Annotated in this window: 42 protein-coding genes and 1 pseudogene (1 of these 43 running past the window's edge); 28 read left to right on the forward strand and 15 right to left on the reverse strand. The window is 35.5% G+C overall.

Annotation, left to right across the window (positions count from 1 at the left end):
• Positions 1-58: 58 nt before the first annotated feature.
• From coaD to N3Z16_RS08125, 5 genes are read left to right on the forward strand one after another with little or no spacing between them, the layout of a single operon-like run.
• The gene (gene coaD, locus N3Z16_RS08105) at positions 59-568 is read left to right on the forward strand and encodes a pantetheine-phosphate adenylyltransferase (protein WP_282486979.1); all 510 of its coding nucleotides are present in this window, start codon (positions 59-61) and stop codon (positions 566-568) included.
• A complete protein-coding gene (locus N3Z16_RS08110; RefSeq protein ID WP_282486111.1) occupies positions 565-1,668 on the forward strand; it encodes an alanine racemase in 1,104 nt (367 codons plus the stop codon). The genes coaD and N3Z16_RS08110 overlap by 4 nt, the downstream gene beginning before the upstream one ends.
• Positions 1,669-1,725: 57 nt before the next feature.
• On the forward strand, positions 1,726-2,499 hold the full coding sequence (locus N3Z16_RS08115; protein WP_223939035.1) for an MlaE family ABC transporter permease: 774 nt from the start codon (positions 1,726-1,728) through the stop codon (positions 2,497-2,499).
• An 11-nt stretch (positions 2,500-2,510) separates the two neighbouring features.
• A complete protein-coding gene (locus N3Z16_RS08120; protein WP_282486112.1) occupies positions 2,511-3,272 on the forward strand; it encodes an ABC transporter ATP-binding protein in 762 nt (253 codons plus the stop codon).
• 21 nt (positions 3,273-3,293) lie between these two features.
• The gene (locus N3Z16_RS08125; protein WP_282486113.1) at positions 3,294-5,102 is read left to right on the forward strand and encodes an autotransporter assembly complex protein TamA; all 1,809 of its coding nucleotides are present in this window, start codon (positions 3,294-3,296) and stop codon (positions 5,100-5,102) included.
• Between the two features lie 70 nt (positions 5,103-5,172).
• Here N3Z16_RS08125 and N3Z16_RS08130 read toward each other — a convergent pair whose 3' ends face one another.
• Positions 5,173-6,669 carry an Npt1/Npt2 family nucleotide transporter gene (locus N3Z16_RS08130; RefSeq protein WP_282486114.1) on the reverse strand — a complete coding sequence of 499 codons (1,497 nt, stop codon included), beginning with the start codon at positions 6,667-6,669 and terminating at the stop codon, positions 5,173-5,175.
• Between the two features lie 196 nt (positions 6,670-6,865).
• Between N3Z16_RS08130 and N3Z16_RS08135 the strand changes: the two genes are divergently transcribed.
• The 7 genes from N3Z16_RS08135 (at position 6,866) to N3Z16_RS08165 (ending at position 13,602) form a co-directional block, all read left to right on the forward strand.
• Positions 6,866-7,888, forward strand: coding sequence for an alpha/beta fold hydrolase (locus N3Z16_RS08135; RefSeq protein WP_282486115.1), 1,023 nt, complete (start codon positions 6,866-6,868; stop codon positions 7,886-7,888).
• Positions 7,885-9,060, forward strand: a complete 1,176-nt coding sequence (locus tag N3Z16_RS08140; RefSeq protein WP_282486117.1) for an acetyl-CoA C-acetyltransferase — start codon at positions 7,885-7,887, stop codon at positions 9,058-9,060. The genes N3Z16_RS08135 and N3Z16_RS08140 overlap by 4 nt, the downstream gene beginning before the upstream one ends.
• 12 nt (positions 9,061-9,072) lie before the next feature.
• Positions 9,073-9,411, forward strand: coding sequence for a nucleotidyltransferase domain-containing protein (locus N3Z16_RS08145; protein WP_282486118.1), 339 nt, complete (start codon positions 9,073-9,075; stop codon positions 9,409-9,411).
• A 61-nt stretch (positions 9,412-9,472) separates the two neighbouring features.
• On the forward strand, positions 9,473-9,967 hold the full coding sequence (locus N3Z16_RS08150; RefSeq protein WP_282486119.1) for a HEPN domain-containing protein: 495 nt from the start codon (positions 9,473-9,475) through the stop codon (positions 9,965-9,967).
• 93 nt (positions 9,968-10,060) lie between these two features.
• Positions 10,061-11,938 carry a molecular chaperone HtpG gene (gene htpG / locus N3Z16_RS08155; protein ID WP_282486120.1) on the forward strand — a complete coding sequence of 626 codons (1,878 nt, stop codon included), beginning with the start codon at positions 10,061-10,063 and terminating at the stop codon, positions 11,936-11,938.
• A gap of 80 nt (positions 11,939-12,018) precedes the next feature.
• Positions 12,019-13,035 (forward strand): tRNA (adenosine(37)-N6)-threonylcarbamoyltransferase complex transferase subunit TsaD, encoded by a 1,017-nt coding sequence (gene tsaD / locus N3Z16_RS08160; RefSeq protein ID WP_282486980.1) that lies wholly within the window; start codon positions 12,019-12,021, stop codon positions 13,033-13,035.
• Positions 13,036-13,083: 48 nt separating this feature from the next.
• A complete protein-coding gene (locus tag N3Z16_RS08165; RefSeq protein ID WP_282486121.1) occupies positions 13,084-13,602 on the forward strand; it encodes a c-type cytochrome in 519 nt (172 codons plus the stop codon).
• Positions 13,603-13,619: 17 nt separating this feature from the next.
• On the opposite strand, the gene N3Z16_RS08170 is transcribed toward N3Z16_RS08165, so the two are convergent.
• From N3Z16_RS08170 to N3Z16_RS08190, 5 genes are all read right to left on the reverse strand, one after another.
• Complete coding sequence (locus tag N3Z16_RS08170; RefSeq protein ID WP_282486122.1) at positions 13,620-14,792, reverse strand: FAD-dependent monooxygenase; 1,173 nt, start codon at positions 14,790-14,792, stop codon at positions 13,620-13,622.
• On the reverse strand, positions 14,782-15,054 hold the full coding sequence (locus N3Z16_RS08175; RefSeq protein WP_223939025.1) for a monovalent cation/H+ antiporter complex subunit F: 273 nt from the start codon (positions 15,052-15,054) through the stop codon (positions 14,782-14,784). The genes N3Z16_RS08170 and N3Z16_RS08175 overlap by 11 nt, the downstream gene beginning before the upstream one ends.
• A 30-nt stretch (positions 15,055-15,084) precedes the next feature.
• The gene (locus N3Z16_RS08180; protein WP_223939024.1) at positions 15,085-16,086 is read right to left on the reverse strand and encodes a M23 family metallopeptidase; all 1,002 of its coding nucleotides are present in this window, start codon (positions 16,084-16,086) and stop codon (positions 15,085-15,087) included.
• 15 nt (positions 16,087-16,101) lie between these two features.
• On the reverse strand, positions 16,102-16,716 hold the full coding sequence (locus tag N3Z16_RS08185) for a phospholipase D family nuclease (RefSeq protein ID WP_223939023.1): 615 nt from the start codon (positions 16,714-16,716) through the stop codon (positions 16,102-16,104).
• 157 nt (positions 16,717-16,873) lie between these two features.
• Complete coding sequence (locus N3Z16_RS08190; RefSeq protein WP_282486123.1) at positions 16,874-17,737, reverse strand: ribonuclease D; 864 nt, start codon at positions 17,735-17,737, stop codon at positions 16,874-16,876.
• Positions 17,738-17,817: 80 nt separating this feature from the next.
• Here N3Z16_RS08190 and aspS point away from each other — a divergent pair, with 80 nt between their 5' ends.
• Positions 17,818-19,626, forward strand: a complete 1,809-nt coding sequence (gene aspS / locus N3Z16_RS08195) for an aspartate--tRNA ligase (protein WP_282486982.1) — start codon at positions 17,818-17,820, stop codon at positions 19,624-19,626.
• 19 nt (positions 19,627-19,645) lie between these two features.
• Here aspS and N3Z16_RS08200 read toward each other — a convergent pair whose 3' ends face one another.
• From N3Z16_RS08200 to tnpA, 3 genes are all read right to left on the reverse strand, one after another.
• On the reverse strand, positions 19,646-21,649 hold the full coding sequence (locus tag N3Z16_RS08200; RefSeq protein WP_282486124.1) for a hypothetical protein: 2,004 nt from the start codon (positions 21,647-21,649) through the stop codon (positions 19,646-19,648).
• A 145-nt stretch (positions 21,650-21,794) separates the two neighbouring features.
• Positions 21,795-24,632, reverse strand: coding sequence for a sodium:solute symporter family transporter (locus N3Z16_RS08205; RefSeq protein ID WP_282486125.1), 2,838 nt, complete (start codon positions 24,630-24,632; stop codon positions 21,795-21,797).
• Between the two features lie 140 nt (positions 24,633-24,772).
• Positions 24,773-25,210 carry an IS200/IS605 family transposase gene (tnpA, locus tag N3Z16_RS08210; RefSeq protein ID WP_282485546.1) on the reverse strand — a complete coding sequence of 146 codons (438 nt, stop codon included), beginning with the start codon at positions 25,208-25,210 and terminating at the stop codon, positions 24,773-24,775.
• Between the two features lie 299 nt (positions 25,211-25,509).
• Between tnpA and N3Z16_RS08215 the strand changes: the two genes are divergently transcribed.
• The 7 genes from N3Z16_RS08215 to N3Z16_RS08245 all read left to right on the forward strand — a co-directional run bounded on the left by N3Z16_RS08215 (position 25,510) and on the right by N3Z16_RS08245 (position 42,787).
• Positions 25,510-25,797 (forward strand): VirB3 family type IV secretion system protein, encoded by a 288-nt coding sequence (locus N3Z16_RS08215; protein ID WP_282486127.1) that lies wholly within the window; start codon positions 25,510-25,512, stop codon positions 25,795-25,797.
• A 12-nt stretch (positions 25,798-25,809) separates the two neighbouring features.
• Entirely contained in the window at positions 25,810-28,227 is a 2,418-nt protein-coding gene (locus tag N3Z16_RS08220; RefSeq protein WP_282486128.1) for a VirB4 family type IV secretion/conjugal transfer ATPase, read from the forward strand.
• Positions 28,228-28,232: 5 nt separating this feature from the next.
• The gene (locus N3Z16_RS08225; protein WP_282486129.1) at positions 28,233-31,466 is read left to right on the forward strand and encodes a type IV secretion system protein; all 3,234 of its coding nucleotides are present in this window, start codon (positions 28,233-28,235) and stop codon (positions 31,464-31,466) included.
• Positions 31,459-33,480: a TrbL/VirB6 family protein gene (locus N3Z16_RS08230; protein WP_282486130.1), complete on the forward strand. Its 2,022-nt coding sequence runs from the start codon at positions 31,459-31,461 to the stop codon at positions 33,478-33,480. The genes N3Z16_RS08225 and N3Z16_RS08230 overlap by 8 nt, the downstream gene beginning before the upstream one ends.
• Positions 33,480-36,245 (forward strand): TrbL/VirB6 family protein, encoded by a 2,766-nt coding sequence (locus N3Z16_RS08235; protein ID WP_282486131.1) that lies wholly within the window; start codon positions 33,480-33,482, stop codon positions 36,243-36,245. Before N3Z16_RS08230 ends, N3Z16_RS08235 begins: the two co-directional genes overlap by 1 nt.
• 75 nt (positions 36,246-36,320) lie before the next feature.
• Complete coding sequence (locus N3Z16_RS08240) at positions 36,321-39,029, forward strand: TrbL/VirB6 family protein (RefSeq protein WP_282486132.1); 2,709 nt, start codon at positions 36,321-36,323, stop codon at positions 39,027-39,029.
• A gap of 182 nt (positions 39,030-39,211) precedes the next feature.
• Complete coding sequence (locus tag N3Z16_RS08245) at positions 39,212-42,787, forward strand: TrbL/VirB6 family protein (protein ID WP_282486133.1); 3,576 nt, start codon at positions 39,212-39,214, stop codon at positions 42,785-42,787.
• Between the two features lie 52 nt (positions 42,788-42,839).
• On the opposite strand, the gene N3Z16_RS08250 is transcribed toward N3Z16_RS08245, so the two are convergent.
• Positions 42,840-43,085 carry a hypothetical protein gene (locus tag N3Z16_RS08250; RefSeq protein ID WP_282486134.1) on the reverse strand — a complete coding sequence of 82 codons (246 nt, stop codon included), beginning with the start codon at positions 43,083-43,085 and terminating at the stop codon, positions 42,840-42,842.
• A 209-nt stretch (positions 43,086-43,294) separates the two neighbouring features.
• Here N3Z16_RS08250 and N3Z16_RS11115 point away from each other — a divergent pair, with 209 nt between their 5' ends.
• On the forward strand, positions 43,295-45,109 hold the full coding sequence (locus tag N3Z16_RS11115) for an IS630 family transposase (RefSeq protein WP_410519614.1): 1,815 nt from the start codon (positions 43,295-43,297) through the stop codon (positions 45,107-45,109).
• 541 nt (positions 45,110-45,650) lie between these two features.
• On the opposite strand, the pseudogene N3Z16_RS08265 reads toward N3Z16_RS11115, so the two are convergent.
• The 4 genes and pseudogenes from N3Z16_RS08265 to N3Z16_RS08280 form a co-directional block, all read right to left on the reverse strand.
• Positions 45,651-46,163 (reverse strand): annotated as a pseudogene (locus N3Z16_RS08265) (HD domain-containing protein); the annotation flags it as partial.
• A gap of 86 nt (positions 46,164-46,249) precedes the next feature.
• Positions 46,250-47,503 (reverse strand): group II intron reverse transcriptase/maturase, encoded by a 1,254-nt coding sequence (gene ltrA / locus N3Z16_RS08270; RefSeq protein ID WP_282486135.1) that lies wholly within the window; start codon positions 47,501-47,503, stop codon positions 46,250-46,252.
• Between the two features lie 513 nt (positions 47,504-48,016).
• Complete coding sequence (locus tag N3Z16_RS08275) at positions 48,017-48,202, reverse strand: hypothetical protein (protein WP_282486136.1); 186 nt, start codon at positions 48,200-48,202, stop codon at positions 48,017-48,019.
• 272 nt (positions 48,203-48,474) lie between these two features.
• A complete protein-coding gene (locus N3Z16_RS08280) occupies positions 48,475-48,699 on the reverse strand; it encodes a DUF2674 domain-containing protein (RefSeq protein ID WP_223939432.1) in 225 nt (74 codons plus the stop codon).
• Between the two features lie 256 nt (positions 48,700-48,955).
• On the opposite strand from N3Z16_RS08280, the gene pdhA reads away from it, so the two are divergent.
• The 7 genes from pdhA (at position 48,956) to N3Z16_RS08315 (ending at position 57,261) form a co-directional block, all read left to right on the forward strand.
• Complete coding sequence (gene pdhA, locus N3Z16_RS08285; protein ID WP_410519488.1) at positions 48,956-49,936, forward strand: pyruvate dehydrogenase (acetyl-transferring) E1 component subunit alpha; 981 nt, start codon at positions 48,956-48,958, stop codon at positions 49,934-49,936.
• 11 nt (positions 49,937-49,947) lie between these two features.
• On the forward strand, positions 49,948-50,925 hold the full coding sequence (locus N3Z16_RS08290; RefSeq protein WP_223939430.1) for a pyruvate dehydrogenase complex E1 component subunit beta: 978 nt from the start codon (positions 49,948-49,950) through the stop codon (positions 50,923-50,925).
• Between the two features lie 30 nt (positions 50,926-50,955).
• Complete coding sequence (locus tag N3Z16_RS08295) at positions 50,956-52,203, forward strand: pyruvate dehydrogenase complex dihydrolipoamide acetyltransferase (protein ID WP_223939429.1); 1,248 nt, start codon at positions 50,956-50,958, stop codon at positions 52,201-52,203.
• Between the two features lie 30 nt (positions 52,204-52,233).
• Positions 52,234-53,622: a dihydrolipoyl dehydrogenase gene (gene lpdA, locus N3Z16_RS08300; RefSeq protein ID WP_223939428.1), complete on the forward strand. Its 1,389-nt coding sequence runs from the start codon at positions 52,234-52,236 to the stop codon at positions 53,620-53,622.
• 39 nt (positions 53,623-53,661) lie between these two features.
• Positions 53,662-54,291: a histidine phosphotransferase family protein gene (locus N3Z16_RS08305; protein ID WP_282486137.1), complete on the forward strand. Its 630-nt coding sequence runs from the start codon at positions 53,662-53,664 to the stop codon at positions 54,289-54,291.
• Positions 54,292-54,330: 39 nt separating this feature from the next.
• Positions 54,331-55,722, forward strand: coding sequence for a class II fumarate hydratase (fumC, locus tag N3Z16_RS08310; protein WP_223939426.1), 1,392 nt, complete (start codon positions 54,331-54,333; stop codon positions 55,720-55,722).
• A 225-nt stretch (positions 55,723-55,947) separates the two neighbouring features.
• Positions 55,948-57,261 carry an IS5 family transposase gene (locus N3Z16_RS08315; RefSeq protein ID WP_282485558.1) on the forward strand — a complete coding sequence of 438 codons (1,314 nt, stop codon included), beginning with the start codon at positions 55,948-55,950 and terminating at the stop codon, positions 57,259-57,261.
• Between the two features lie 228 nt (positions 57,262-57,489).
• On the opposite strand, the gene gltX is transcribed toward N3Z16_RS08315, so the two are convergent.
• Positions 57,490-57,671, reverse strand: partial view of a glutamate--tRNA ligase gene (gene gltX / locus N3Z16_RS08320; RefSeq protein WP_282486138.1) — the 3' end only. 1,150 nt of this gene lie beyond the right edge of the window; 182 of the gene's 1,332 nt are visible here — the last part of the coding sequence; its start codon lies beyond the right edge, outside the window; it ends in the stop codon at positions 57,490-57,492.

A 57,671-nucleotide genomic window follows, 5' to 3' on the forward strand; every position in this document is an offset into this window, starting at 1 on the left:
AATACTTGCTATGACCTACAGATTTATTATATAAGAAAGGTTATTGTAAAATAATTGCCTGAATATGACCAAGAAAACAATAGGAATATACCCTGGAACGTTTGATCCAATAACCAATGGCCATGCGGATATAATTGCCAGAGCCAGTAAAATTACTGATGAGTTAGTACTAGCAATTTCTACTTCTTATAGCAAAAATCCTATGTTTTCTATAGAAGAGAGATGTGCGCTTGCTCAGATTTATCTAGAAAAATATGGTATTGCTAGTAATGTAAAAGTTATGAAGTTTGACGGTCTACTTGTAAATTTTGCAAGTAAAATGGGGGTAAGCATAATTGTACGGGGACTTAGGGCCGTTTCTGATTTTGAATATGAATTCCAAATGGCGTGCATGAATTCACGATTAAATGGGAATATAGAAACTATATTTTTACCAGCCTCAGAAAAAAACCAATTTATTTCTTCAAGATTAGTAAAAGAAATAGCCAGTCTTGGTGGTTCTATTTCCGCTTTTTTAATTCCAGAAATAGAAGAAAAAGTAGTGGAATACTATAAAAATAAAAAATGATTACTTCAAAATGTACTCTTACAATAGATCTGGACATTATAAGGGATAATTACCGGGCTTTACAAAAAATTTGTACACTGACTGAGGTAGGAGCAGCAGTTAAAGCTAATTGTTATGGTCTTGGAGCAGAACAGATAGCTCCTATCCTTGCTAATTTCGGTTGTAAGTATTTTTTTGTAGCCAATACAGACGAAGGTGTAACCTTAAGGGAAAGATTTAGTAAAGAGAATTTAAATCATAAAAACCTAAAAATCTGTGTTTTAAATGGTTATTTTACTGCTGACCGAGACGATTTTATTAACTATAATCTTATTCCAGTTTTGAATTCCTTTAAACAATTGGAATTATGGCGAAATCTATCTCATCAATTAAATAAAAAATTATCCTGTTTTTTACATATCGATACAGGAATGAATCGTTTTGGTATACCAGAAGGAGAATTTAATGATTTAGTCCAAAATGCTAATGAATTGGATGTTTTATGCGTTATGAGTCATTTATCTTCTTCTGAAGAACCCGATAATCAGACAAATAAAGAACAGTTAATGAAATTTAAGCAATTAGCATCTCTATTTCCGAATGCAAAAAAAAGCCTAGTAAATTCTAGTGGGATTTTTTTAGGACCGGAATATCATTTTGACATTGCTCGGCCTGGAGTAGCTATTTATGGAGTCAATCCAACTCCTTATCTGCAGGAATCTGTTATTAAAAATCCGGTAACCCTGGAAGCCCCTATAATACAGATAAAAGATCTGGATAAGGGCCAGCATGTTGGTTACAATAGAACTTATGAACTTGGAGAAAGACATCTTATTGCTACTTTGCCTTTAGGGTATGCTGACGGATATCCACGGTCGTTAAGTAACAAGGGAATAGTATTTATTAATGATAAACCAGCTCCCGTAATAGGTAGAGTGTCAATGGATTTAATTACCGTTGATGTTACTAAAATACCGCCGGAAGAATTATTTTTAGGACAAACTGTAGAAATTATAGGAAAAAATATGAGCCTTGATAAAATTGCGAATCTAGCCGGAACAAACGGTTATGAAATATTAACTATGCTTGGCAATAGATATCATAAATTTTATAAATATTAACATATACCAGTTTTGATGCTATTAATTATGTTAAACCTAAAATAATATAAAATGATTATGTTTTTACCTCTACAATATATAGGACGCCAGGCTCTTGATTTTTTTCAGAAAGTTGGAATCCTTTCAATTTTTATTGCAAAAACTATTAGCGGGTTGATTAGGAGGCCATTCTATTTGAGTTTAATTTTACGTCAGATAATTTCTATAGGCTATTTTTCCTTACCGGTAGTAGCAATGACTGCCGTTTTTTCCGGAGCAGTTTTAGCTCTGCAAAGCTATACAGGTTTTTCACGATTTTCTGCTGAAAGTTCAATTGCAACGGTTGTCGTTCTTTCTATAACCAGGGAACTTGGTCCTGTACTTGCCGGTCTTATGGTAGCAGGAAGAGTAGGAGCTTCGATTGCAGCTGAAATAGGTACAATGAAAGTCACCGAACAAATTGACGCCTTATTTACTTTATCTACTGACCCAATTAAATATCTGGTAGTTCCAAGAGTGATCGCAGCTGTACTTACTATGCCGTGCCTAGTGCTAATTGGAGATATTATAGGGGTAATGGGCGGTTATCTAGTTAGTGTTTATAAACTTGGTTTTAATGGTATTACTTATATTAAAAATACAGTTGAGTATCTAGAAACTATAGATGTAGTTTCCGGTTTAGTTAAAGCTGCGGTATTTGGTTTTATAATAGCAATAATGAGCTGTTATCATGGTTATCATTCAAATAAGGGAGCTAGAGGTGTTGGAACAGCAACTACTGATGCCGTGGTATCGTCTTCAATACTAATTTTACTGAGTAATTATTTAATTACTGAGTTATTTTTCAGTTAATTTATTACGTTATGACAGATAATATAAAAATAAAAGTTCGTAATTTACACAAAGCATTTGGTAATCATAAAGTGCTTGACGGGATAGACCTTGATGTAAAAAAAGACAGTTCTCTTGTTATTCTGGGCGGTTCAGGTACGGGAAAGTCGGTTTTAATTAAAACAATTATAGGACTTCTAACGCCGGATAAGGGAAGCATAACTTTGGATGATCAAGAAACAGTAAATATTTCCTCTAAAGCTCGCTTAAAAATTTTAGAAAATTGTGGTTTCCTTTTCCAGGGAGGAGCATTATTTGATTCCTTAAGTGTCAGTGAAAATATCACTTTCTTTGCCCAGAAATTATATTCCTTAAAAAGAGATGAAATAAAAGAATTAGCTCTCAAAAAGCTAAAGTCAGTTGGACTTTCCGAGAGGATATTAAACTTGTATCCAGCGGAATTATCAGGAGGAATGCAAAAAAGAGTATCTCTAGCGCGAGCAATTTGTACAGATCCCCAAATTATATTTTTTGACGAACCAACTACGGGTCTTGATCCTATCATGGCCAATGTTATTAATGATTTAATTATTAAAATTCGAGAAGAACTAGGGGCAACAACAATAGCTATTACTCATGATATGAATAGTGTTAGAAGAATTGCTAAAGAAGTGGTTTTAATCCACAATGGCAAAATCCAATGGTCTGGAACTAAAGAGGAAATGGATACAACAGATAATCCATATATGTTTCAATTTATTAACGGATTATCGTCTGGACCTTTTGAGGTCTAAGTAAATAAGTAGAACTATGTAATGAGCAATAAAAATTTTTTTTATTATGCAATAATACTACTAGCTACAGTTTGCCTTATTATTGTACCTTATGTGGCGCTTGCAAAGGAATCAAAATACACTTCTATTAAGTTAATTATTAAAGAACAGCCGGAAGTTGAAAGTTCTATAAAATCAGTTATGAAAAAACTGAACGAACTCGCCCGAAATATGGAAAAAACGGCCAAGTTATATAACACAATAAACCAAAAAGCTTACTGGGAAAGCGAAGGTAAAAAATCTTTCTTACGATATTTACATTCCGAAGGGTACTATGATGCAACTATCGAGACTGAATTTCCAGAAACAGAAAATTCCATTATTTTTTATGTGAATGGCTGGGAAAGGTATAAAGTAAAAAAAATTATTCTGAAATATGCAGAAAACAGTAATCATGACATAAACATTCCGGATATTACCGGGCTTAAAATTAAGGAAGGAGATTTCGCAGTAGCCGCTAATGTTATAGATTCCGAAAAAGTACTCACTAAAAATATCGAAAAGAATAACTGCCTCTTAAGTTTAGAGGTAACGCATGAAGCTATTATCGATAATTCCGATGATACTATGATGATAAATTTTATAATTAATGCAGGGCCATATGCAACAATTAAATCGGTTGATTTTAAAGGCCTACGTTCTGTAAATCCGGATTACGTTAAAAAATTAATTCCATTTAAAAATGATCAATGTTTTAGGCCTTCTTTCCTCCAAGAAGCCCAAGGTTCTCTTCAAAAGACAGGACTTTTTGCAATAATAAACACTGAAATACCAGATCATACCGACAATAAGGGTAAAGTACCAATAGTATTTGATTTAAAAGAACAGAAACATAGAAGCGTAAAAGCTGGTTTTAGTTATGGAACCGATTTAGGTTTTGGTACTACACTGGGGTGGAATCATAAAAACTTTTTTGGTAACGGGGAAACGGTAAAGACTGAAATTTCTGGCAATCAGAAGGAACAAATTATTGATCTTGAATTTACCAAACCTTTTTATAAACAAGATAATCAAACTTTAAAAATAGGACTTTCCGGAGAAAATACTACCTCAAAAGCTTATGATAATAGAGAAGGTATGTTATCTGTCGGTATAGAAAGAAAACTAACTAATATATGGACGGCTGGTGTTTCGGGTAAATATTCTTATAGTGTTGTTAAAGAGACGCAAGGTTCAAAGGACTTTTCTTTTCTCTCGATTCCATTATTTCTCAAGCGCGATACAAGAGATAATATTTTAAATACTCATAAAGGTCTTGAATTGCAGTTTAAAACAGAACCTTTTTTTCCTACAAAAACAGGAGCTAGATCTTTCTTTAAAAATGAAGTTATAGCAGCTAAATACACTCCTTTTAGAGTTAAGTTTGATCCGGTTATAGCCATAAAGGTTTCGGCTGGGGTAATTAGCGGAACGAAATCGGCAAAAATACCGGCGAACGAAAGGTTTTATACAGGTGGGGTTGGGTCCGTAAGAGGTTATGCTTATCAGCTTGCAGGACCGATTGACCAAAAAAATCATCCGATCGGAGGCCGTTCGATGATTTTAAGTAACCTTGAACTTAGAACTAAGATAAAAAATGATATTGGTCTCGTAGTATTTTTTGACAGTGGCAACGTATTTAGTTCCACTACTCCAGCGCTTGGTAAAAAAATGTTCCATGGTTTTGGAGCGGGCATGCGGTACTTTACTGATTTTGGACCTCTAAGGCTAGATATAGGTTTTCCGGTTAAACCAAGGAAAAAGGTTGATAAAGCCTTTCAGTTATATTTTGGTATTGGGCAAAACTTCTAGCTTAGAGAAAAGCTAAAGTCGTTTCTGGCGTCGTGGATACCGCAGAAATTTGTTAGTTAATAGAAGTGTTTTAAACTATTTTCTGATATTCAAAATATATTTTTCTTACTGAATATATCCATAATAAGCAGACAACTATAAATATCACCATTAAACTAGAAGAAATGCTATTATATGTAGCTGTCGGTAATATAGTAAAAATCACGGATTGAACAAGACCGCTAGCAGATTTTCCAATTTTAGGGCTAATTACATCTACAGCTGCTTTACCTTTAGTTCTGAGTTCTTGGTCAAGAGGAATATATAGCATCTCTCTTGAGGTATCCCAAATAGAATATTTCGAGCCTTTTGAGAGAATATTTTGAATTGCCCCTACCGACACTGCAAGTGCAAGAGGGGTAGTGATAATTGCACCTTCATAAAAAGAAAAAATCACCTCATCGAAAACAACTAGCACAAAAAACATGCTTCCGGTAATTAGAATAACAATTGGGGTAATAACTGCAGCAGTAAACCAGCTTCTAGTGCGCATTATGTTAGTTCCTACTACAGTTAGGATCATTATTACAACTCCAGTCCAGAGAATGTAAATACTGCTAAAAGCTGCAAATTCCGTAACACTTGGATAAAGTTCTTTAATCTTTGCTTTCCACACGGCTTCTACTAAGTTCATGGACAACCCAAATGAGGCTGAACAAATAAGCATCAACCACAGATATTTTGAACGAGCGATATATTTAAAACTCTCGATTAGTCCCATTTTATTTTTTGATAATTCTTCCGGCGGCCTTAAATATAAATTGGGATTAGTCATCACTCTTTTTGTTATGTATCTAACAAGTAAGCATGAAAATATCGCAGAAAGAGCAACGAAACTTGTTGATACTTGAGTAAGCAGTATTTTGCTATCAGAGATAGTAAATAATTTTCTGGTTATGCTTTCTTTGGAAGATAAATTTAGCATAAGGAGGCCCACAACGATTACAGAAGAGTTACCGAATAAGGAAAATAAAGTATAAAATCTTTTTGCTTCCTTAGTAGAAGTTATCTCGTTAGCTAATTGCCAGAAAAGCAAAATATAAAAAACGTTAGGCCATAATTCAGATAAAGTATAAAATATTATGTAACCCCAATTACCGAGAATAGCTATATACCATTTAAAATGAGGGTAGGCAGACATCAGGTAATCCAATTTTTCTCCATTCATATGAAAAAAATCGATATTGGGATATAATATGAAAGCAAAAATCACGTAAAAACCAGTAAAAAAAGAGACAAGGTGGTAGAATATTTTCTCAAAAGTTAAATGATTTATAAGTTTTGCATAGATAATAACAAATATGGTTGCAGCTGGAGTTACACAATATACTTTTGCAAAACTTGTTATCTCGGCACTAATCTCAGAAATTAATATGCTGTCTTTTAAGATTCTTAAAATATTTTGGTTAAATAAAACACAAAACATCAAAGCGGCCATCGGTATGAATTTAGCTAATTCATATCTTTTTATAGGCCAAAAAATAGTTCTGATTTTACTTTTAAAATGATCTGAGTCTGATTGCGACATTGCTTAATAACACCTATGACAAAAAAAAAACTTAAAATATGTTCTGTTTTAAGTTATTTTTAGTCGTGAGGCTGCAAAGCTTCTTTATATCTAAATAGTGATTTAAAAAACCTTGTAAAGCCGTAAGTCAACGATAAAAAATTTAAGGGATTATAATCAGCTTTAAATAACCCGTCAAGCGCAAATACAGGTAAACATGTTTTCTTTTTGTAATGAGTTACATAAAATATATCAAGAAGATTACTGTAAATATTTAGATTTAGACCAAGGATGGGATAATTACAAATTAGGTGCTATAAAATCTGGTTACAATTCTAAACTTTCTAATTTATGGTTATTTAAATCAGGCACATCCTCTAATCAAAATTTTGTCATAGTACCTTCTCTATTTAACTCTCCTGCGATATTGTTTTTAAACCGAAAGCAGAATTATATTGAATATGTTAAATCATTTGGTGATGTTTACTTACTTGAATGGAAAGAAACCAAAGACACTTTGAAATTATATGATTATGCAAAGGACGTTGCTAAAGCTGTAAGATTTGTCCAGGATAGAACATCGACTCAGCCAAATCTGGTCGGACACTGTATAGGAGGAAATATAGCAATCTTCTCTACATTTATTTATAACAATATAAAATCTCTAACTTTGCTTACTACACCTTGGGACTATTCGCATTTTGCTGCTCCGTACTTTTTATCAGAAGCTTTACAGATAAAAAAAGCTATATACGGCTTAGACACAGTACCCAAAATTTATATACAAATGATGTTTTTTATGCTGTTTCCAAGCCATTATCAAACAAAGGTAAATAAGTATTTTGCTCTCAAAACGCAAGAAGCGAGAGAAAAATATTTGCGTATTGAGCAATGGTTACAGTCAGGTATAGAAATTCCAGTTTCGGTATATAACGAGATTCTAGATGAAATAATTGCTAAAAATGCCCTAATTAGTAACACCATATATATTAATGATCAGCCTGTTTCTTTAGAAAAAATCGATGTTCCAACCTGTATTATTTCAGCTAAAGACGATCAAATTGTTCCTATTTCTTCAATAGTTCCTTTGCAAAAGGGGATAAAAAAATCTACACTTATATCGGTTGACGGTGGTCATATAAACTATTTGATAAATAATGACCAGAAATTTAAGAAACAATATACTCAGTGGTTGTGCAACCAAAATTTAATTAGCATCAAGAGAGGTATAAAAAAATGAAGGAAGTATTTATTACACATGCTAAAAGAACTGCGGTAGGTTCATTTTTAGGGAGTTTGTCACAAATTCCAGCTCCTACGCTTGGTGCAAGCGTAATTAAAGCTATATTAGATGACAGTAAAGTCGATAATAAATTAATCAGCGAAGTAATATTAGGACAGGTAATTACCGGCGGATCAGGGCAGAATCCCGCTCGTCAGGCTGCTATTAAAGCAGGTATGGATACATCCGTTCCGGCCGTTACTATCAATAAAGTTTGTGGTTCGGGGTTAAAGGCGGTATCAATAGCTGCGAATGCTATTGCTTGCAAACAAGCTGATTTAATTATTGCAGGAGGACAGGAAAATATGTCTCTTGGAATGCACGGTACTTACATTAGGAGCGGCAGGAAATTTGGTGATGAGAAATTAATTGATTTTATGATGTATGATGGCTTAACTGATGTTTTTTCGGGTGTTGCAATGGGGATTACAGCAGAAAATATTGCCAAAAAATTTAACATTTCCAGAGAAATGCAGGATGAATTTGCAGTTAAATCACAAGCAAAAGCAGCAGCCGCTCAAAAAAATGGTAGATTTAAAAATGAAATCGTACCGATTGAAGTGCAACTGAAAAAAGAAACAAAAATCTTTGATTACGATGAAGGGGTAAGAGGAGATTCTTCCCTAGAAGTTCTAAGCAAGCTACGGCCGGCATTTGATCCTGCCGGTACTGTTACAGCCGGTAATGCCTCAACCATAAACGATGGTGCAGCGGCAGTACTGGTTGCTTCAGAAGAAGCAGTCAAAAAATATAATTTAAACCCGATTGCTAGAATTGTTTCAACTGGTATGTGCGGGGTTGATCCTTCAATCATGGGTACAGGTCCGGTGCCGGCTGCGAAATTAGCGTTGGCAAGAGCAGGATGGAGTGTTGATGACCTTGATCTCATAGAAGCAAATGAAGCATTTGCCGTGCAGGCATGTTACGTTAATGAGCAGATGAAATGGGGCACGAGCAAAGTTAATGTTAATGGCGGCGCTGTCGCTATTGGCCATCCGATTGGAGCAAGTGGTGCTAGAGTCTTAGTGACTTTATTGCACGAAATGCAAAAAATATCAGCTAAAAAAGCTCTTGCTACCTTGTGTATCGGCGGAGGGATGGGTATTGCTATGTGCTTTGAAAAACCATAGATTAAATTTATTGTGAAAACCACTCTACCCCCACGTTCTCTTATAGCTCGGGAAAGATTAGCAAGGGTTACAGAGGAAATTCTGGCTTCAGCTAGAGATAAAATAGCTATGATTATCCTTTTTGGTTCTTACGCAAAAGGAACGTGGGTACAGGATTGGTACACTGAAGGCCATATACTTTACAGTTACCAGAGTGATTTTGACATTATGGTTATAGTCAAAGGAAAATATGGAGGTGGAGCGGCCCGCTTTCGGATAGAGGATAATATAAAAAGAAGACTGGAAAAAAAAAGGACTTCGTGGTTTAGGATTAAAAGAACCCTTAGTAACTATTGTTCTGGAATCTATTAACGTCGTAAACGAGCATCTAGAACAGGGGCAGTATTTTTTTACCGATATAAAAAAGGAAGGAGTGCTACTTTATGATAGTGGTGAATTTAAACTATCAGAAGCAAAAGAGCTACCAACGGAAAAAAGAAAAGAAATAGCACAAAAAGATTATAAACACTGGTTTGGCAAAGGTGCATCGTTTTTTATTGATACCTTTCATGCTCTGGAAAGAAAGGATTTTAACAAAGGAGCTTTTGAGCTTCATCAAGCTACAGAGAGTTTTTACAGCACTATTCTGCTAGTTTTTACAGGTTATAAACCAAAACTTCATGACATATTACAACTTAGCCAAATGGCTAGGAGTTATAACCATGAATTATTTAAAATATTTCCTTGTGAAACTGACGAGCAAAAAAAATGTTTTGAGTTGCTTGCAAAAGCCTATATTGATGCTAGGTATAACTACGAATATAGGGTTACCAAGGAAGAGTTACTTTATTTAATTGAAAGAGTGGAAAAACTGCAGAAAGTAACAGAGAAAATCTGCCTTGAGAATATTAATAGAGAAATAGCATAATAATTTTATAAAATATTTTTTGCTACCATATTTGAATTTTACTTTTCAGTAACTATATATCATATGAATCAAGCAACAATTTAAGGGAAAATTATGACTGAGGAAAAAAATAAATTTGATGCAGAAATAGGTAAAGTTTTGCATTTAATGATTCATTCCATCTATACGAATAAAGAAATATTCATGCGTGAGCTGATCTCTAATAGCTCCGATGCCTGTGATAAGTTAAGATACCTTGCCCAGACTGATAGCACTTTAATTGCAGATGATCCGGAATTTAAGATTCATATCAAAATCAATAAGGATGCCAAAACGATCTCAGTTAGAGATAACGGCATAGGTATGAATAAGCAGGATTTGAAAGAAAACCTCGGTACTATAGCTAAATCCGGCACGCAAAATTTTCTCAGTCAACTTTCTGGAGACAATAAAAAAGATAATATGTTGATAGGACAGTTCGGTGTCGGCTTCTATTCTGCCTTTATGGTAGCTGATCAAATTACCGTTACTTCACGAAAAGCCGGTGAGGATAAGGTGTATTCCTGGAGTTCAGATGGTAACGGTGAGTATACCGTAGCTGATGTAGATATTGATTTTTCCCGTGGGACAGAAGTATTGCTCCACATAAAGGAAGCTGAAGAATCCTTTCTTGACCACTTTAGATTAAAACATATAGTTAAGAATTATTCAGACCATATAGCTGTTCCTATTTATTTTACGGATGATGACGGGGTAGCAAACAAAGTCAATTCTTCTTCAGCTTTATGGATGCGCCCAAAGAGTGATATTGAACCAGAACAATACAAGGAATTCTACAAAAACGTTTCGTTCTCTCCTGATGATCCGTGGATAATAATGCATAATAAAAACGAAGGTACGGTTGAATTTACTAACTTACTATTTATTCCGTCTACCAAAACCTTTGATTTATTTCATCCGGATCGTAAGTGCCGAGTAAAATTATACATAAAAAGAGTTTTTATTACCGATGAAAATATAGATATTGTCCCGCCATACCTACGTTTCCTAAGAGGTGTAGTAGATTCGGAGGATCTACCGCTCAATATTAATAGAGAAACTCTGCAGCATAACTCTACTATAGAAAAAATTAAAAACTCCATTACAAAAAGAGTTCTTACTGAACTTAAAAAGAAAAAGGATGAAAATTTCGAAGAGTATCTTGTTTTCTGGAATAATTTTGGTGGAGCATTAAAAGAAGGATTATGTGAAGTTACCTCTGATCATGAAAAATTATTAGAAGTTTGTGTATTTAGAAGCGCCTTGCATGACAAAATGATCAGCTTCGACGAATATCTGGATAATTGTAAAGGTGATGAGAAAACCATCTATTATTTAAGCGGAGAAGATGCAACTAAACTTAAAAATAGCCCTCAGATAGAAGGATTTTTAAGTAAAGGAATCGATGTTTTGCTCTTTACTGATACTGTTGATGATTTCTGGGTCAATGTTAACGGTCGTTATAAAGACATTCAAATTAAGTCTGTAACCAGAGCTGATATAGATCTAAATAAAACTGATTCAGCTGAAAATAAGGTTGATCAGAAAGAAAGCTCAAAGGAAAATAATGATTCTTCTAACGAGAAGTTAATCGGTTATTTTAAAGAAACATTAGGTAGTTTAGTTAAAGACGTAAAAATTTCAAAAAAATTAACATCAAGCCCTGCTTGTCTTGCGGTAGGTGAAGGAGCTATGGATATAAGAATGGAAAGATTTTTAATAGAACAAAAGCAGTTATCTGCAGCCTCTAGTAAAATCCTTGAAGTTAATCCTAACCATAAAATTGTAAAAAAAATCCTCAGCCAAATAGACAGCACGGAACATGAAGAAGAAAATAAGCAACTTGTCCATTTATTGTTTGATCAAGCTTGTGTTATTGAAGGCCAACCTGTTGAAGATGCTGGTGCTTTTGCCAGAAGGTTGAACTACTTTTTAGAAAAGGCTAACGTATAAGCCAAAGTTTACAAGCTATGGTAAATAAGTAAGCTTTAATGTTAAAAGATTAGAAGAGAGCAAGGTAATTGTCTGAATATATTAGAGTTCTTGGGATAGAATCCAGTTGTGACGATACTGGGGTGGCAATTATTGACTCTAATCGTTGTATACTTTCGAACATCGTTATCTCTCAAAAGAGCGAGCATGAAATATTTCAAGGAGTAGTCCCTGAGATTGCAGCTCGCTCTCATATGAAACATCTAAAGAAAGCTATAAATCTAGCTTTATCTGAAGCAAAAATGGATATCAAGGAAATTGATGTTATAGCTGCAACAAGCGGACCAGGCCTTATTGGCGGCGTTATTGTAGGTGCTATGTTTGCAAAAGCGATCTCCAGCGTACTTAAAAAACCTTTTATTGCTATCAATCATCTTGAGGGGCATGCTTTAACGGCTAGATTAACCGATCAGGTTGAGTATCCTTATTTACTGCTCCTTGCTAGCGGCGGGCATTGCCAGTATGTAGCTATACTAGGTCTTGGTAAATATAAGATTCTTGGCCAAACTTTAGATGATGCAATAGGAGAAGCTTTTGATAAAGTAGCTAAAATGATGAATCTCGGTTTTCCGGGTGGACCAGAAATAGAAAAAAAGGCCCTAAATGGTAACGGAAATAGATTTGAATTACCTATGCCAATGATTAACCAGAAAACTTGCGATATGTCTTTCTCTGGTTTAAAAACAGCAGTAAGGATAAAAATAGAACAGTTAGGAATGTTGTCGGAGCAGGATATTTGTGATGTGGCAGCAAGCTTTCAGAAAGCTATTAGCAATATTATTTACAAAAAAACAAAATATGCTATTAATGAATATGAAAAAATAGCAGCAGGTAAGACTTTAGTGGTTGCGGGAGGCGTCGCAGCTAATAAAGCCCTAAGATCTACACTTTTATCTGTTGCGCAGGAAAGTGGGTATAATTTTGTTGCACCGCCAATAAACTTATGTACGGATAATGCAGCAATGATAGCTTTTGCTGGACTGGAGCGTTTTTACGCTGGTATAATAAACGATGTAAGCTTTAAACCGAGGGCACGTTGGGGCTTGGAAGACTTATAATCATGACATTTTGATGCATATATTTGGTTAATAACACTAATAAGATTTATGTCCGGAATAGAGTTAAATAAAATCGTTGCGGCAATACTACTTGCTAGTTTAATTGCAATGCTTGTTGGCTTTGTAGCTAACATTTTATACAAGCCAAAGCTTCAGGTATCACAAAGAGGATATCATTTAGAAGCAGAAGAAGCTAGTGCTACAAATGCTGGGGAAACAAAAGAGATACCTGTTGATATTAAAGCACTGATGGCAAAAGCTAATGCGGAAGCGGGAGCAGGGATAATAAAAAAATGCGTTTCCTGTCATAGTTTTGATAATGGGGGAACAAATAAAGTAGGTCCAAATCTATGGAAAGTTGCTGGAGGGCCTAAAGCACATAGAAACGATTTTGCCTATTCAAAAGCACTGCAAGCTGCCGGCGGGGTTTGGGATGATGAAAGTTTATATAAGTTCCTGCATAAACCATCTAAATTTATTCCTGGTACTAAAATGTCGTTTGCCGGCCTTAGCAAACCTGAAGAAATTGCAGACGTAATTGCATTTTTGAAAGAAAAAGCCAGTTAATTGGTTGTTAAAATTACTTATTTTCCTCTTTCTCCCATGGCGTATTTTATCAGCATTTCTTTAAAAGGGGGAATTTTTTCTATTGCTTTAAAACCAAGCTGTCTTGTTGAGTGAAATATTTTTGAGTTGGACGAAAAAATACTATTAATAACGTCAGTAATTAAGAGCATATTTTTATTATCGTCTTGTCTAAGTTTTTGATAGTTAATCAGCGTATCTTTATTAATACTATTTACAGCAATTAAACTAGATAAGCAACCTATATCTTTTATTCCTTGGTTTAGACCTTGCCCTGCAAGAGGATGAATCACATGAGCAGTATCAGCAATTAGGACTATGCTATTATTATAGTATTTTTTAGCCGTATACGCTTTAAGCGGGAATCCACCCACCTTACTTTGGAATTCAATTTTTCCTAGAAATGAACCAAAGTTTTCTTGAACTAGATAAGCAAATTCTTTGGGTTCTATGGTTAAAAGAGCTGATGCGTAACTTTCAGAAACCGTCCATACAATAGACGACTTATAAGGATCTTTTAAAGGCAGGATCGCAAACGGGCCGGTAGGCATAAAATGTTCAACAGCGGTGCCTTCGTGGTTTCTTTCATGTCCCACAATAAAAGTTAAGGCTTGTTGGTTGTAATCTACTTCTATATCGTTGGAAAAAAATAGATTTTTTGCTCTGGAGTTTTTACCGTCGCAAACTATAAGCAGTTTACACACTAATTGACTATTATTACTCAGTTTAATCTTGCAATAGTCCGAATTATTATTAATTGCCTGGTATTTTATATTGTCTAAAACAGTTATAAGGTTATTTTGTTTAACTAAATCATAAAGGCATTTTTTAAATTTTGTATTCTCTATTAAATAACCCATTTTCCTATTTTTAGAACTATCTTCATCTTCTATTAAAAAATGAAGCATTTCAGGGGCTTTATTATCAACAACATATATATCATTTATAGGCCCACATAATTCTAATAGCTCTGGCCAAATACCAATTTTTTCAAAGATGTTTCGGGAAGCAGCATTGATGGCAGTAGTTCTAATATCGTCAAAAAATTCTTGGTTTGTAGTAGGCTGCGCTTCAACAATAATACTGGAGATATTGTATTTTGCTAAAGCTAGGGCAGTTATCATGCCACTAAGCCCGCAGCCAAGGATCACAATATTATTATTACTGCTCATTCTTTGCTTCTTTTTGATGTTTCTGTAAAAAATATTTTAAGTAAGCCAAGTTTCCAACCACGCTTAGTAAAAAATATATTAAAGCGATGTCGATGTAAGAGCTATTAACTTTATAGCTTCCTAAAAAGCAGATAAATAAAGATATTAAACTAGTTGCGGTATTTAAAAATAATAATTTTGTAAATATTTCCTTTTGCAGTAACATGGCGCAGACTACTACTCCCGAGAAAAGTAATAACACCACTAAACAGATATTTAGCATCTTTCTATCCCACGTTAAAATACTCTATTATCACTCAAGTACCACTTCTTTGCTATAAGTTACAACAGATTCATCAGGTTTTGTATAAGCAATTTTTATAGTGAAATTACCGTGTATTTGTTCTTTATGAAGGTTCTTGCCAACATAAAAAAAGTATTTAGGTTGGTATTTAGAGAATTCATGTTCTTTCTCAAAAAGTATTTTTTCTTCTGAATCAAGAAATTGCACCTTCATTTTATGTCCTTTATCAACTGATAAAACATCAGCAAAGACCATTATAACTTCCGGATTACGAGGTTGGATAATGCGCTGATAGTATCCTTCCCTAACTTTTGCCAGTTCCGGTATTTGAAAAGCTACTCCATAGTTATAAACAATTCCATCTTTGATGTTTTCGCTTAAATAATCCGGATTTTCCCACAAGGGTTGGGGACGGAGACCGCAATTAGGTTGATCACCATAAAAAGGATCTATTTCGCTTAAACTACCGTCTTGATTTTTTTTACTAAGAGCAAAATAAAGATGAGGATGGTTAGTGTTGCCAGATAGACCAACAGAACCAAGACGCTCGCCGGCTAATACCCGATCGCCTACTTTGACCGAAATAGAACCTTTTTGCATATGACAAAGCTGGGCTTCTAAATCATGTGTAGTAATAACTACCCCGTTACCACATTCTTGGTCTTTTATTTTGTCAAGACCACCGATATCTACATTGATATCTTCAATTCCATCTCTTACTGCTTTAACTACTCCATCAAACGGAGAAAGCACATCCACTCCTTGTTTAATTTGTTCGATACTTTCTAGAATAAAATCCGTACCTCTGTGACCGGAAAAAGTCCTGACCCCGCACTTGTAGTCTACTTCTTTACCATCATTAAAATGCCTCGGTAAGTTGGCAATCCAGCAGTTTTCTCCGAGCTTACAATCGATAGGCAATTCAATAGCTGTTATTCCCCAAGCATTTTGTAACCAGCAAATTGAAAAGATAATTATTAAGCGAAAGTATAAAAAAAATATTTTGTTCATATTTAATACTAACCATTAATGTATATTATGTTTTGCCCTACTTTTCCAATTATCTATATAGGTTGCAGCAAGTTCACTATCTTCTATTAAGAGTACATTCTCAGCATTTTTGTTATCTGCTGCCTTAGTGAAATTAAAAGAGCCTGTTATAACTTTCTTTCGATCAATTATCATTACTTTATTATGAGCAATCCCAGGCATTTTATCATAATATACATCAATGCCAAGCCTTTTAAAATGTTCGAAAATATCCTTGTTATCGCTTAAATTTCCTCCATCTAACAAAATCCTGACTTTTACCCCTCGTTCATGAGCATTTTTAAGCTGATGAATTATCATATCAGATGTTAGCCCGTAAGCTTGAACGAAAATAGATTCTTTTGCTTTAGTTATTTGTTGAGCAATCAAGCTACCACAACCAGATGGTGGGGTAAAGCAAACGTTAATTTTATCGGTATCTGCTTGAAATTTATGCCAGGTCCCTATACCTATCATTTCTTCGTAACCAACACCAATAGCGATTCCTAGAGTTAAAGTAGCTAAAATTGATCGAATAGGTTTTTTACTAAAAGTAAAAAATTTCAAAGAATGATTTATTTGAGATTTTTTAAAAATACTTTTTCTGGCCATAATAAATAGATACTTAACATTTTAAATGGTAGTAACTCTTTTTCGATGATGCAAGTGTATTTATAAAAAAATCGGTGATTAAATAATTACTAATATATTTAAGAGAGAAATTAAGGGATAAATTGGCTAGTTCGCTAATAAAAATTTAAATGATATATTAAGTTAATTTGCTAGTTTTTAACCCTTCAGATAAATCAAATATTTTATTTCTGAACTGGGTTTTACATAATGGAATAAAGCCCAGGTAAAGCTTATTTAATTGCTCATTATTAGTAGGTAAATGAGTTGAAAGGAGTATAAGATCATGATCTTTAGCGCAATGGTTTCTTGGAATATTAAGTATCTGCGAGCATTCTTCCCTAAGTAAAGTAAATTGGAACAACTTATGTAAAAATTCTTCATTTTTATTCCTTAGTTCCATTTTTTGGATTATTCTCTCAGGAGAAAATTTATAAGAATTACTATCTAATAATTTGGCAGTTTTAGAGTTATAATTATCCCATAATTTTCTGCTTGTTAAGGTATCCGATAATATTCTGTGTAGGGGGATTAAAAATTCAGTATCACGGATTGCATATTCCAATAAAGCTTTAGATAAAGGCCTCTCAAGCCAATTGGCCTTTTGAAGCGATTTATCTATCTCAATATTTAACATTGCTTTACATAATTTGCTATAACCCATTCCTTCTTCCATACCACAAACATTTGCTGCAATTTGAGTATCAAAAACGTTTTTTGGGAGAGCACCAAAAAGCTTTAAAAATATTTCAAAGTCTTGGTCTGGAGAGTGGAGTACTTTCAGTATAAGTGGGTTAAGCAGTATGGTTTTTAAGGCAGAGAGGTTTATATCACTAAGCGCATCTATTATTATCTGTTGATTAGGAGTACTAATCTGAATAATACTTAAAATCGCATAGTAAGTTTTTCTCCTATGAAACTCAGTATCCATATAAAGAATTCTTTCATTTGATAAAACCTCGCAGATTTTATTAAACTCTGATTGATTGCTGATAAGTATCATGATTTTGATTGCTTAAAATGCCTATTATATATATAAGTACATACTTATGTACACATATGAATATTAAAATTATTAAGTCTATGCATAAATACAGAACTCATAATTGTAGTGAACTTAACAAATTATCCGTTGGTCAAACCGTAAAGTTATCTGGGTGGGTTCACAGACGCAGAGACCATGGTAATTTGTTATTCATAGATATTAGAGATCATTATGGAATAACGCAATTAGTTTTTACTGACCAAGACTTGTCGTTAAAAGATAGAGCAAGTTATTTGCGCTATGAAAGCGTTATTACAGTAGAGGGCAAAGTAGTTAGTCGGGATCAAGATAATATAAATACAACAATCAATACAGGTGAAATTGAAATAGTAGTTACGAGTTACATTCTAGAATCAGAAGCAGATATGTTACCTCTTAATGTAAATTCTGAGCAAGAAGCGCCTGAAGATATCAGGCTTAAATATAGATTTCTAGATTTAAGACGGGAAAAACTGCACACCAACATAATACTTCGATCTAAAATAATTGCTGAAATCCGAAAACATATGATTTCTCAAAAATTTACAGAATTTCAAACGCCGATTCTTACAGCCAGCTCTCCGGAAGGCGCTCGCGATTTCTTAGTCCCAAGTAGGATGCATCCTGGTAAATTTTATGCCCTTCCTCAAGCCCCTCAGCAGTTTAAACAAATGTTAATGATGTCAGGTTTTGATAGGTACTTTCAAATAGCGCCGTGTTTTCGTGATGAGGATGCAAGGGCTGATAGATCGCCGGGTGAATTTTATCAGCTTGATATTGAAATGTCATTTGTTACGCAAGATGATGTGTTTAATACGGTTGAACCATTAATGTTTGAAATTTTTAGTAAATTTAGTAATAAAAAAGTTTCCAACCCTCCCTTTGTCAGAATCCCATATACTGAATCTATGCTTAAGTATGGTAATGATAAACCGGATTTACGTAATCCAATTGAGATCATTGATGTAACGGATATTTTTGCTGCTTCTACATTTACAGTTTTTAAAGATAATATCGAGAAAGGGTTTGTAGTGCGGGCAATTCCTGGGCCTAAATTGCTCAGCAAATCACGTAAATATTTTGATGATTTGACCAAATTCGCTATTAACGAGGGGGCAAACGGCCTTGGTTACATAACTTTTGGTTATGAGGGAGAAGTAAAAGGCCCAATAGCAAAATTCTTAAATGAAAGCCAGCTGCAAAATTTAAAAACTGCTGCTAAATTAACAAATGGTGATGCAATATTTTTTGTTTGTTCTAAGGAGCTGGAAGCTGCCAAGATAGCCGGTAAAATTAGAACAAAACTGGGAGTCGATCTTGAACTGATAGATTACAATCGTTTTGAATTCTGCTGGATTACTGATTTTCCATTTTATGAGCTTAATGAAGACACTAAAAAAATTGATTTTAACCATAATCCATTTTCTATGCCGCAAGGGGGAATCGAAATTTTAGAAAAAGCACAAACTCAAGAAGAATTGCTACAGATTAAAGCTTTCCAGTATGATATAGTTTGTAATGGCATTGAACTTTCAAGTGGGGCAATTAGAAATCATAAACCTGAGCTGATGTATAAAGCTTTTGAAATCGCCGGTTATTCTAAACAGGAAGTAGATAATAGATTCGGCGGAATGATAAGAGCATTTAAATATGGAGCCCCCCCTCACGGAGGTATTGCACCAGGAATAGATAGAATGGTTATGCTAATAGCCGACACTGCAAATATTCGTGAGATTATAGCTTTTCCGATGAACCAACAAGCGGAAGATTTACTTATGGGTGCTCCAAATTATGCCGAAGAAAAGCAACTGCGGGAACTCAATATTATGTTATCACCTTCCCTTAGGAACAAGCTAATAAAACAATAAAAAATAAAGTGTTGAGTTGTTAGATACTTTTACTTCTCTCTCTACCGGTTTTAACCGGAGTTTGGGGAGAAGGCAGAGAACCTAACTCAGCATCAGCACTTTTACTTCTCGGTCTAATTGGTGCATCTACCACTGGTTGTGGTTTTTCGGTTTGCACTCTATGTTCAGTAGAGGGTTTAACGGGAGCGGTAACCCTAGGTTCTTTTAATTTGCTTTTTCCTTTGATCTTATTGCTATTTGCTGTTACCTCTACTATTGCTTCTAAATTCTCTTTTCGGCTTACCGGTATACCTGCTCTATTTTCGCTTTTTGTACCATAACATCCAATGGTAGCACCGCCGGCATTAATTCCTCCAGCCTGCTGAGCCGTATGTCCGGATGCAAGTAATTGCTTATCTATATCTAATATATGTGCTCCGATTTTAGTTGCTATTGCTTTTGCTGTTTGGTCATGTTCAGCAAGGCCAGTCCTATCTTTACCGCTTGCACACATATTTAATATTTCCTCTTTCGGCGGAAGTTTCGCCATTCCTTTTGGCGGTGATTCTAAATCTGATAAGGCGCTAGTTAATTTATTGAGTTTGGTCGAAGTTGCAAGACTAGCATTTTCAGCATCTCCAAACCTTAAAAGAGAATCAGCTTTTTCTACCGAACGTCTTAGATCAATAGCGCTTTTTAGTATTTCTACTGTTCTGCTATCTATTTTTTTACTACTAAGTAAATCTTGTATTTCTTTTTCTGCAGTACCTGTTCTCAATAACCTGCCAAAAAAGCCTTTTGGCTGAAGATGGGATTTTATTTTGTCGAATTCTTTATCTTTTGGAAGACTACCTGCTAACATTTCTAAAGTATCTTTTGTACCTTTTAGGTCATTTGCAAATCCTGAATATCGGAAGCTATTAAAAGCAGTATTGGTTTCTTTTCCACCGACGTTCTCCATAGCTTTTTTAGTACTTCTTACTATTTCAGGGTCGTCACCCGCCCCTAAAGGTCCAGAATTAAAAGTATTACAATGCAATGTCTTTTCTGGCCCGATCCATTCTTTGGCTTGCTCTGCATTTCCATCTGTAATATCTTGCCTTGCATTTTTGTCTCTAGCAAGAGAAGCTAAAGTACCTGCATGTTTTGAGGTGTGGAGTATTTCTAATTCTCCTCCTGCAGATATAGCAGTAATTTTTTCAAAAGCGTTCTTCATTCCTGCAATTTGCCTGAGCTGAGTCGGGATTACGTGTTCACCGGCAGCAATTTTGCTTGCATATTTTTTACATAGTGCTTGTTCCCATTTAGGCATGGCAGTATACCAGGAAGGTTTTGGTCCTTCACTTTGCAATATACTTTCATATTGCTTCTTTTGACTTTCCGTTAAGCCTTTCATGGCTACTTCTGCTTCAATTACTGTATGTTTTTGCCCGTTATGTTCAATTAAAGAAACTGTTACTATATTTGAGTGTTTATCGTTAAAATTTTGAAAGTCTTTAGCAATATTTAGCTTTTTATATGCGTCCGGTATTCCATTTGCCTCAAGGATTTTTCCTAGATTTTTAATTTGTTTTTTTAACAACCCTGATAATTCTTCTTGGGTTAAACCTTCTTTTTTAGAAAATTCTTCCATGAATTTGTCAGCTTCTTTCTGTAACAGAGTATTTAGTGCAGGTTTTCCTGATATTTCGGCAATATCCATTCCGGCTCTTACTGCATTTAAATATTGCATTTCAAAAGCTTCAGTTTCGCGAACAGGGGGAATTTTAGCAGCTCTTGCGTCCCTTATAATTACCGGCACACCATCTTTTGTTATTTCCTGCATTACGATGCCACTTTTTGCATCTCTTAAGCGTTCAAGGGTTTGCAGTGCTTCGGTAAATTTTCCTTGTGATACGAGTGTTACTGCATCTCTCCGATATTGTCCTAAATCCTCTGGAGCAATAGTTGGACTTTTTGGGGTGGATTGTAGGAACTCTTGGATAACCCCAAGAGTAGATTCTTTATCAGATTTAAACTTATCGTAGAGAGTTGCCTTTGACATATTCACCCGCAGATTTGAATATACAGTTTTAATACTTATCATTTATTACTGTAAGCTCATTAAATCCACTAATTCAACTTAAAAACAAATTAAGCTTAAGAATCTTTATTAATACATTACTTTATTATTACACCGAAGATAGAAATTATATCTTGTTTATATAAGGCAAGGTAAACCAGATTGTAGTACCCATTCTTTTACTTTCGGCTTTGATTGTTCCGCCGTGTACTTCAATAACCTTTTTACACAACGCAAGGCCTACTCCTCTTCCGCCGGCAAAACTTTGGGTTCTAGAACTAACCGTAAACTCCTCAAATACCTCATCTAATTCATCAGGGGGGATTCCTATTCCCTCATCACTAATGCTGAAAATTATCGTTTCATTATCATTATCCCGTTTGATGCTAATTGCAATAGTTCCGCTTTTGGCGTAATTGATACTATTGATAATTAAATTATCTATTGCCTGGCTTAGGTAGTATTTATCAATATTTAAGATGATCCCCTCTTCAATATCCAGCTGCCAGTTCCTTCTGCTGGTCTCTGGCCCTTCTTGCCAGTGAATAGTACTTTCTTCCTCATTCTCGTATAGCTTGCGGCAAAGTGTAACCCTATCCTCTACTAGCTGACTAAAGTCCGTTTCTACCAGTTTTAAGTCATAACTTGGTTTATTCAGTTTTGAGAGGCTTGATATATTCGAATCAAATACCTCAAGACGAAGCGAGCTATCTAGTATCGTTTTAGCTGCTACTTTTCGCTGCTCATCATTTAACTTATCATAATCCTGCACCAGTACCTGAGCCATGCTCGATATCCCCGTCATCGGAGCGTGATATTCATGCGTTATATTGCGAATAAAACGTCCTTTTAATGCTTCTGCTTCCCTGGTCTGCTCCTTGTACATGTTTATCCGGCCACTTAGATGCTCGTTCTTTTCTTCAGTTAGCTCCTGATGCTCTTGTTTGGGTTTCAGGAAAAGAATTAAGGTACTAATAAGTAATAACAGTAAATAAAATATCTTGAATTGCGATGAGGCGAACTCAACATTATCTAAATTACCCGGGTAATAATTATTATAAAACACAGTAACCAAGACAATCCCGGACACGAAATTAAATAACGACCATTGCCATTTACCTAAAGAGGAAATGATAACAACATTCATCATAAACACCATTAGCTGTACTTCGGAAAATCCACCAACTAACACCGTTAAAAAGGTAAAGCAGATTAATACCCAGAACATAATCAGATTCCAGAATATCCCTACGAATTTACTTTCTTTCCAGTTCCAAAGCCATAACGGATAGCTAATTAAAATTGCTGAACTGCTAACAGCTATCGGATAAAGCACATCAAGTATATCTAGATGCTGAAGTCTATATTCTTCAGGTAATAAATTCGTGGTGGCAAATACAGAAAGCATCACATAAAAGCCGAGTATGGAAATTAACCCATCACCTTGAGGATAATTATTCTTATAAACCTCTATCAGGTTAAAGGACTTAATATCCGACCATAACTGCTGTAATCTTTTTCTCCTTTCTTTGCGAACCTGAATTAGCCCGCTCTCATCCTTAATCCCAATCCAGCCTCCAGGTTGTCTAAGCAAATAATGACTTCCCATTAGTACTATAAGATTTACTAACATGCCTGGTACAATACTATCTATAACCTTGATATTAAATAAAAATTCCCACAATATTACAGTACTAAACCCAGCTCCCATAGCTAGCAAAACGGACTTACTACTGCTTCTGAAGCCAAAAATAGACATAATAAAAGGGACAGTTACGACAGGCATGTAAAAACTGCTAGTGAACATGAATAATTCTAATAGACTGCCACTGCGCATTGCCAATAACATTGAGAACATACCAATAAACAGAGAAACCAACCTGGAAAAATTAAGCTCATTACGTATAAAGCTTATTTTTAAAGGCTTGCAGAAATCGTGAACAATTAAAACTGAGGTGGAATTAACATATGAGTCAGCAGTAGACATTACCATTGCCATAATACCAGCTAGGGTTAATCCTCTTAATCCTATATAAGAATAGTCAAATATTACATGCTTTCCTACTTCACTTGGTGTAACAATATCTGGTCTACTAAATAACAGTATTATGCTAATCCAATATATTATTAAAATAATAAAGAAACACGCAAATCCGGCACTGATAAACGAATATTTAACTTGGGTAGTATTTTTAGCCATAGCTATTCTTTGAAAAATTGCCGGATTAAACGCTGGAATAGCTATATAACAGAAAAGGAATAGATAATATAAAGACTTCGGCTCACGGAAATCAAACACTTTGCGATAATCGAAAAGTGGATTTGTTACTAAATTATTCATTAATGTGTCAACTGAATCAACGGCATTTAAAACAACAAATCCTAAAGTTGGTATTATTGTACAGAAAGTCATTAATTGTATTAAATCAGTAAAAGTAACTGATTTAATACCACCTAAACTTGAATATAGAGTAATAATGATACCTGCCACAATTATTCCATAAATCTTGTCAAGGCCGAGGGAATATTCAAATAACAATCCAGCAACATTTAATTGCACAGCTATTATTCCGCTAGTTCCTATAAATCCTGCAATGGCTGTTATAATTCTAACATGTTTACCATACAAACTATCCATAGCTTCAGCTATGGATAGTTTTCCTAAAAATTCACCCATACGAGGGGCAAATAAATAACCAACCAATAAAAAGGATACTAGATAACCAATAGCTCCTGCCCATATAAAATATAAACCGTTATTATATGACTCCGCTAAATGTGAAAAAAAATCTTCTCCCCCAATCCAAGTAGCTACCAATGTAGCTGCAATAGTGGCAGTGCTAAAATCTCTATTACCTACGGCGTACTCTCTAATATTCCTAATACCACGGCTAGAAGCAAGCCCTAGTATTATAGTAGCTATCAAAAACCCAATAAAAATCCCTGAATCTATATCAAATTGCATGTTACAAGTGTATTTTAAATTATATAACCAGTAGTTGATTGATATACAATATATCAACTTGTTAAGTTAAAATCAACCACTTTCATCTGAGAGATGAAAGTTTGATCTTTGCGACTAGAAGTCGCTTATCAAGCTAAAGCTCATTCTAGCCTAATATTTGAAGTAAAGTCGGTCTCATGAGCGTCAGTGTGTTTGTTGATATATTCGTTAATCATATCATCTGTAACATTACCGCTAGTTGAACTGAAGTATCCTCTGCCCCATAAATGTCTACCCCAGTATTTCTTTTTTAGTATCGGAAATTCTTCCTGTATTCTTTTAGATGATCTTCCCTTAGCTTTCTGAACAAATTCACTAATTTTAATATGCGGAGGAATATTTGCAAATATATGGACATGGTCGCTTGATACAACGCCATTTTCTATCTTTATACTCATTTCCTCAGCTACCTGTAACACTAGTTCCCGAACACGTTTTTTTATGTCGTAAGTAAGTACCTTATAGCGATATTTCGTTATCCATACTATATGATAACGATGATAAAAAACTGAATGTGATCTTTTGTTATAGTAAGTCATAGACTTATGATGCTACCGCATCATGGCGCATTAGACAAGCTAAAGCTTTTCCATCTGGAAGATGGAGGTTTTCACCACCAAAGGGACTATAAACAGGAATTTTTAGATTACACAATTTAGATAACTAATAATTTTATACATATTATGAGTTTATGATGCCACAAAGTACCTGATTGTAAAAACTTTTTACATGAGCGGTATTATAGGTTTGCTTTGTTCTGATAACTTCAATTAAACTTCTATATAGTTAACGATTACACATTTTAAAATTAATGCTAAAACACGATTAGGAGGGTGCTATGGCCGGTCAACTTGTTTCTGATCCTTTGTTTGTAGGGCTTACAAGACCATCAATGATTTTTGGTGTAAGTATTCAATATGCAATGCTTAACCTTATGGTTTCAGTTACGATGTTTATTCAAAAATCCAGTATTTATATAATTTTTATTGCTCTTGTTGTCCATCTGATCGGTTATTTACTTTGCTTTAAAGAACCACGTTTTATGGAGCTTTACCTTAATTATAGCAGTAAGTGTAACCAATGTCCTAACAAGTCTTTTTGGGGAGCCAATTCTTATAGCGTGTAATTGGTGATAAATATGTTTAAGTTATTTAAGACTGCTGCTGCAAAAGAGTCAAAATCAAGAAAAGAGAAACACGTTTCTCACTTTATTCCATATAAGTGTCATTGGGATCAGAATACTATTTTGACAAAATCAAACGGATTGCTTCAGGTAGTAAAGATAGGTGGTTTTTCTTTTGAAACCGCTGATGATGAAGATTTAGACATTCGTAAGAATATACGTAATTCCATGTTTAAAAATATGGCATCTGGGAATGTAACCTTATATTTTCATACCGTAAGGCGCAAACAAGCGGTAACGCAACTTGGAAGCGAGGTATCGACTGACCCCACGAATAGGACTGCTAAAGATTTTATTAGCTATCTTGAATCGGAATGGCAAGCTAAGAATTCCAGTTCTGATTCTTATTTTAATGAATTATATGTCAGTATTTTATACGAACCTGACAAAGAAGGAGCAGCGGTAGTACAATATTTACTGACCAAAATGAGGCAGAAATCCAATAAAGCTGTTTGGGAAAAAGACATGCGGGAAATGCACGATAGTATGCAGGAAATGACGACCCGGATGTTAAACACTTTCAGGGATTATGACGCAAGACTGCTTGGAGTAAAACAAACGAGAGATGGTAATTTCTGTGAGATTAGCGAATTTTTAGGGATGTTAATTAATTGCGGGGATCATACCCCCATGATGGTTACTGGAAATAAATTAGATAATTATTTACCGACAAATCGCCTCTTTTTTGGTTCTCGTTCCATAGAAGCGCGTGGGCCACGAGGTAAAAGATATGCAGGTATTGTAAGTGTTAGAGAATATGGGCCAGCAACATCTGCAGGGGTTTTTGACGGATTTTTGCAAATGCCTTTTGAGTTCATTATGGCTCAGAGTTTTGTTTTCTCCAACCGTACTATTGCCATTAATAAAATGCAATTGCAGCAAAATAGGATGATACAGGCTGAAGACAAGGCGGTATCTCAAATTGCGGAAATTTCTCGTGCTCTTGATATGGCGATGAGCGGCGAGATCGGTTTCGGGGAACATCATATTTCTATTTTATGTATCGATAATGATTTAAAGGCACTAGAAAACAGTCTTTCAATGGCTTCTGTAGAATTTTCAAACTGCGGTATGCAGCCCGTACGCGAAAGGGTTAATATGGAGCCAAGTTACTGGGGGCAACTGCCAGGAAATATAAACTATATAGTAAGAAAATCAGTAATCAATACTCTTAACTTGTCCGGTTTTGCTTCTATGCATAATTACCCGTTAGGTAAAATATCCGGTAATCACTGGGGAGATTATGTAACAGTTCTTGATACTACATCCGGTACTCCTTTTTATTTTAACTATCATGTCAGGGATGTAGGTCATACTCTAATCATCGGGCCAACAGGTGCAGGTAAGACAGTGCTGATGAATTTTCTTTGTGCTCAGGCGCAGAAATTTCGCCCGAGGACTTTTTTCTTTGATAAAGATAGGGGAGCAGAGATTTTTATTAGGGCTTTAGGGGGGATATATACGGTTATTGATCCCGGGGCTAATTGCGGATTTAATCCTTTTAAGCTTCCGGATAATGGCGAAAATAGGTCTTTCTTGCTGGATTTGTTAAAAACATTAGTTACCTCGAATGGCGAAACATTAAACGCTGAAGACATAAAGATTTTAACACAAGCTGTTGATGGTAATTATAAATTAGATCGTAGAGATAGAAAACTTAGTAATATTGCTCCTTTCCTGGGAATGGATGGCCCGGGAACTCTTGCTAGTAGAATTGCCATGTGGCACGGTAAAGGTTCGCATGCCAAAATTTTTGATAATGAAGAAGATAAGATAGATCTTACTTTAGCTAGAGTTTTTGGTTTTGAAATGGCAGAATTACTAAAAGATCCGGTAAGTCTAGCACCGGTTCTTCTTTATGTTTTTCATCGTATCAATATTTCGCTTGATGGTTCAAGAACAATGATAGTTCTTGATGAAGCATGGGCTTTAATAGACAATCCTGTATTTGCTCCCAAAATTAAGGACTGGCTAAAAGTCTTACGAAAGCTGAATACTTTTGTAATTTTTGCCACTCAAAGTGTGGAAGATGCAAGTAAAAGTAGAATTAGCGACACCCTGATTCAACAAACTGCTACTCAAATTTTCTTGCCTAATCTCAAAGCAACTGATGTCTATAGAAGCGCTTTTATGTTATCGCAGAGAGAATATATTTTAATTAAAACAACTGATCCTGCTTCAAGGTATTTCCTCATAAAACAAGGAGTTAATGCGGTGGTTGCGAAAGTAAATTTAAGTGGTATGGATAATATTATTAATGTTTTATCGGGCAGAGCTGATACTGTTTTATTGCTTGATAGGATTATAGAGAAATATGGCTCTGATCCTAAGAAATGGTTACCTGTTTTTTATCAAGAAGTTAAGTCATTATAGTTAAGATGGATTATATAAGGGATTTACTGACGAAAAGCTTAAGGTTAACGGCCGTTAAATTACCGGTCGTATTTATATTTGCCTTATCCCTTATTATCAATAATAGCGCCAAGGCTGATACAATGGATACGGTTATTGATACTTTAACTAATCTTACTTGTGAAACTCAAGGTGTTGGTGGTTTGCTTAGATCTGAATTTTCTCATACTTGTATCCCGGCTCCATTTTTTACCTTTTTGGTAGCAAACTTGGTATCACCAGGACTTTATGCCAATACGCTGCTTAGGGTCAAGATTAATGATAATGACCTTTTTCCAGGTGCTTGCACACGTGCCAACAGAATTGAATTTACCGATCAGAAATTAAGCTTTGCCATGTGCAATAACCTACAGCTTGAAGGAGCAAGGATGTTGGCATTAGTAAATGCAGTAGTACCTATTGCTTCGGCTATATTCACCGGCCAGGCCCCCTGGGATGAAATCCAAAAAGCCTGGGATGTACCTAAGGGGGATTATCATGAGATTTATCGCAACCAAAGGGAAGGAGATAGTGGAACGATGGTGGATATTGGCATCATACCTATTTTTCCTTGGAAAGTGATTAAAGAAAAAGATAAAATGTGTGTTGCGACCCAAAGCTTTAGCGGATGGATAGCGATCGGTTGTAAATATATAAAAGAACCTTATCCAATATCGATTTATTCTGATTTCTTGGATTTAAGTTCAGCTCAGGACATTCAAAATACCAGTACCGATTATAATAATATTTTATCATTGACCCAATGTTCTAATGCAGGAGGGTGTTATAAAAGGGCGGTCGACAATTCCAAGACCGGTATAGTAATGAGCGGTCCTATAATAGAATGCGTGAAAGAAATGATCGCAAAATTAATGATTAGCAATGCCGTTTGTAGCTTTAGTGATGTTAAAACTGTACTAAATAGTGCGTCAAGAACTTCCAGTGCTCTTTTCCAGTTTCAAGTTAATATGCACAAGACAGTAGTAGCGTTACTGACTATCTATGTTATTATTTTTGGGTTTAAGATTATACTCGCTGGAGATATACCGCAAAAGGCGGAGATTGTAAATTTTGTAATTAAGTTTGTTTTTGTTGTTTATTTTTCAGTTGGGATTAACATCAGCCAAAATAGCGGTAATGATTTAAACAGGCTAGACGGTATGATAGAATGGGCTTTTCCTTTCTTGCTGGACGGCATGACGGATTTAGCTAGTTGGATAATTAGTGCAAGTCCTTCCGAACTTTGCAAGTTTTATTCAACTGATTATGCTCCAAATATGAGCCATATAGCCCTTTGGGATTCTCTTGATTGTAGAATTAGCCATTACCTAGGTCTTGACGTTATTCAAACTATGATTGTGGATAACGCTTCTAGAAATCATGATTTTTCAAAATTAGATATACTTAGTTTTCCTATACCTCCGTATATTTATTTGCTAATACCGGCCGTGATTTCAGGTAATTTTACTTTAATTTCCTTAGCCCTGATGTACCCGCTGATGGTAATTTCAGTTGGAGCTTTTGTGGTTAATGCTACTGTTGTTTGTATGATATCTATAGTTGTTCTCGGGGTACTTGCTCCGCTTTTTGTACCTATGTATTTATTTAACTATACCAAAGGATACTTTGAATCTTGGGTAAAACTTCTTATTTCCTTTATGCTTCAACCCATGGTTGCAATTGTGTTTATGACTACGATGCTTTCAGTGTATGATTTTGGCTTTTACGGAACGTGTAAATATGATTACAAGGAAATAGCTTTTTCTGGCCCGGAGATGCAAATGACAACCTTAAACGGAGCTTTAGGAACATATGTTCCAGGGGATAATGGCGGGGGTAGAGCGATTCGATATTACTATCTTGATAATGATTGGACAAAATATGCAAATGATGAAGAAAAAAATGGGTGTATTAACAGTTTGGGCTTTATCTTAAACAACCCGATGGCTTGGTTATTTGATACTGGAGAGACGATAGTTTCAAACGCAGTTATGCCTTGGATTGATGATGCTTCCGGAGATGAAGAGAAAAAGCGCTTTAATTTTCTTGATGCTATAAAGGGTTCTCCCGGGATGTTTTTTAACATGCTAGAGGTAATCTATGAAAAAATAAAAACTCTGGCTTTAGCATTGTTAACGGCGTGTTTTACATTATATTTAATGCAGCATTTTAGTGAAACCCTGGCTGAATTTGCTGCAGATATGACCGAAGGTGTTTCAATAGGAAATATGGCAATCAAACCTCAGACTCTGTATAAAGCTGGTATGGCAGCGCTCAATGCCGCCGGAGCAGCCAAAGGTGCGGGAGACAAAAGTGCTGCCGGTGGAGGGGGTGCGGCAGATAAGATGTCGCAGGGGCGTAAAGGAGCAAGTGATAAATTTGCGACTACAGGAGGAGCAAGAGATAAATTTGCGACTACAGGAGGAGCAAGAGATAAAGTTTCTACGGGAAGTAGCAGAGCAGCAGGAGACAAAGTTTCTACTAGCACAGGAGAGGGTACTGGGCGGTCTTCTTCTATCAAACCAGCAGCAAAATCCTTATCTAGTGCTGAAGGGAGTAAGCCTGAGTCTGTTGACGGTAACGTTAAGCCAAAATCCCCTGATAAAGATAGTAGTAGGGTAGAGCAAATAGCAGATGATTCGGGTGAGCCAAGACCTCTAGCAAAAGCAGCTAGAGCCGTTATAAAAGCTGGTGAATCGCAAGCAGCAAAACTAGAGGATGTATCAAGTGATCAGGCATCTATTGATAGAGGTATAAAAGCAAAATCGTCTGGACAAGATGATAGTAGAGGAGAACAAGATCGAAGAGCTTCTTCTGATGTGGAAGAACCGGGAGAAGGAAGCGGAATCAAAGATAAAGAATCGCAAGTAGGGCGGCGCAAGGACATTCCAGATGAACCTGCAACTTCCGTAGAAAAACCACTAAAAGCTGTAGATTTGCCATCGTTAAAATATAACGAATTTGCTACTGGATCAACTGCAGAATTATATTCCAAACTTTTGAAAGCTAATAAGGAAGGTTTTGTTGAACAACGTCTAGGTGATAGGCCACCTGCAGAGCGCCCTAATATTTTCTTTTCTGCGGTAAAGGATTTAGGAGCTGAGCATCCTATAACTAAAGCTTTTGAAGAATATATGTTAACACAAGGTTCATCTCAAGATGATCTTAATACAATAAAACTTGCTGCCTTGAACTTTAAAAAACGAGGTGGGGATGAATAAGCTAATCTTCCAATTAGTAATTTTTTTATTTATCAAATTGAGTTGTTGTAGTGCTTATGCAAGTTTTGGTGAGTCATGTGTTAATCTTCCGGCAGTTGATAATACAGGATATTTGATGAATGATACGGCATATGGGTATTTAGTAAAAAATATTGATATGACAACTAATATTCCTAACGGTTGTACGCAAGGCGGCAATATTTTAAGGTTTTGTATAAGAAATAATACTACGAATCCTGTTTGTAGTCCTGTAAACATGAATTTGGGTGAGGTCAAAAAACTTCATGAGATTAGTTCAAATCCAGATATTGGTGCAAATCCTTTGCTTTCTGATATCCAGGTTTCAGTGGAAGTGATAGAGAATAATTTATGCCTTATGATGTCTACTTCCCGTGGTAAGATGCCGGTAATTTGCCGTGCGTATAATTCCATCGTTGTTGATCCTGGTGTGGAGGCATCTGTTTGTCAGAATCTCGGTGCTTCATGTTATGATGGTTCATCAAAAAGCCAATCCTTACTGAGCTTTTCTGGCATTACCATCAATTGTGTTCGCCAGACCCTCGATAAAGTATTTTATACCGGTAATGGTTGTTCCCAGACGGAAGACAGTATATATTTTACTTTATTAAGCCCGTTTCCATATTTTCAAGAAGCAATGAAGAAATCGATAGGAGCGGCTTTAATTCTATATGTGATGTTTTATGGTTTTAAGGTAGTATTAAATAATGAGTATGTACACTTAAATAAGGTTGCAACTTTCATTTTAAAATTTCTCTTTGTAGTTTATTTTTCTGTAGGGCTTGGTAACTATTATGATCAAACTGGTAAGAGCGTCAGTCATAATGGTATGACAGAGACGGTATTGCCTATGTTGCTGCAAATGACTTCTGATTTTACCGAGATAGTTTTCCTCGCTGGCGGTTCTCAAGGATTATGTAATTACGATCCGAGCAAATATGAAGCTGGTTATGGGTTTTATAGAGTTTGGGATGCCATAGACTGTAGAGTCGGTTATTATTTTGGCATGCAATTGCTTTACAATCTTGGCAGTGCAGGCTTTTTAAGTGGTGGTTCTACTTCTGCTTATGGCAATATTGCTAGTAGTGCTGTAGATTTTGGGCCTCCAGGAACAGAAGGTATAGAAGCCCTAAGTAAGCCAGGAATGCTTACATTTTTTGTGGTAATGTTTGGCTTTTTTATGGCTGGGAACATAATCATAGTCTTGTGTGGTATGATTTTTGGCATAATATTTCTGTCGGTGATTTTTTATTTTTTAAATGTTTATTTGGTATCGATGGTTACGCTTTATGTAATGGTTTATATCTCCCCAATTTTTGTTCCTATGTTATTGTTTGAAAGAACAAAAGGTTATTTTGATGCGTGGACAAAAATAATTGTTTCTTGTGCGCTTCAACCGGCTGTTGTTGGAGGGTTTGTAGCCTTATTACTTACTATGTATGATTCCATTTTCTTTGGAAACTGCGAATATTTAAGGCACGATTATAACTCCTCCGGAATTAATTTTAGTACCTTTGAACTGAGAGAACCAGCAAGTGAACCAGAAAAATGTATAAATAGTACAGGATATAAATTAATAAAATTTTATTTAGGCCAAGGGTGGGAGAAAAAAACACTTCTTATATTTGAAATTACAACACTTAGCGATTTCTTAGATTTAGCTCTAAATATGGTATATATGATTGTATACGTATTTATATTTTATTTTGCAATTCAGTCTGTAAATGAATTTATTTCTGACCTTACAAGTGGGCCAAATATGTCATCGGTTGTTGTCTCGCCGACAGCCCTTATGGAAAAGGCAAAACAGGCAGCTGAATTTATTAAGGCTGCTGCCTCTAAAGATCCTCAAGCTGCTAAGACAGTGGCGTCTCAAGGTGAAAAATCAGAAACAGGGGGAGATAAAGGAGGAGAAGCTTCTGATAAAGCATCTACCGGCGGATCATCAAAAGAAGAAGCATCTGATACAATTTCTGCTCCTGGAGGTGGTAAGTAATGAAAGGTAATAAATTTGCTTATTTACTTGGTATGGTCGGCCTTGCAATTTTAACCATGATAATATTATGGATAATAGCAATTATTGGTTCTATGGATCTAACGGATGGTTGTTTGTATCGATACAATGTGAACGACCAAGGTAGTTTATCTAATAGTGATGTTGTAAGTAATACTGTAATACTCAAAGCAACCGCCAATTATACAGGTTCTGATTCTGGTGTATCTTCTACCGGGGGAACTGGGGTAGCACTTGATCCAAGTGCTTACGGTAAATGGTTAAATACAAATTTGCGGTTAAAACCTGACCAGTTTGTGCAATTTTATATTAAGGGGGAAGTCAGTCTATGCAAGGCCTATATCCCAATAAATAATTTACAACAAGATTCTAATTTAGATGTTGATGGTAAAAAAATTGAGATTCCAAGAGTAGAGGATCAGACTACTCCTCCAGTGTCGTTAATACTTGATGCTAGAACTCCAAATTGGAAGAACTTAACCGAGTTATATAGAAACGATAGATTTTATGTAGCTCTTTATCGTGAGAAAAAAACTACAGTATCTTCTAGCTCCATTTATAATTATTTCACTAAAACGATGACAACGGCTGATTGTAGAGAGGGTAAAAGAACCTATAGTCCGATATGTGGTAGGTACAGCTTATGGAATGGCACGAATAGTTATGTGGGTAATTGTGAATGGGCCACTGATTGTGATGCTTGCGGACAATGTGGTTCTCATTGTAGTGAGTGGGACACATTCGGAGCGTTCTGTTGGGGACACCAAATACCTGATTGTTGCTCATGTTATAAAAATGTTGCAGCTATAGCTCCTGAGCCTTATGCAAATAACGGTAGCCGTACTTATCCTTCTCCCTGGAGCGGTACTATTTCTGATCTGTGGAATGTTACTAGTCATAGTTGCAGTTCAGAGGCTGATTATATTAGGGGATCTTTCCAAAATCAAAAATATTTCTGGTTCAGTGCTAACGATCCTGTAGGTCTCATAAGTAGAATCGACAGTAGTGTTAACCCCACTAATGCAGCTAATGCCGGTAGTAATTTTACCCGTGTACAGATTGAAGCGGACCAAAGTTTTTATAATAATAGTACCGATTATCAAATTATAAAAATAGAAAAAGCAGGTTATAACGGCAGAGATGTTGGATATTTACAATATAAATTAGCTGATGCTGACAATGCTTATAGTGATAATACGGGCGGTTTTGTACTTAATATAAAACAGACTAAATGCATTAGAACTAATGGCAATGGGATGAACGATTCTATTCAAGGAAGGGGAGTCGTGCAATATGTTATTGCTGATTACGGTTCTAATCCAAATACTGCTGCTCCGGTAAATATTGAAAATATTGTAGTTGATGCCGGTGGTAAGGGATCAATAACTGCTCCAAGCAGTGGTAGCGGGGGGTATTTATGGTTAAAAATTAATAATGCGCCAGAAGATTATAAAGATAGTTTTGGTCAATATACTGTTTCTTTCCTTTCTGACATAAAGCACGGTGGGTTTTATGATGACGTATTAAATCCTCTATTTGAAGGCTTAAAAACTAAAATAAAAACCACTTCTATAACGATATTTAAAAATATGACCTGTTATCAAGGGATTGGCGGAACAGGTAACTGTACAAATTTCTTTAATTATATAAAAGGTCTTTTAAGCCTTTACATTATGTTCTATGGAGCAATGTTTTTACTTGGAATGGTAAAGATAAGCCAGACGGACATTGTAATTAGAGTAATAAAAATTGCATTTGTAGCTGGGCTTATGAATGATAAGACTTTTGCCTTTTTTAACGATTATGTTTTCGACTTTGTAACAGGGTTTTCTGATGCAATAATTGCAAATATGAGTGGGTATAGCTTGTTTTCTAGTTCCACAAGCGTTTCAAACCCATTTATGTTTATGAATGAGGTATTTACTAAAATATTCTTGAGCAGTACTTTTGCTGCTCAAATGATAGCACTTCTTTCGATGGGAATTAATGGTGTTATTTATTTTATACTGCTATTTGTTTGTTTGGGGATAGTAATAATAGTTGGTTTTAGAGCGCTTGCTGTGTATTTAATGGCATATTTTGCTATTGCAGTGTTGATTGGTATAGCACCGTTATTCTTGACCTTTATTCTTTTTGAAAAAACACGTTACCTTTTTGATAACTGGGTAAAATTTACTTTTAGGTATATGCTCGAACCTACAATTATGCTAGCTGGTATCATTATCCTTACTCAATTATTTACAATATTTTTAGATTACGTAATTGGGTATAGTGTATGTTGGAAATGTGCTATTCCGTTTAGAATACCTTTTCCTAGTATCCCTGGTTTTAATGCAGCATTTTTAGATGTCCCGCTTTTCTGTTTTAATTGGTTTGCTCCTTGGGGATTTGATTACAGAAGCAGTTCTATGGGAGTAAATATGCAAAATATTGTCATATTGTTGATGATTACTTACTGTATGTGGGGGTATATAGAGCTTTCAGGAAAAATGGTTGCAAAACTTGCCGGTGGTGTAGGTGGACCTTCTGCAACAGCTATGGGTGCCGACATGTCAAACTGGGTAGAAAATAAGGCGCTGACAAAAGTTGGTTTAGATAAAGAGAGCAGACAAGAGATGCAAGGCAAAGCCAGAGAGAGGTTACAAAGTATGGATAAAGGGCCACAAGGATCTATGAAACCGGGAAATAGACATGATCGGTCTCCGGACGGAGGAGGGGGAGAAAAACCGGAAAGTAGTGAAAAATAGTGGTGTAGGAAAGCACAGGGTTTATGCAGATGGTGTTAGATAATATAGGGCAGCAGTATTTAATTTAGGCAAAAAATGAAATTAACCAGTAAAATATTATTAGTTATTATATCGGTAATGCAGGCCTTTATAGCTAGTGCTTATAGTGACGATAGGGTTTTTGATTGGATGAATGCAGATATAATGTCTTTTTCTCCTTCTCCAAGGTGTATTGAAGTTCCAGCTTTTTCAAGTGTGAATCAATCGCATAAGAACCTTAATGTTGAAAATCCGGATGTATGGATGCCAGCAGGTGTACATGTTGACCAGGATAAAATGCTTTCAATGTCTTGGAATACTAAGGGAGTTTCACCACGACCGCAAAAGTATCGTGTGTTATACAGAATTGATCCTAGATTTAACCAACCTCAGATTTTTATTCAAAAATATGATTATGTAGAGCAAAAGTATATAACCGATTTTAATAATTATAGATCCAAGATTTTACCTTATTACCAGCGGAATTATGTGTTTTCTGCTACGCGGTTTGGTGATTTTAATGATTACTTTAATTTTGTTGGTAGACAGAAAATCACAGTACAAAAAAATGATGTAATTAATATTACACTTGATGCTAATGGCAATTTTTTTGGTTCAGATGGTGATATGCAGGGAGGGCTTGGAAATGATGGAAATCCTATTAGTATTTTTACTGATAGCTCTTCGGCAGTCCTTCGAAATAAGGTGATGTTTGCTTTGCCTAGTAGATGGTGCTCAGATATTATCACTCCTACTGCTACTGATTATGCTAGCCGTTGTCTACCAGTACCCGGGAAATACCTTAATCTGGGAGATCAGATACCTCAGTTAGTAGGGAAAGTTTCGGACAGCTATTTTACTTCCAAGATTAACTCTATTCCTTCATGTCCTGATAATGCTGATGGAGCAGATAATCCTGTATGTTTTTATGATAAGGGAAGGGGATTTAAAGTTGATATTGGAGGAGTGACTATTAAGGATTCTCAGCAGAAATTTGTTTATTCCTCATTTAGTGGTAAATACTTTCTATATCATTATTCTGATTCTGATGGCGACCTAAATTTTACAACTCCGTGGCCGATTACTGGGATGTACGGTAATAATTTTCTTCAACAGATGATTCAATGGACAGATTTTGATACCAGTAGCGTAGATATATTTAACTATATTAACCTATTTATTTATCTGAATGCTAATATCTTAACTCCTGTTAATTTTTTTTATTTCGGTGGGTATTCCATGGAAATTGAAATTGGACAGGCAAATGCTGTGATAAGCCCGGATGATTTAAGAAATTTAAAAGTTGAGTATTATATTGCGGAATCAGGCGCTCCTGAGAGTACTACTATAGGTAATGATTTACAGCAGAATTTCAAAGGGAATGCTTATACATCTGGTTGGTTGTGGTTAAAGGTTTCAGGAGTTCCTAACCTCTCAGGAAATATAAATGTTAATATAGCAAATTATACGGGATCTACATGGTTTTCTAGTGTAGTTTACGGTGATTTGGTTTCTCCTCTGAGAGATAAATATAATGAATTAAGTCGTATAATTTATGAAAAATTGGTGAGTAATCCAACTTTGCAGGCTATCGCAAAAAGCTGCCTTGTAATATATATAATAATATATGGCCTGGCTTTCCTAGCAGGTGCAGTTCAAATTACTGTAACTGATATAGTTATAAGAGTGTTAAAGGTGGGATTAATAGTAGCATTATTTAGCGAAACCAGCTGGTCGTTTTTTAATGATAATTTATTTAAAATTTTTGTTTCTGGAAGTGATTACCTGCTCACTACAGTTGTCGGTGTTACAAGTACTGTAGGTAATGTATTTGGATTTATAGATCCTATTTTTGATAGATATGGTAATGGTGATGTATGGGCTTTACTTGCCATTCAGCTATTACAAATACATAACGGCTTGGCCTTTTTTGCATGCTTAGCTATTTATTCAATGTTAATTTATCTTAGGGCAGTGCTAGAGGTAATTATAAGCTATTGCCTTGCCTTTTTAGGGCTGGCAGTAATGATATCGCTTGCACCGTTTTTTATAATACTAATCCTTTTTGAACAAACAAGAAGCCTTTTTGATAATTGGCTTTCGACTTTATTTAGTTACATGCTGCAACCTACTGTGTTATTAGTATTTTTTCTCCTTATAGACCAGTTAATGGGTGAATATATAACGGGTGTGGTAGTTAAAGCTTGTTGGGGAGTTTTAATCCCGCTTAAAATTTCTATCGATCTGCATAATATTGGTATACCAATTAGTTTTTCATTTTCATTACCGTTTTTATCTGGTATTCCCTTCTATATTCCGGTGGTAAGCGATATTGGCTCAATTGATGATTTTTTCAATGCTAAGGGAACTTTTGTAAGAGTCGCAACCTCTGGGTTTATATTTTTTATATATTGTAAACTATCAGCCGGTTTAATAGATTATATAACAATTATTACTAATTCCTTGACTGGTGTAACTCCAGCTAGACAAGAAGGGGAATTGCAGGATGTAAAAAGTGCGAATCCTGTACATAACATAATGGGCGATATTCAAAAAGTTACAAGCCCTGTTACTTCTGTTCCACGGAAAGTTGCTAGTTTTGCAAAAGAGAAATTTATTGATCAAAAAATAACTCATCGTGAAAAAGGCAAGGTGGATGACCCTGATTATAGCGGAATTAAGAAAAGTTCCTCTAGCGGGGATATAGATGATAGTAGCCCTAAACCAGAAATACCTAGAGGAAAGGGGGGGGGGGCAAATGAATAATCAAGATGTTGCACAATTTTATTTCAAGGAAATTAATAATTTGGATAGATTCAATGAATAGGATTTGGTCATTTTTGGTATTATTATTCTGCCTTTCAGCCTGTAGCGGTGACCGCTGCATTGAGGCTGACGATTTCGGATTCGTTAATTTGACGGTATCTGCAAGGTACACTAAAGAGGAAATGTCCAATCAGTCGGGTATAGCGCAAATTGCTCCATGGAGACTTTCAAATTATAAAGTTGACGGTAGGCCTCTGGTAATTTTAGTTAGAGGATGGACGCAAGGAGTAGATAGAAACAACAGCTCTGAGCTTTCGGCCTGGTGTGCGTGGTATGGTCAGGCCGATAACACTGCTACCTTATCCACATTTTGCCAAAGACTTCGGGAATGTACATTTATAGACGGTACTATGTGTACTAATACTAAAGATGCACAAATTACAAATGCTCCGTGTATTTTTAAAAATGGTGTAGGGTTATATGCACTTATTGCCAGGAAAGGTACGAATCCTAATCAGACTTTTTCAAGTCAGAAAAATCCTCAAGGGCTTACTTTTCATTTAGGCGAGAAACCGGTAGGGTATGAAATGCTTGATGTTGATAAGAATGGCAATACTCGTACTGCTGGCGGTATCCTCTATAACTATCAGGATGCAAGCAGAAGTCAAAGTGATTTAAAACAACAATATGCAAACAGTGATTTATATTTTAAGATCTTAGATAATTTTTATGATGATAATAGCGGGCAATATCGGGTTAGTATAAAATCCGGTATTACCGATACGAGTCCTGATCCTATAACTTATGTCACGAATCTAGTTAAAAACTTTCTTTTTGGAGTAAATGGCGATTACGGTTTAATCCGAAATATCTACATGGGTATAGTTAATAACCCTGGCTATAGAATGGCCGTTTCTGCTTTGTTGTCGCTTTATATTATGTGGACGGCTCTTAGTTATCTGGTTGGGAATGTCCAAGTAACCCATACTGAATTAATAGTCAGGGTAATGAAAATTGCAGTGGTTTCAGCATTGCTTAGTTCAGAATATAGTTGGACATTTTTTAATGATTATTTATTTGTCTGGTTTGTTGGCGGGGTAGACCAAATTCTAAAAATGATAACAGAAGCTGGAGCTACAGGACCTGGATCACCAGGAATACTTGGTATGATGCTTGCTCCTCAAACTTTATCTAAATTGTTTTCTTTATTATTTGTAGATTGGATGGGTTTTATATATATTATACTATTCTTCTTTGCTTTATATTTCTTAATTATTATATTTTTCGATGCTGCTGTTATTTATCTTACAGCCTTAATTGCAATCGGGATGATAATAACCATGGGCCCGATATTTATTTGCTTTTTACTATTTGGCATTACACGGTCCTTATTTGAAAACTGGTTAAGGCAGCTTATCTCTTACGCTATTCAACCGATTATCTTATTTACGGGACTTGTGTTCATCTCCATGATTTTACGCCAGGAAATATATGGATCTCTCGGTTTTAGAATCTGTAAACACACTTTTCCTAAAATGAATAATGATGGAGCTGAAGTAATTAGTGATTTTACTAAGGAGAATTTAGGTTTTGATTTAGGGGATTCGATTTTTTACTGGTGGTTTCCTGAGCCGATGAAAGGCGAGCAATTTACCAGAGTTAAACGTAATATACCGATTCCAATAGATCATTTTCAATCTGGGGATAATGTTATAACCGGAGCAGATGATGGATCTTTCTGTGAAGCTTATGCTTGTATAGGTGCAAGATATGTAGATTTACCGTTCCTCGATCCTGATAGAGACCTACGGAGGATTAATCAGTTCTGGAATGGAAAATTTGTCCAGCTTGATGGTATGTTGTTAATTTTTGTGGCTATTTATCTACTGGATAAATTTAACGGTATTGCAGTCTCTATTGCTAAATTTATTTCAAATACTTCGGGAAATCTTACTAGAATGGCTAATGTTAACAAACATGCTTCAGCCGGTATACGATCAGCAATGGATAAGTATGTTACGTCGCCAATAAAAGGCAGATTGGCGCAAACAAAAGTCGGGCGGGCAATAAGTGGCATTAGAGAAGTGGCTGCTGCAAAATTAAACGAAATAAAAGAAATCCCGTCTAGATGGGTAGATAATAAAAGAATTGCATTGTTAAAACAGGAAGCCTTGTCGGGTAATATAAACATGGCAGTAGCAGCTGAAGCAAAAAAATTATCCGGCCTTGATTACAGGAATGTAAAGAAGGGTGCTATTGGTAAATATACTAATGTTTTAAAAGAGAAGCTTAAAGAGATAGGCCACCCAGCACTTACTGACGAACAAGCCAGTAAAATTGCTGCTGAAATGTCTCATAAAAAGTCCAGTGAGCTCCAAAATGAATTTGCTAAGGCTCAATATGGTAAGGATTTTGCCAAGTTAAATGATCAGGAGCAACAGTCGATTAAAGATCTTGTTAATAGTAAATATCAGAATAAGTCGGTAGAAGAACTGGCTAAGGAAAAATATGGTAAAAAATATAGAAACTTAAGTGCGGCGGAGCAAAAATTAATAGATGATTTTGCTAGAGCAGAAACCAATAAGAAATCCTTGCGGGAGCTAGCAGATGACGCTGATTATTCAAGGAAATATGCAGAAGCTTATGTTGATGCCTATCAGGCTTTATCAGAAAGAGGGGTAGGGCTTCTTGGTAAACATAATTCTACCTTTAGGTCGCTAAAAGAGCTGCAACATAAAGTTAAAACTAAACAGAACCTTGAAAAAGATAAGCAGAAACAGCTTGGGGAAGAACTGTATGCGGGATACCAAAATTTAAAACATGAGGCGTATAGAAAAGTTGTAGGAGAGAGTGATAATGAAACCCTGAAAGCTATTGGTAATACTTTTGCCGGCGGTGCATGGAATAATATTAATATGAATAAAGACGCTGAAAATTACCGCTTGCAGACATATAATGAAATGCTGGCCGATAGAGCAAGAGAACAAGAGTATAAACCAGTGGCAATGAAAATAGATAGTTTAAGCAAGATTAAAGGAGAAAGTGTAGTATCGCCGGAATTTATTGCCAGAGCTAAAGTTAAAGTCGGTGGTGATTCAAATCTAGAGGTATATAGAGAACTAGCCCAGCAAGAAATACAGCATAAAGTTTATCAGGAGCTAATCAAAGCCGACAAAGATGATCCAAATCCTGTACTTAAGGGTGAGAAATACATGAGAGAATATGCTAAAGATTCCGAAATGGTTAGTATGATTGATAAAGCAGAACGCCTTAAAACACATATACTCGAGGAAGATCCTTTCGTAGCACGGGAAAGCCTTCACCAAACCATAGTTAAGGAAGCAGAAGAAAATATCAGACATAATACCCAGATTCTGGAAGACCATTTTGGTATGAGAGATATACCACCGCAGGATTTGCCGGTTTTACTTGAGGAATACTATCAAACCAAGATTGCTGAATTAGAAGTTGCTAAAGAACAGGGAATAGGACCACGAAGAGATGAAGATGCAATAATAGTAGTACCAAAAGATGAAGTATTAAAACTACAAAAATCATTAAGGGATTTTGAAGATAGTGAGAGGGTTCTAGAAGAGATCAGTCGAAGAAAAATGGATATTATAAGTGAAGTAGACAAACACGTATCCGGTATTAATGAACATAGGAAAGAAGCCGGTATGCAGGAATATATTCCTATTAAGACTACGCAGGTAGGTCTAAGGTCAGCCAGGACAATTGAAGATTTAAGAAGAAGATAAAGGGAAAAAATAGGGGCTGAAATAAGCCCCTTGAAAGCTTAAAGTTAAGAGGCTAAAGAATAGTACACCACACATTATTATTTTCCGGGTTGTGTTCATCTACCGTACAACAACAACCACAACAGACAACATCACAACATTTATCTAGCTGGGCAGCAAATTCAGGATCTCGTGGAGCTGGACGAACCGTGCCATATGAAGCTTGATCTTCTGCTCTTGCCTTTTCCATGGCGTCATAATAGTTCTCGTTTTTAGCACGATTATGGAACTGCTTTTCTACCTCACGTTGTTTGGCCATAATAAACACCTTTATTAAAGTTAATAAAACTAAATTTGATTTAATTAATATATGTATAATTTAATTATTAGTTAATTTAACGGGGATTTGCAAATATAATATTTTCTTTTTAGGAAAAATTTATCAGTATTAGTACAATAAATAGTTGCAATACAAGCTAAATAGCTGTTTTAATTGAGAGATGCTTATAAAATAATCATGATTATTTAATGAAACCAACAGAACAACGAAGTCTTACAAAAGAGCAGAAAGAAGCAGTAGGGTTATTATCTATAGGCACGTTTCTCGAGTGCTTTGACCTCATGTTATTTGTTCATATGGCGGTATTGCTTAATGACTTGTTTTTTCCTAAAACTGACCCTTTTACCGCTTCTTTACTTGCTGCATTTGCATTTTGTTCTACATACTTGCTAAGGCCCATTGGGGCTTTAATATTTGGCTATATTGGTGATAACATAGGACGTAAACATACAGTTATAATTACAACACTGATGATGTCTGGTTCTTGTGTAGTTATGTCAGTGCTCCCAACCTATGCTGAAATAGGTATAACAGCCTCTTATACTATTATAATTTGTAGAATTATCCAAGGTATGTCTAGTATGGGGGAAATTATTGGAGCACAAGTATATCTCTCTGAAATAGTTAAACGTCCTATACAATATGCAGCCGTTTCTTTTGCATCAAACTTTAGTGCTGTAGGTTCGATGGCGGCTTTAGGAGTTGCAAGTTTAGCCACTTCATCGATTACTTCTTTTAATTGGCGATTTGCTTTTTTAATCGGTGCAGGTATAGCTCTTATTGGGTCATATGCAAGAAAAGCGCTTAGAGAAACCCCAGAATTTGCAGATGCGAGAAAAAGATTAATTTTAACTAAAGGAAACAACCACTATAAGGATATTAATATAAAAACTGTTCTATTAACCCACCAATTAAATACCCGACATAACTATTGCCAAGAAGGAAGGAATTTGTATAATGCAATAATGTCAAAAAGTGAAGATTTTAGGAAATTATCAATAAGCGCACAAGCGTCGATGAGAAAGATTGCTCTAAAACTAGTAAAAAGAGGAGAGAGTCAATCGTCGGTAGGTGAATTAATAGGAGTGAGTCGCCAGACAGTAAATGAATGGGTAAGGAGGGAAAAGAGAGGCGACAAGTACGCAATTAGTGGGAAGTTAAGAGGTAGAAAGATAGGAGAGAAAAGGCTTATAACCGAAGATCAAAGTAAAATAATACAAGGGTACGTAAATATCTCTAGACCAGAAGATCACAATATCAAATCAGCATTATGGTCAAGAAAATCAGTTAATGCACTCATCAAAAAACATTGTGGATTTTTTCTTCCCCTAAGTACAATAGGCGAATATTTAAGAAGATGGGGGTATACTGCACAAAAGCCAAAGAAGTTAGCATATGAGCAGCAACCCAAAAGGGTTCAATTTTGGTTAGATGAAGAATATCCGTCAATAGCCAAGCAAGCAGAATATGAAAAGGCAGAAATACATTGGTGCGACGAAGTAGGGATAAAACAAGAGTGTCAGGTATTACAAAGCTATTCTTTAAAAGGAAAAACCCCTGTTGTGATTCATAAATCGAAGAGATTTAGTATAAACATGATATCCACTGTTACAAATAACGGTAAGCTAAGGTTTATGCTGTACGAAGAGACACTAAAAACAAATGTATTTATAGAATTTTTACGGAGGTTGGTAAAATACTCCAAGAAAAAAATCTTCTTAATCCTAGATAATCTCAAGGTTCATCATAGCAAAAAAGTACAAATATGGACTCGGAAACATAAAAAGAAAATTTCTTTATTTTTTCTGCCTCCGTATACTCCGCAACATAATCCGGATGAATATTTAAACAACGATTTAAAAAGAAATGTAAATAGGAAACATATACCTCTTACAAAATCTGAACTCCAAGGGAATTTAAAATCTTACCTAAGGACTCTGCAAAATAACCCAGAACATATCAAAAGATTATTTCAGGCGAAAGAAGTAAAATATGCCGCCTAAGTCGGGTATTTAGTTGGTGGGTTAATAGCTTACTTTGCGATAGAATGTGCATATCCTGTTTGGTTTTATATATTATACGTATATCTTGGGCAGGTGCTAAAGGATAAGTTTGAACTTACACCTCACCAAGTTATCACCAATAACCTCTATGTTTCAATAGTAGGATGCATTGCTACTTTTGTTATTGTTTATATAGTACGTACTGTACATCCGTTTAAAATATTAAACATAAGGCTAGTTGCATCATTTGTATTAGGAGTAGGGTTTTTATTATTAGATGCAATGGATTCTCCTATACAAATCATGGTTTTTCAAATGTGTATTGCTGCATTTAAAGTTACTAGCTTTCCAGCTATGTCTGTTTTCTTTAAACATTTCCCTACATTACATCGTTTTAAATGTAGCAGTATGGTTTATGCAATGTCACGTACAGTAATGTCTGTTATTACTACATTTGGCATGATATACTTAGTCAGAGACTATGGTTATCCTGGAATCTGTATTATATTATTTCCAATACTTATTGGTTACGCCATTGCTCTTAATTATTTTCAAAAGTTGGAGAAGGGAGACGATAATCATCAAAAACTAAAAACCGATGATACTTCTTATAATAAAAATCATAATCCTGTTTAGTAGCTATAATTTTATATGAACTCATATAAATATACTCTTCTAAACTGATATCATCAAATTCAGTAGATATGATAGCCACATATTTTAAGGTTTCTTCAGCTATCTTTTTCTGCTTTTCAGTTTTTATGCTTTCTATAGTTTGAATATTATGCAACCTATCAAATAGCTTTATTAATAAAACTTCCTTATCCTTTTTATGGTAGGCATTATTAATTATTTCTTCTACACTTAATTTTGTCCCATCTGGTCTATCACGAGTAAGTCTATCAACCATTTCTGCTATTCTTTTCCCAAAACCATCCTGTATTATTTCTACGGTAATTTCGCTGTCTTCAATAATATCATGCAATATGCTAGCTGCTATTACATCCGTTTTTAAATTGTAGTCGGATATCATATAAGCTACTTCTAACGGGTGAGAGTAATAGGAGAGTAGACCAGTGGAACTTCCCCACTAGTCTCTCGCAAAACGGTGCGTGAACCTCTCAATTCACACCGCTTCCATTAGGCAAACGTATCTATTATTCCTTTTTCCCAGTGTACAAATAAACTTGGATCTCTTTTAGCAATTTCTTTTAAAAGTTTTCCTGCTTTTGCTTTACTACCTTTAAACTTTTTATACTTACGCATAAGCCACTTAAGAATATTCGTATTAAAATGTCGCATCACTGATTTATATAGCTCTGTAACATGATATTTTCCGTAATATTCTATCCACCCTCGCAGGATTGGATTATATTTCTCAGCTATATCCTGTATACTAACGTCAGTTTTACGACTAACACTACTCTTGCGTATCTTTGCTCGCATTGATTTCTGTGCGTCTTTACTTACTGCAGGGTTAAAACTTACAAATATACTATTATCTTTGCTGTTTTTAACCTTTCGTCGCCTAAAGCTATATCCTAAAAACGTAAACTCTGTATTTGGATATTCACCCTTACGCTTATCATCTTTGCAATAAACAATCTTTGTCTTTTCTGGATGTAGCTCTAATCCACATTCTTTAAACCTTTGCTTCAGTGCTACTAACAGTTCTTGCATTTCTTGTTCGCTATCCCCGTGTACTAAACCATCATCAGCATACCTACACCATTTTAGTTGTCGGTATTGCCTGTTCATCCAATTGTCAAACACATAGTGTAAAAACAGGTTACTTAATATAGGACTAATCACCCCACCTTGCGGTGTGCCTTTTGTTCTGATACTTACCTCACCATTTGGTAATTCTATAGGTGCTTGTAACCATCTTTCTATATATAATAATACCCATTTGTTATCTGTGTGTTTTCTTACTGCTTTTAATAATAGTTCGTGTGGTATATTATCAAACAATCCTTTAATGTCGAACTCTAATATCCAATTACTCTTCCAGCATCGCTGACGAGTAATACCTATAGCTTCTAATGCTGATTTTCCAACTCTATAACCATAAGAATCTGGATAAAAATAAGGTTCTACTAAAGGTTCAAAAACTAACTTCACTACCATCTGTGCTATTCTGTCAGATATAGTTGGTACTCCCAAAATCCTTTCACCTCCAGTTTTCTTAGGTATTGCTACCGCCTTGACTGGTGGTGGAAAATAACTACCTGATGATAGCCTATTCCATAGTTTATAAAGATTGTCTTGTAAGCTTTCTTCAAAGCTTGTCAGAGTTTGCTGATCTACTCCAGCAGCACCATCCTTCGCTTTGACTAGTTTAAAAGCTTTCATTACTAGTTTCTTTGGAATGGTAAATGGTTTTGTTGCACTCAAAATTTCCTCCTTTTGCAAGTTGCATTTTAAATGTAACTACCTAACGCAATCCCTTCGCTCCACTCCCATTACAGAAGTTTCTTCACTACTACGAATTGCTCCGCCCTAGTTCCTTGCGTCGGTACTCTCATATTCAAGGTATCCACCTCTTATATTTCTCCCTTAACATCAAGGCGACTAGTTCCCATAGTTCCTTATAAAAGCCTATGATCAGACTCACGCTACCTTTACGCCGGACACCACTTGCACAGTAATCAGGTCTCTTGCAAATTGATCCTAGAAGGGAACCTCACTTCCAGTTTTGATGTCATATTGTAAGACTTACGACGCGTTGTCAGTAGTTCACGTTAGTTCGTCTTTCTGATCCACACCTGCCAAGTCTATTCTTGACTTTTCCTCAACGCTCACAACCATCACTCTTTATGACAGCTACTTGAGGTGGTTTGAAGCCTGCTCCTGAAAACCGACTCCGAAGGACCTACCTTCATCTTTTATAAAGCTTACAAGGATTTGTTACTTCCTCCTTGCTTCTCTATGGCACACAGGCTCGCCTGACTTCCTTTTTTGGTTACCATGATATTTCCTAGCGAAGTAAATAGCTTTGTCAATTAACTCAAAATCCAGCGCATTTTGAGTATCTAATGATTTAAGTTTTTCTGTTAATCTTAGTGAATATTTGCAGAGTGTGGAATAATCCATCATTTTAAGAATCAATTAATTCTATACTTATATAATAATCCCTTATTAGTTGAAATATAAGCAAATTATGAATAATTTATTAAATTATTTTCTTTAGTGCTACAGATTAAAAAATGGAACATCATTTAAGTAGGACAATACTTACTTCCCGGGTTTCATAGGTAAGGCAAAGTCTCGTATAAAAGATAAATTCACAGGTTTTTACTTTAGTGTAAGGAATAAAGGAATACTGCAAGAAAGAATTTTAAGTATTATCCCGTATAGTACTGTTTTTATTTAGAAGAAATTTTCAATTTTTTTCTGGGAGGAATAAAAAGTGATTCTGATTCATTAGCACCTTTTTGTTTATTCTGTTCCATAATACCAACATAATAAACTCCGTTTTTTACTAGACTTATTATGTTCCATCCGGATTCCATATCTTCTTTTACAGCTTCAAATTCAGGGCTATTATCAGTAAATGAGATAAATTTCTGTATCGGTTTTTTATGTACCATAAGTATTTAAAATTAATAATTTAACTTGTATTTAATTTTTGGTGGCAATAATAGGTAAACTATTGCAAAAAAGCAAATAAAATAATTTTCAACCTTATCCATAAGGAATTAGTAAATCTTATATCAATAAAATTAATTTTAACTTAAGATTTTAACCCTTGGTATTTTTTCTTAACCGTTTATATGTCCCTAACTATTGACAACATATTAGTCCTCTATTATGTTCGAGGTTTATTTATTTTAATGAAATAATATGATTGAATTTAAACCAAATAAATTAAAATTAAGCGCTTTGCAGTATGTACAATGCTATGAGAAAATGCTGCTTATTCGTCGTTTTGAAGAAAAGTGCGGTCAATTTTACGGCATGGGGTTAATAGGTGGTTTCTGTCATTTGTATATTGGTCAGGAAGCTGTAATTATGGGGTTTGAATTTGCTAAACAAAAAGGCGATAGTATGATTACTAGCTATCGCGATCATGCGCATATTATTATGTCTGGCATTGATCCGAAATTCGTGATGGCGGAACTTACCGGTAGAGCATCTGGTTGTTCTAAAGGTAAAGGCGGTTCAATGCACATGTTTGATATTCCAGGAAAATTTTATGGTGGTCATGGTATTGTCGGAGCGCAAGTGCCTATAGGAACAGGTCTTGCATTTGCTGAAAAGTATAATAATACTAAAAATATTTGCTATACTTTTCTAGGTGATGGAGCTGTAAATCAAGGGCAGGTTTATGAGGCCTTTAATATGGCTTCCTTGTGGAAATTGCCTGTTGTTTATGTTATTGAAAATAATGAATATTCAATGGGGACGGCAGTAAAGAGATCTACTTCCATGGGTGAATTATATAAAAAAGGCGAGTCATTTGGTATAGCTGGTATTCAAGTAAATGGTATGGATGTCGATGCTGTTTATAATGCTGCGGTTTTTGCCTCTGATTATGCAAGGTCTGGTGCTGGGCCAATAATTGTTGAAGTAAAGACATATAGATTTAGAGGGCATTCAATGTCTGATCCTGCGAAATATAGAACAAAAGAAGAGGTAGAACAGTATAAGGGTCGTGACCCATTAGTAGATGTTAGAAATATTATCGTAGATAATAAATATGCAAGCGAAGAAGATCTAAAAACTATAGAGAAAAAAGTTAAGTTGAAAATAGCGGAAGTGGAAGAGTTTGCTACATCAGAGCCTTTACCGGATGAAAGCGAGTTGTTTACAGATATATATAAATAAAGGGTGCATATATGGCAGAAATAACAGTTAGGGAAGCTCTGCAGCTGGCTATGAAAGAGGAAATGCAGAGAGACGAGAGAGTTTTTATTCTGGGTGAGGAGGTAGCAGAGTACCAGGGAGCATATAAGATAACGCAAGGTCTGCTTCAGGAGTTTGGGCCAAAGAGAGTAATAGATAGTCCAATTAGTGAACATGGATTTACAGGGCTAGCTATTGGAGCGGCTTTTGGAGGGCTTAGGCCGATAGTAGAGTTCATGACTTTTAATTTTGCGATGCAGGCTTTTGATCAAATAGTTAATTCTGCTGCTAAAACAAATTATATGTCTGGAGGACAACTTGGCTGCCCAATAGTTTTTAGAGGACCAAATGGAGCAGCTGCCCGTGTTGCTGCCCAGCATAGCCAGAATTTTGCCGCAATATATTCCCATATACCTGGGCTTAAGGTAATAGCTCCTTATAGTGCTGATGATGCAAAAGGGCTGTTAATAAGCGCTATCAGAGATGATAATCCGGTTATTTTTTTAGAAAATGAGATAATGTATGGTAGGAGTTTTGAGATACCAGATGTTATTGAGCCAATTCCTATTGGCAAAGCACGAATAGTAAAAGAAGGGGCTGATGTAACAATTTTGGCTTTTTCCCTGCAAGTTGGGATGGCAATCGAGGCGGCAAATATTTTAGCAGAAGAAAATATTGATGCCGAAATAATAGATTTAAGAACGATAAAACCGCTTGATATTGAAACTATATTAGAATCAGTTCGCAAGACGAATCGGTTAATATCTGTGGAAGAAGGGTGGTTTTTTGCTGGAATCGGCGCAACTATTAGTTCTATAGTAATAAGAGAAGCTTTTGATTATTTAGATGCTGCTCCAGAGGTTGTATCGGGAAAAGACGTACCATTACCTTATGCCGAGAATCTTGAGAAGATGTCATTGCCGACGGTAGAAGAGATAATAGCAGCTGCCAAAAGAGCATGTTACAGGTAATTTCCAGAATAATTTCGATAAAAGGTTCATATGCCAATAAAAATTTTAATGCCAGCACTATCGCCGACCATGACCGAGGGGAATCTTGCTAAATGGGTCAAAAAAGAGGGAGAAAAAATTTCTGCAGGTGAGGTAATTGCAGAAATCGAAACTGATAAAGCTACTATGGAAGTAGAAGCCGTAGATGAGGGGATCATCGCAAAGATCCTTATTCCAGAAGGAACAGAAGGTGTTCAGGTTAATTCGTTAATTGCTGTTCTGGTTGAAGGAGATGAAGGAGACGCTGATGTAGAGGCTTTTATTGCCAAATTTAGTACTTCCCCAAAACCGGTTGAACAAATTGCTGAAGAAAAAACCCAAGCACCTGCCGAGGCGAAACTAGCAAGCATTTCTGTCCCTAACGCTCCTGCTCAAGGTGTAAGTACGAATAAACGAATATTTGCGTCACCCCTAGCTAAAAGAATTGCCAGTATAGAAGGGATATCTTTGTCTAATATTGTTGGATCAGGTCCACATGGACGCATAATTAAAAATGATGTTTTATCTGCTGCTAAAAGTAGTAAAGGATCTATAAGGAGGGATAAAGAGGAATATTGTTTGGTTCCCAATAATAATATGCGCAAAGTGATCGCTAAAAGATTGCTTGAATCAAAACTTACCGTGCCTCATTTTTATCTTTCAATAGAATGTGTAATGGATTCGGTACTTAATGTACGGGCGCAGATCAATGCTAATTTTGAGAGTGATAAAGATAAAAGATTATCAGTAAATGATTTTATTATTTTAGCTTGCGGAAAAGCCTTAAAGGAAGTACCAGCAGCAAATGCTAGTTGGACTGATAGTGCGATTATGCTCTATAATAATGTTGATATTTCTGTAGCTGTAGCTATTGAAGGAGGGCTTATTACTCCGATTATTAAGAATGCCGATCAGAAAGATATCGTTAAAATTTCATCTGAAATGAAAGATCTAGCAAAAAGAGCGAGAGAAAATGCTCTTGCGCCTGAAGAATTTCAAGGCGGCGGGTTTAGTATTTCCAATTTAGGTATGTACGGAATTAAAAGCTTTAGTGCTATCGTTAATCCACCGCAGGGTTGTATCATGGCTGTAGGTATGAGCTCAAAGCGTCCGGTAATTATTGACGATAAAGTAGAAATACGAACTATTATGGATGTTACGCTTTCATGTGATCACAGAGTAGTTGATGGTGCAGTCGGGGCAGAATTTTTAGCAGCTTTTAAGAAATATATTGAAGCTCCGATTCTAATGTTTGTTTAATAAAAAATCTTTTACAGAGGGCCAGAATATATGGAAAAATTTGATGTGATAGTTATTGGTGGTGGTCCTGGCGGTTATGTTGCAGCTATTAGAGCATCTCAACTAGGTTTAAAAACGGCAGTTATTGAAAAAGAGCATCTTGGTGGTATTTGCCTTAATTGGGGGTGTATACCTACTAAAGCCTTATTAAAGTCGGCTGAATTATTACAGAAAATAAAACACGCAGAAGAATTTGGTATTATTACTGAAAAAGCAAATTTTGATATAAAGAAAATCGTTAATCGTTCACGTAGTATCTCAGCTAAATTAGTTGGAGGTATTAAGGGCTTGCTAAAGAAAAATAAAGTAACAATCTTTGAAGGAACTGCCAAAATCAGTAGTCCGAAATCAGTTCTAATTGAAGGAAAAGGCCAAAAAACTTCTTTAGAAGCAAAAAATATTATTATTGCAACTGGTGCTAGAGCAAGAATCCTAGATGGTTTTAAACCAGACGGCAAGAATATCTGGACTTATAGAGAGGCTTTAATACCGGAATCAGTCCCAAAATCTATGGTTATTGTTGGTTCAGGAGCTATAGGTATTGAATTTGCATCTTTTTATAATGCTCTTGGCGTTCAGGTGACTGTACTTGAAGCAGCCTCGCAAATTTTACCGATGGAAGATGAGGAAATATCAGCTATTGCAAAAAAATCTTTTGAAACAAAAGGGATAAAATTTTATACTGCTATTAAACTAGAAGGAAAGGAAATTAGCAATAACACCGTTAGAGTTGCATTTTTGCAAAATTATACTAAGATGTTGGTAGAAGCAGAAGTGTTATTGATGGCTGTCGGGATAACCGCTAATATCGAGGATTTAGGTCTAGAAAATACGAAGGTAAAACTTGATCGTGGTCATATAGCTACTAATGGTGTATGCCAAACAGCCGAGGCAAATATTTATGCAATCGGAGATGTCGCAGGAGCGCCATGGCTTGCTCATAAGGCAAGTCATGAGGGAATAATTGCAGTAGAGCATATTGCTGGTAAGAAGCCACATGAGCTAAATAAATTAAATATTCCCGGCTGTACTTATTCTACGCCCCAGATAGCAAGTGTTGGAATGACTGAAAAAGCTGCTCTCGCTGCTGGCTATAAATTAAAAATAGGTCGTTTTCCTTTTTATGCAAATGGCAAGGCTTTGATTTTAGGCGATAGCGAGGGTCTTATAAAAACGATTTTTGATGCTAAAACCGGTGAATTATTAGGAGCGCATCTGGTTGGCTCTGATGTGACAGAATTGATACATAGTTATGTAATTGCTAAATCTATGGAGGGGATAGAACTTGATTTTATTGAAGCAATTTTACCACATCCTACTCTTTCAGAGATGTTGCAGGAATCAGTTTTACAAGCATATAATAAACCAATTCATATATGATGTAATCTTTAATATTTTTTTATTAAAAGGGATAGGGGTATGACTGACGAGTTACGTTTACTGCAGATATTAAATGCAAGATTTTTGCATGATCTTTCCAGTTCTGTTGGTACCGTCTCTAATTGTTTAAGCTTAATTGATACACATAACAAAGATATTAGCAATAAAGCAAAGTTATTGGCTATTGAAGAATCTGGCAATTTGACAAAAAAGGTTAAAGTTTTTCGTGGGGTTTATGCTTCACCAGATGGTGATGCTCAAATGAGTGTTGTTTATTTGACCAAATTGTTTCAGGATTTTTACTCAAATAATAATAAGGTAGAACTAGATATAAAGTTTGAAACGGGAGTGCTATATTTAGAAAGCTTGCTTGCGAAAGCGTCTTTGTGTTTAGGTATGATTATTTCCGAAGCTAGTATAGGTGGCGGTAAACTGTCTTTCTTTTGCGGTAACGACACAAGTAATAATTTCACCAAAATAACTTTTAATAGTGAAGATTTGAAATTGAACGATGAAACTTGGGATATACTAACCGGTAGAAAGGATAGGGAAATTAATATTAAAAATTGCCGTGAATTTTACATCCGTAATTTATGTGAGAAAAGCGGATATAAAATTAGCGCCAATAAAAAAAGGAATAGCCTAGAGTGTAAGTTTCTTAAGGCTTGATATTTATCATCCATAAAGGTTTATAGCAGAGGAATTGGTATGGCTAGTTACAGAAAAGAAACCGATTCAATTGGTGAAATTGAGGTTAGTGAAGAAGTATATTGGGGAGCACAAACACAAAGATCTCTAAATAATTTCAAAATTGCAGATCAAAAAATGCCGAAAGAAATAATTAAGGCACTTGCAATCTTAAAAAGATGCGCAGCGTTAGTTAATTCTAAAATTGGTAAATTGGATTCTAAAATAGCAGAAGAAATAGTAAAAGCTGCCGATAGAATTATTACTGGCCAGCTCAGTGATAATTTTCCTTTGGTAGTTTGGCAAACCGGCTCTGGAACCCAGACTAATATGAATATGAACGAGGTTTTAGCCTCTATTGCTAATGAAAAACTAACCGGTAAAAGAGGTGGAAAGACACCGGTACATCCAAACGATCATGTCAATATGGGACAATCATCAAATGATTCTTTTCCAACGGCAATGCATATTGCGGCAGTTATTACTACTTATGAAAAACTACTTCCAGCTTTAACCAAATTACATCAAAGTCTTGCTGCAAAAGCAAAAGCATGGAGTAAAATAGTTAAAATAGGTAGAACCCATTTGCAAGACGCAACTCCTGTTACATTAGGACAAGAATTTTCCGGATATGCTGCCCAAGTCGAATATTCTTTAGAAAGAATAGAACAATCTTTGGCCGGAGTACATTATCTCGCACAAGGCGGTACGGCTGTTGGAACAGGAATTAATTGCCACGAAAGTTTTGCAGAGAAATTTGCTGAAGAAGTAGCAGAATATACTTCTTATAAATTCAAAACGGCAAAAAATAAGTTTGAAGCTTTAGCCTGTAATGATGCGTTAGTGGAATTTTCCGGCTCACTTAATACCCTTGCCGTGAGTATGATGAAAATAGCAAATGATATCAGGCTACTTGCTTCCGGGCCACGAAGTGGTATAGGCGAGCTTAATTTACCGGCGAATGAACCGGGTTCCTCAATTATGCCAGGTAAAGTAAATCCGACTCAGTGTGAGGCTATGACCATGGTAGCTGCCCAGGTAATGGGGAATCACGTAGCAGTTACGATTGGAGGATCTAATGGTCATTTAGAGCTAAATGTTTTTAAACCTCTTATAATTCAGAATGTACTCCATTCTATAAATTTACTGGCTGATGCAATTATCAGTTTTGTCGATCATTGTATAGAGGATATAGAGCCAAATCGTGATAGAATAAAGTATCTTATGGATCAGTCTTTGATGCTTGTAACTGCTCTAAACCCTCATATTGGTTATGACAAGGCTGCAATAATTGCTAAAAAAGCTTATAAAGAAGGTTTATCTCTCAAAGAAGCTGCTACACAGCTCAATTTTATTTCAGACCAGGATTTTGATAAATTTGTTGTTCCAGAGCATATGGTTGGTAAGATTTAAATCGCTAACTGTAGAGTTGTCTTTGAAGCACTTTCGTTGTTATACCTAAAACTGATATCTACTGCAAAATTTCCAATCTAAACCTAGCCTTGCGGTTGATCTAATTAGTCTCTCCGTCAAAACTCTCTACCCCTGAATTAGAAGGGGTTTCATGTTATAAATGGCTTACGAAATCCATAAGAAAATGTTATAATTAGCGCATAAAGCTTATGGATTTTAAAGTATATGCCTATAGAAAATATTAGTTTTTCTCAAAAACAAGAAAGATTATTTGGTGAAAAATTATCTATACAACTAAATCGCAAAAACAAATTATATAAACTGAGAGATTTGGTAAATTGGTCTGAACTTGAAGCGCTGGCATTAGCTAAGGTTGAAATCAAGCAATTCGGTAGAAATAAGAAGGATCATAGAGTAATGCTAGGACTATCAATGCTGCAAGCTATGTATAACGGTTCTGATTCGTTTACGGAGGAAGAATTAAAGGAAAATATATATTGGCAATATTTTTGCGGCTATGAGTATATGCAACAAGATATTGACGTATCGGAGGCGACTATACGTAGATTCCGCAATGCTCTGGGAGAGGAAGGATATAAAGAGATTCTAAAAGAGCTTTTGCGTATAGGACTGAAGGTCGGAGCACTCAAAAAAAAAGACTTGGAATCGGCGATTATAGATACGACTGTACAGATTAAGAATATCAAACATCCACATGACGTACATTTAATGGAGACCGCAAGAGCAAAAGTAGTAGATCTCTGTAAACGACTTGGTATTTCGCTTAACGAGACATACGCCAAGAGTTTTAAATATAAGACGATCAAGCTTTGGAAGTACAAGGAAGATAGTAAAGCAAGGCAACGTAGAAAAATAATGATAAGCTTAAAAGTCCGCTTAGGTAGGTTGATCCGTATATGCTGGAGAGGTATAGAAAAATCAAAATTAGAACTATCTGCTGAGGATAGCGCCATTTTTACGAGAGTTAAAAATATTCATGCCCAGTCTGTGCTTAAGAAAAAGGACAAGGATATTTATAAAAAAGAGCATAAGATAGTCTATAGCTTTCATGCTCCGGAGGTAGAGTGTATCGGCAAGGGTAAAATGAATAAACCTTACGAATTTGGTAACAAAGTCGGGATTGCAGTAAGCGGCCGAGGCAACTTTATTCTTGGGGTTAAATCTTTTCACGGTAACCCCTACGACGGACATACTTTAGATCAAACGGTATCGGAGCTGCGCAAGCTAAGTCCGGAGACTAGCAAAATTTTTGTAGATCTTGGTTACACCGGCCATAACTTCAAAGAAAAAGGCAAGGTTTTTACCGCCAAGACCAAGAAAGCTTTATCAACCGATGACAAAAAGATGCAAAAGCGGAGAAGTGCAATTGAACCGATAATAGGTCATCTAAAGAATTTTGGTCGTATGGGTAGAAACTACCTTAAGGGAATAATTGGAGATATCGTTAATCCGCTTATCTCTGCCGTTGGCTTGAATTTGCGTAGAATCACTAATATTCTCAAAGAATCCACCGCATAATAATTTTCCGAAAATCTTAATAATTTAAGCAATTAGCATTGCTCAAGAGAGAATCATGAGTAAATTGTGAATTTTTGCCATCATAGCACCTAAATTTTATATTTTTGGTAAAAAAATACCCCAAAAAAATAAAAATGCGATGATTGACTTTTAAAATTATTAAAACTACATCAAAAATTTAGAATTTTGACGGAAAGACTAATTAGTTTGATACAACTTACTTCTCTATTAAATTTTGAGCCTTTTAAGTATCTCTTCTCTACTTAAAAGAGGGAGTAAATTTTTTAATTCTGGCCCGTTATTCATACCGGTTAAAGCAAGCCTGAGGGGCATAAATAAATCCTTGCCTTTTTTTCCAGATTTTTCAGAAATTGATTTAGTCCAATTAGCCCACGTATTTTGATTAATAA

The organism is Candidatus Megaera polyxenophila, assembly GCF_029982035.1.
GTDB lineage: Bacteria > Pseudomonadota > Alphaproteobacteria > Rickettsiales > Rickettsiaceae > Megaera > Megaera polyxenophila.

Bases quoted from the DNA above. Each gene is read 5' to 3' on its own strand.
- fumC (WP_223939426.1), top strand. From the start codon at position 54,331: ATGGCTAGTTACAGAAAAGAAACCGATTCAATTGGTGAAATTGAGGTT.
- N3Z16_RS08125 (WP_282486113.1), top strand. From the start codon at position 3,294: ATGAGCAATAAAAATTTTTTTTATTATGCAATAATACTACTAGCTACA.
- N3Z16_RS08200 (WP_282486124.1), bottom strand. From the start codon at position 21,649: ATGTCAAAGGCAACTCTCTACGATAAGTTTAAATCTGATAAAGAATCT.
- N3Z16_RS08305 (WP_282486137.1), top strand. From the start codon at position 53,662: ATGACTGACGAGTTACGTTTACTGCAGATATTAAATGCAAGATTTTTG.
- tnpA (WP_282485546.1), bottom strand. From the start codon at position 25,210: ATGACTTACTATAACAAAAGATCACATTCAGTTTTTTATCATCGTTAT.
- N3Z16_RS08180 (WP_223939024.1), bottom strand. From the start codon at position 16,086: ATGAACAAAATATTTTTTTTATACTTTCGCTTAATAATTATCTTTTCA.
- N3Z16_RS08240 (WP_282486132.1), top strand. From the start codon at position 36,321: ATGAAATTAACCAGTAAAATATTATTAGTTATTATATCGGTAATGCAG.
- N3Z16_RS08205 (WP_282486125.1), bottom strand. From the start codon at position 24,632: ATGCAATTTGATATAGATTCAGGGATTTTTATTGGGTTTTTGATAGCT.
- N3Z16_RS08190 (WP_282486123.1), bottom strand. From the start codon at position 17,737: ATGATACTTATCAGCAATCAATCAGAGTTTAATAAAATCTGCGAGGTT.
- N3Z16_RS08110 (WP_282486111.1), top strand. From the start codon at position 565: ATGATTACTTCAAAATGTACTCTTACAATAGATCTGGACATTATAAGG.
- htpG (WP_282486120.1), top strand. From the start codon at position 10,061: ATGACTGAGGAAAAAAATAAATTTGATGCAGAAATAGGTAAAGTTTTG.
- N3Z16_RS08290 (WP_223939430.1), top strand. From the start codon at position 49,948: ATGGCAGAAATAACAGTTAGGGAAGCTCTGCAGCTGGCTATGAAAGAG.
- N3Z16_RS08235 (WP_282486131.1), top strand. From the start codon at position 33,480: ATGAAAGGTAATAAATTTGCTTATTTACTTGGTATGGTCGGCCTTGCA.
- N3Z16_RS08245 (WP_282486133.1), top strand. From the start codon at position 39,212: ATGTCCAATCAGTCGGGTATAGCGCAAATTGCTCCATGGAGACTTTCA.
- lpdA (WP_223939428.1), top strand. From the start codon at position 52,234: ATGGAAAAATTTGATGTGATAGTTATTGGTGGTGGTCCTGGCGGTTAT.
- N3Z16_RS11115 (WP_410519614.1), top strand. From the start codon at position 43,295: ATGAAACCAACAGAACAACGAAGTCTTACAAAAGAGCAGAAAGAAGCA.
- N3Z16_RS08230 (WP_282486130.1), top strand. From the start codon at position 31,459: ATGAATAAGCTAATCTTCCAATTAGTAATTTTTTTATTTATCAAATTG.
- N3Z16_RS08280 (WP_223939432.1), bottom strand. From the start codon at position 48,699: ATGGTACATAAAAAACCGATACAGAAATTTATCTCATTTACTGATAAT.
- N3Z16_RS08215 (WP_282486127.1), top strand. From the start codon at position 25,510: ATGGCCGGTCAACTTGTTTCTGATCCTTTGTTTGTAGGGCTTACAAGA.
- N3Z16_RS08275 (WP_282486136.1), bottom strand. From the start codon at position 48,202: ATGGATTATTCCACACTCTGCAAATATTCACTAAGATTAACAGAAAAA.
- N3Z16_RS08225 (WP_282486129.1), top strand. From the start codon at position 28,233: ATGGATTATATAAGGGATTTACTGACGAAAAGCTTAAGGTTAACGGCC.
- N3Z16_RS08140 (WP_282486117.1), top strand. From the start codon at position 7,885: ATGAAGGAAGTATTTATTACACATGCTAAAAGAACTGCGGTAGGTTCA.
- N3Z16_RS08165 (WP_282486121.1), top strand. From the start codon at position 13,084: ATGTCCGGAATAGAGTTAAATAAAATCGTTGCGGCAATACTACTTGCT.
- aspS (WP_282486982.1), top strand. From the start codon at position 17,818: ATGCATAAATACAGAACTCATAATTGTAGTGAACTTAACAAATTATCC.
- N3Z16_RS08315 (WP_282485558.1), top strand. From the start codon at position 55,948: ATGCCTATAGAAAATATTAGTTTTTCTCAAAAACAAGAAAGATTATTT.
- N3Z16_RS08135 (WP_282486115.1), top strand. From the start codon at position 6,866: ATGTTTTCTTTTTGTAATGAGTTACATAAAATATATCAAGAAGATTAC.
- N3Z16_RS08220 (WP_282486128.1), top strand. From the start codon at position 25,810: ATGTTTAAGTTATTTAAGACTGCTGCTGCAAAAGAGTCAAAATCAAGA.
- N3Z16_RS08170 (WP_282486122.1), bottom strand. From the start codon at position 14,792: ATGAGCAGTAATAATAATATTGTGATCCTTGGCTGCGGGCTTAGTGGC.
- N3Z16_RS08250 (WP_282486134.1), bottom strand. From the start codon at position 43,085: ATGGCCAAACAACGTGAGGTAGAAAAGCAGTTCCATAATCGTGCTAAA.
- N3Z16_RS08120 (WP_282486112.1), top strand. From the start codon at position 2,511: ATGACAGATAATATAAAAATAAAAGTTCGTAATTTACACAAAGCATTT.
- N3Z16_RS08185 (WP_223939023.1), bottom strand. From the start codon at position 16,716: ATGGCCAGAAAAAGTATTTTTAAAAAATCTCAAATAAATCATTCTTTG.
- N3Z16_RS08130 (WP_282486114.1), bottom strand. From the start codon at position 6,669: ATGTCGCAATCAGACTCAGATCATTTTAAAAGTAAAATCAGAACTATT.
- N3Z16_RS08175 (WP_223939025.1), bottom strand. From the start codon at position 15,054: ATGCTAAATATCTGTTTAGTGGTGTTATTACTTTTCTCGGGAGTAGTA.
- N3Z16_RS08295 (WP_223939429.1), top strand. From the start codon at position 50,956: ATGCCAATAAAAATTTTAATGCCAGCACTATCGCCGACCATGACCGAG.
- N3Z16_RS08115 (WP_223939035.1), top strand. From the start codon at position 1,726: ATGTTTTTACCTCTACAATATATAGGACGCCAGGCTCTTGATTTTTTT.